Source organism: Hymenobacter sediminis (assembly GCF_003231285.1).
Lineage (GTDB): Bacteria > Bacteroidota > Bacteroidia > Cytophagales > Hymenobacteraceae > Hymenobacter > Hymenobacter sediminis.
In genome coordinates this window covers 1-57,671 of record NZ_QKNS01000013.1, presented here as the reverse complement: position 1 = coordinate 57,671, position 57,671 = coordinate 1, and the positions used below count along the sequence as shown (strand labels likewise).

General features: G+C 55.3%; 42 protein-coding genes and 2 pseudogenes (1 of these 44 running past the window's edge). 13 read left to right on the top strand and 31 right to left on the bottom strand.

The window, feature by feature from the left end:
• On the top strand, nt 1-654 hold the 3' portion of the coding sequence (locus DNI29_RS23350; RefSeq protein ID WP_110980569.1) for a hypothetical protein. It extends 408 nt beyond the left edge of the window; only the last 654 of its 1,062 coding nucleotides appear in the window; its start codon lies beyond the left edge, outside the window; it ends in the stop codon at nt 652-654.
• Between the two features lie 628 nt (nt 655-1,282).
• Nucleotides 1,283-1,696 carry an IS1 family transposase gene (locus DNI29_RS23340; protein WP_162303738.1) on the top strand — a complete coding sequence of 138 codons (414 nt, stop codon included), beginning with the start codon at nt 1,283-1,285 and terminating at the stop codon, nt 1,694-1,696.
• Between the two features lie 44 nt (nt 1,697-1,740).
• Here the strand turns inward: DNI29_RS23340 and DNI29_RS23335 are convergent, their stop codons facing one another.
• A complete protein-coding gene (locus tag DNI29_RS23335; protein ID WP_162303737.1) occupies nt 1,741-3,528 on the bottom strand; it encodes a hypothetical protein in 1,788 nt (595 codons plus the stop codon).
• Between the two features lie 1,387 nt (nt 3,529-4,915).
• Between DNI29_RS23335 and DNI29_RS23330 the strand changes: the two genes are divergently transcribed.
• Nucleotides 4,916-5,590: a helix-turn-helix domain-containing protein gene (locus tag DNI29_RS23330; protein WP_110980565.1), complete on the top strand. Its 675-nt coding sequence runs from the start codon at nt 4,916-4,918 to the stop codon at nt 5,588-5,590.
• A 106-nt stretch (nt 5,591-5,696) separates the two neighbouring features.
• Here the strand turns inward: DNI29_RS23330 and DNI29_RS23325 are convergent, their stop codons facing one another.
• The 9 genes from DNI29_RS23325 to DNI29_RS23285 form a co-directional block, all read right to left on the bottom strand.
• Nucleotides 5,697-6,230, bottom strand: a complete 534-nt coding sequence (locus DNI29_RS23325) for a hypothetical protein (protein ID WP_110980564.1) — start codon at nt 6,228-6,230, stop codon at nt 5,697-5,699.
• 4 nt (nt 6,231-6,234) lie between these two features.
• Nucleotides 6,235-7,014 (bottom strand): M48 family metallopeptidase, encoded by a 780-nt coding sequence (locus DNI29_RS23320; RefSeq protein WP_110980563.1) that lies wholly within the window; start codon nt 7,012-7,014, stop codon nt 6,235-6,237.
• Nucleotides 7,014-10,247 (bottom strand): type I restriction endonuclease subunit R, encoded by a 3,234-nt coding sequence (locus DNI29_RS23315; protein ID WP_110980562.1) that lies wholly within the window; start codon nt 10,245-10,247, stop codon nt 7,014-7,016. Before DNI29_RS23315 ends, DNI29_RS23320 begins: the two co-directional genes overlap by 1 nt.
• Nucleotides 10,248-10,269: 22 nt before the next feature.
• Entirely contained in the window at nt 10,270-10,914 is a 645-nt protein-coding gene (locus tag DNI29_RS23310; RefSeq protein WP_110980561.1) for a hypothetical protein, read from the bottom strand.
• A gap of 45 nt (nt 10,915-10,959) precedes the next feature.
• The gene (locus DNI29_RS23305) at nt 10,960-12,168 is read right to left on the bottom strand and encodes a restriction endonuclease subunit S (protein WP_110980560.1); all 1,209 of its coding nucleotides are present in this window, start codon (nt 12,166-12,168) and stop codon (nt 10,960-10,962) included.
• A 5-nt stretch (nt 12,169-12,173) separates the two neighbouring features.
• Nucleotides 12,174-13,787, bottom strand: a complete 1,614-nt coding sequence (locus DNI29_RS23300; RefSeq protein ID WP_238388201.1) for a type I restriction-modification system subunit M — start codon at nt 13,785-13,787, stop codon at nt 12,174-12,176.
• 100 nt (nt 13,788-13,887) lie between these two features.
• The gene (locus DNI29_RS23295; RefSeq protein ID WP_110980559.1) at nt 13,888-14,751 is read right to left on the bottom strand and encodes a ComEC/Rec2 family competence protein; all 864 of its coding nucleotides are present in this window, start codon (nt 14,749-14,751) and stop codon (nt 13,888-13,890) included.
• A gap of 4 nt (nt 14,752-14,755) precedes the next feature.
• Nucleotides 14,756-15,457 (bottom strand): hypothetical protein, encoded by a 702-nt coding sequence (locus DNI29_RS23290; protein WP_110980558.1) that lies wholly within the window; start codon nt 15,455-15,457, stop codon nt 14,756-14,758.
• Between the two features lie 37 nt (nt 15,458-15,494).
• On the bottom strand, nt 15,495-16,118 hold the full coding sequence (locus DNI29_RS23285; RefSeq protein ID WP_110980557.1) for a restriction endonuclease subunit S domain-containing protein: 624 nt from the start codon (nt 16,116-16,118) through the stop codon (nt 15,495-15,497).
• A 198-nt stretch (nt 16,119-16,316) separates the two neighbouring features.
• Here DNI29_RS23285 and DNI29_RS23280 point away from each other — a divergent pair, with 198 nt between their 5' ends.
• Complete coding sequence (locus DNI29_RS23280) at nt 16,317-18,404, top strand: DUF262 and DUF1524 domain-containing protein (protein WP_110980556.1); 2,088 nt, start codon at nt 16,317-16,319, stop codon at nt 18,402-18,404.
• 226 nt (nt 18,405-18,630) lie between these two features.
• Here the strand turns inward: DNI29_RS23280 and DNI29_RS23275 are convergent, their stop codons facing one another.
• Together DNI29_RS23275 and DNI29_RS23270 are read right to left on the bottom strand one after the other, a co-directional pair.
• Nucleotides 18,631-19,485 (bottom strand): putative endonuclease domain-containing protein, encoded by an 855-nt coding sequence (locus tag DNI29_RS23275; protein WP_123823412.1) that lies wholly within the window; start codon nt 19,483-19,485, stop codon nt 18,631-18,633.
• 410 nt (nt 19,486-19,895) lie between these two features.
• Nucleotides 19,896-20,114 (bottom strand): hypothetical protein, encoded by a 219-nt coding sequence (locus DNI29_RS23270; RefSeq protein WP_123823411.1) that lies wholly within the window; start codon nt 20,112-20,114, stop codon nt 19,896-19,898.
• Nucleotides 20,115-20,443: 329 nt separating this feature from the next.
• Here DNI29_RS23270 and DNI29_RS23265 point away from each other — a divergent pair, with 329 nt between their 5' ends.
• Entirely contained in the window at nt 20,444-21,013 is a 570-nt protein-coding gene (locus DNI29_RS23265) for a Riean_0653 family protein (protein ID WP_110980553.1), read from the top strand.
• An 81-nt stretch (nt 21,014-21,094) separates the two neighbouring features.
• Nucleotides 21,095-21,769 (top strand): hypothetical protein, encoded by a 675-nt coding sequence (locus DNI29_RS23260; RefSeq protein WP_110980552.1) that lies wholly within the window; start codon nt 21,095-21,097, stop codon nt 21,767-21,769.
• A 996-nt stretch (nt 21,770-22,765) separates the two neighbouring features.
• On the opposite strand, the gene DNI29_RS23250 is transcribed toward DNI29_RS23260, so the two are convergent.
• The 5 genes from DNI29_RS23250 to DNI29_RS23230 form a co-directional block, all read right to left on the bottom strand.
• Entirely contained in the window at nt 22,766-23,176 is a 411-nt protein-coding gene (locus DNI29_RS23250) for a hypothetical protein (protein ID WP_110980550.1), read from the bottom strand.
• Nucleotides 23,177-23,380: 204 nt separating this feature from the next.
• The gene (locus tag DNI29_RS23245; RefSeq protein WP_110980549.1) at nt 23,381-24,058 is read right to left on the bottom strand and encodes a recombinase family protein; all 678 of its coding nucleotides are present in this window, start codon (nt 24,056-24,058) and stop codon (nt 23,381-23,383) included.
• 196 nt (nt 24,059-24,254) lie between these two features.
• On the bottom strand, nt 24,255-25,148 hold the full coding sequence (locus tag DNI29_RS23240; protein ID WP_162303736.1) for a gliding motility protein GldB-related protein: 894 nt from the start codon (nt 25,146-25,148) through the stop codon (nt 24,255-24,257).
• A 1,586-nt stretch (nt 25,149-26,734) separates the two neighbouring features.
• The gene (locus DNI29_RS23235; protein ID WP_123823410.1) at nt 26,735-27,595 is read right to left on the bottom strand and encodes an agmatine deiminase family protein; all 861 of its coding nucleotides are present in this window, start codon (nt 27,593-27,595) and stop codon (nt 26,735-26,737) included.
• Nucleotides 27,592-28,626 carry a hypothetical protein gene (locus DNI29_RS23230; RefSeq protein ID WP_123823409.1) on the bottom strand — a complete coding sequence of 345 codons (1,035 nt, stop codon included), beginning with the start codon at nt 28,624-28,626 and terminating at the stop codon, nt 27,592-27,594. The genes DNI29_RS23235 and DNI29_RS23230 overlap by 4 nt, the downstream gene beginning before the upstream one ends.
• 187 nt (nt 28,627-28,813) lie before the next feature.
• On the opposite strand from DNI29_RS23230, the gene DNI29_RS23225 reads away from it, so the two are divergent.
• Both DNI29_RS23225 and DNI29_RS23220 read left to right on the top strand, forming a co-directional pair.
• Nucleotides 28,814-29,560: a hypothetical protein gene (locus tag DNI29_RS23225; protein ID WP_110980545.1), complete on the top strand. Its 747-nt coding sequence runs from the start codon at nt 28,814-28,816 to the stop codon at nt 29,558-29,560.
• Between the two features lie 387 nt (nt 29,561-29,947).
• Nucleotides 29,948-30,520 (top strand): Riean_0653 family protein, encoded by a 573-nt coding sequence (locus DNI29_RS23220; RefSeq protein ID WP_110980544.1) that lies wholly within the window; start codon nt 29,948-29,950, stop codon nt 30,518-30,520.
• Between the two features lie 412 nt (nt 30,521-30,932).
• Here the strand turns inward: DNI29_RS23220 and DNI29_RS23215 are convergent, their stop codons facing one another.
• A complete protein-coding gene (locus DNI29_RS23215; protein ID WP_162303735.1) occupies nt 30,933-33,992 on the bottom strand; it encodes a Tn3 family transposase in 3,060 nt (1,019 codons plus the stop codon).
• Nucleotides 33,993-34,157: 165 nt separating this feature from the next.
• On the opposite strand from DNI29_RS23215, the gene DNI29_RS23210 reads away from it, so the two are divergent.
• A complete protein-coding gene (locus DNI29_RS23210) occupies nt 34,158-34,778 on the top strand; it encodes a recombinase family protein (protein ID WP_110980542.1) in 621 nt (206 codons plus the stop codon).
• A gap of 30 nt (nt 34,779-34,808) precedes the next feature.
• Here DNI29_RS23210 and DNI29_RS23205 read toward each other — a convergent pair whose 3' ends face one another.
• The 3 genes from DNI29_RS23205 to DNI29_RS23195 all read right to left on the bottom strand — a co-directional run bounded on the left by DNI29_RS23205 (nt 34,809) and on the right by DNI29_RS23195 (nt 38,916).
• Nucleotides 34,809-35,351, bottom strand: coding sequence for a hypothetical protein (locus tag DNI29_RS23205; RefSeq protein WP_110980541.1), 543 nt, complete (start codon nt 35,349-35,351; stop codon nt 34,809-34,811).
• Between the two features lie 72 nt (nt 35,352-35,423).
• Nucleotides 35,424-37,604, bottom strand: coding sequence for a hypothetical protein (locus tag DNI29_RS23200; RefSeq protein WP_238388199.1), 2,181 nt, complete (start codon nt 37,602-37,604; stop codon nt 35,424-35,426).
• A gap of 601 nt (nt 37,605-38,205) precedes the next feature.
• Entirely contained in the window at nt 38,206-38,916 is a 711-nt protein-coding gene (locus DNI29_RS23195; RefSeq protein WP_110980539.1) for a hypothetical protein, read from the bottom strand.
• Nucleotides 38,917-39,286: 370 nt separating this feature from the next.
• Between DNI29_RS23195 and DNI29_RS23190 the strand changes: the two genes are divergently transcribed.
• Complete coding sequence (locus tag DNI29_RS23190) at nt 39,287-40,789, top strand: IS1182 family transposase (protein ID WP_238388198.1); 1,503 nt, start codon at nt 39,287-39,289, stop codon at nt 40,787-40,789.
• A gap of 57 nt (nt 40,790-40,846) precedes the next feature.
• Here DNI29_RS23190 and DNI29_RS23185 read toward each other — a convergent pair whose 3' ends face one another.
• A complete protein-coding gene (locus DNI29_RS23185) occupies nt 40,847-42,019 on the bottom strand; it encodes a hypothetical protein (RefSeq protein WP_110980538.1) in 1,173 nt (390 codons plus the stop codon).
• A gap of 855 nt (nt 42,020-42,874) precedes the next feature.
• Between DNI29_RS23185 and DNI29_RS23180 the strand changes: the two genes are divergently transcribed.
• Both DNI29_RS23180 and DNI29_RS23175 read left to right on the top strand, forming a co-directional pair.
• Complete coding sequence (locus tag DNI29_RS23180; protein WP_110980537.1) at nt 42,875-44,155, top strand: hypothetical protein; 1,281 nt, start codon at nt 42,875-42,877, stop codon at nt 44,153-44,155.
• 700 nt (nt 44,156-44,855) lie between these two features.
• Entirely contained in the window at nt 44,856-46,136 is a 1,281-nt protein-coding gene (locus DNI29_RS23175) for an alpha/beta fold hydrolase (RefSeq protein ID WP_110980536.1), read from the top strand.
• A 162-nt stretch (nt 46,137-46,298) separates the two neighbouring features.
• Here DNI29_RS23175 and DNI29_RS24350 read toward each other — a convergent pair whose 3' ends face one another.
• Nucleotides 46,299-47,711: a DUF5691 domain-containing protein gene (locus DNI29_RS24350; protein WP_110980535.1), complete on the bottom strand. Its 1,413-nt coding sequence runs from the start codon at nt 47,709-47,711 to the stop codon at nt 46,299-46,301.
• Between the two features lie 808 nt (nt 47,712-48,519).
• Here DNI29_RS24350 and DNI29_RS23165 point away from each other — a divergent pair.
• Nucleotides 48,520-49,728, top strand: coding sequence for a RepB family plasmid replication initiator protein (locus DNI29_RS23165; protein ID WP_110980534.1), 1,209 nt, complete (start codon nt 48,520-48,522; stop codon nt 49,726-49,728).
• A 207-nt stretch (nt 49,729-49,935) separates the two neighbouring features.
• Here the strand turns inward: DNI29_RS23165 and DNI29_RS23160 are convergent, their stop codons facing one another.
• The 8 genes and pseudogenes from DNI29_RS23160 to DNI29_RS25460 all read right to left on the bottom strand — a co-directional run.
• A complete protein-coding gene (locus tag DNI29_RS23160; protein ID WP_110980533.1) occupies nt 49,936-50,253 on the bottom strand; it encodes a hypothetical protein in 318 nt (105 codons plus the stop codon).
• Nucleotides 50,250-51,026 carry a ParA family protein gene (locus tag DNI29_RS23155; protein WP_162303732.1) on the bottom strand — a complete coding sequence of 259 codons (777 nt, stop codon included), beginning with the start codon at nt 51,024-51,026 and terminating at the stop codon, nt 50,250-50,252. The genes DNI29_RS23160 and DNI29_RS23155 overlap by 4 nt, the downstream gene beginning before the upstream one ends.
• A 175-nt stretch (nt 51,027-51,201) precedes the next feature.
• Entirely contained in the window at nt 51,202-52,527 is a 1,326-nt protein-coding gene (locus DNI29_RS23150; protein ID WP_110980531.1) for a Y-family DNA polymerase, read from the bottom strand.
• 128 nt (nt 52,528-52,655) lie between these two features.
• Nucleotides 52,656-53,123 carry a LexA family protein gene (locus DNI29_RS23145; RefSeq protein WP_110980530.1) on the bottom strand — a complete coding sequence of 156 codons (468 nt, stop codon included), beginning with the start codon at nt 53,121-53,123 and terminating at the stop codon, nt 52,656-52,658.
• A 779-nt stretch (nt 53,124-53,902) separates the two neighbouring features.
• Complete coding sequence (locus DNI29_RS23140; RefSeq protein WP_110980529.1) at nt 53,903-54,361, bottom strand: plasmid mobilization protein; 459 nt, start codon at nt 54,359-54,361, stop codon at nt 53,903-53,905.
• A 387-nt stretch (nt 54,362-54,748) separates the two neighbouring features.
• Nucleotides 54,749-56,434 (bottom strand): T9SS type A sorting domain-containing protein, encoded by a 1,686-nt coding sequence (locus DNI29_RS25465; protein ID WP_498366059.1) that lies wholly within the window; start codon nt 56,432-56,434, stop codon nt 54,749-54,751.
• A pseudogene (locus DNI29_RS25495) lies at nt 56,426-56,605 on the bottom strand (DUF8696 domain-containing protein); the annotation flags it as partial. The pseudogene DNI29_RS25495 and the gene DNI29_RS25465, both read right to left, overlap by 9 nt.
• Before the next feature lie 156 nt (nt 56,606-56,761).
• A pseudogene (locus DNI29_RS25460) lies at nt 56,762-57,391 on the bottom strand (PKD domain-containing protein); the annotation flags it as partial.
• Nucleotides 57,392-57,671: the final 280 nt, after the last annotated feature.

The window sequence follows — 57,671 nt, the reverse complement described above, 5'->3', positions numbered from 1 at the left end:
GGGCCTACGCGTGAATATTTCTCGGTGCCTGCCAAATTGAGTTTAAGTCAACGCACTGACTTGCCTTGGTCGATTGAGTTATTAGAGGAATTCGCAGATAGATGGAATTGGTCGCAACTGGCACTAAACGAATCAATCATTTGGGATGAACACCTGATTGACCACTTTAGAGATAGAATTGGCTTCCAGTCCTTATGCCTACGCACTGATATACCTTGGACTCCAGAACTTATTGACCGGTATGCTGATAAGTGGAACTGGCAGTTGCTCAGCGGCAATTCTGGCCTCCCTTGGAATCGACAATTGCTGAAAACCTATGAGGATAGATGGACATGGCAAAACCAGGTGAACTATCTGAAATACCTGCGAGGAGGGAGCTATACTCACTTAAAGCCTTTTTCCATATCTCATAACAGCGGTATTCGCTGGGATACCGGTTTGAAAGAGTTTATCGAGAAGGTTGATATCTGGAATGTGGCCGCTTGTGCCTATATGTCCCAGCCTTTCATAGGACTAGTCCATAAGCAACTCTCTGAAAGCAGGGTTATCTACACTTACTGGAAACGCTACAGTGACTATCCATTAGAGGAGGAGGAAGTAAAGCTCTCAGGCTGGGAACTGATTCAGAATAATGAAAAACGACTCTATAGTTAAGTAATCTGAAAGCAAGGCAGCAGGGACAAAAGGCCGGTTTTGCAGGACTTTTTTGTTGTCATTCAGCAACGGAAGAAAAAGCACGAATTACTAAAAGTTACAGAGCGTGAGGTTAAGCAGGAGCACGAAATTTTGGTGGAGCGAAAATTTGTGCATAAGGGCCTAAACCTAGAGATGTTCAAGCAGCACTTGGAGCAAGCGTTTCAGCAGTTCGTGCAGCAGCGCCACTCGTTGACTACTGAAGTTTACAAGCAGCTTATGAGGCTGATAAAGAGTGTTCGATAGATTAAGAAGGTGCGGTGGCCTAACACAGGGTGAATACGTATAGCTCTTATGGTAACGATTCATCACAGCTGTGGTCGCTGTTCGAGCCTACAGGTTCGCAAAAACGGGAGTAGTGGCGGGAGCGCCAAGTATCAGTGCACCAGTTGCGGTCATCCAGGCTATTTTCAGCCCGCTGCTCCGGCTCAGGCGGCGCGCTATGCCCAGGTCGAGAAGCTCTTGGTAGAGCGCGTCTCGCAACGAGGCATTGTGCGGGCCACTAGCGTCTCGCGCATGACCGTCGCCAAACTGGCAAAAAAAAGCGCTGGCTCTGCCTCAAGCGCGCCCCAAGCCCAGCCGGCCCCGGGTGTTGAAACTGGATGAAATGTGGACGTTTGTGGGCCGTAAACGCCGAAAGGTCTGGCTGTGGCTCGCCGTGGAGCGTTACATCCGCCGCGTTGTCGCGTGGGTACTGGGCACGCGGGGTACGGCTACGGCGCCTCGACTCTGGCGGGCGCTACCGGCCGAGTACCATAGTGGTACGTGGTACTACACAGACGAGTGGGTGGCCTACCGACAAGTGCTGCCGCCGGCTGCGCACCGGCCCAGCCCAAAAGGCAGCGGGCAGACTAGCATTGTGGAAGCGGTCAACTGTTCTCTCCGCCAGCGCTGTGCCGTGCTGGTGCGCAGATCCTGCTCGTTTAGTCGCTCGCTGGCCATGCATCGCATCCGCTTGCTACTCTGCATCAACGACCATAACCGCCGATTCACCCTACATTAGACCAGCGCCCGCATAGCCTTTAAGTTTAAGATTTGTGATGCAGCTCATTTTTTTAGAATTATATTAACTATCGTATACGCAGCATCCGAATTATAGTCAAATATTTTTCCTGTTATTAGTGCAAAGCCTGTAGGAGAATAATTATTGATATTATATCTAAATGAATAGTCGTCTTCCCTAGTGCCCGAAATAATAATTGTCTTGTTTATGATATCTAGTGCGTATTTACCCCTATCTATTTCTGTATTCTTCCCTACAAGTATAACCTGATCATTTTCCTTGAATTCAATATACTTTATATCCTCGTCTTTATCGAAGTCGATAAGGTCCCCGCTGCTGTTATAATAATTATAAATCATACTCTCGACTTGCCATTTACCGAGTATTGCTATTCCTGAAGTTACCTGCACTTTAAATATTATAGGGCTACCTTCCAGCGCGTCACCCTCTTGGTCTTTGACGTCAGCAAGTAAAAGTGCTTCTCCCGATCGGTTAGCTGGTAGGGTCCACTCCACTCCGGCACTGCCATCTTGTAGGGTCTTAGTCGAAGACACTGCAATACCAGCTAGCGCTATGCTGCCGTTATCAGACGCTATTTTCCACTCAACCGTAAACCCAGCTTTCTCCCAATTGGCATAAGACGATTGAGCGCTAAGTTGAAGCTCGGGGAAGATTTTCTCCCCGGCTGAGTAGCTGTTTTTCAGGCTGCTCTGCTGCTCCACCTTTAGGCGTGCTGCGAGGTGTTGACCTTTATAGAGCTGCATCGGTTTTGAAGCATAATTAATTGGCGACCACAAGGCGATCCCGTAAGGTACCATCTCTCCAAACTCTTCGATAGCGTTTTTCACCTCCAGCATCTGCAGAAACACGTTCGTTTTTGCCGCCACAAAACGAATGATAGTGCGTTGATACGAGATAGACCGCCGACAATAAGGGTTCTTAATGGCATCCGAGGTAATACTTTTGGCACTTTCAAAAGCATCCTGTAGCATACCCTTGGTCGAGTTGCGTACACTTACCTTGAAAACCATAGCATTCACTTCTTTGATCGCCGACTGCGTAATACTACTGATGCATTCATTATAGGCACCGCTTTTGCCCTTAAACCCTAATTGTCCTACGAGTAGGTTCACGGCCTTTAGCACCAGTTCGTGCTGATTTTTGGTCATAACATCCTTTTCCTCCTGATTAAGCCGTAGTGTATAGCTATTATCTGGTATGCCTGTTACCGCTTGACTTGCTTTCTCAGTGAGGTTAAAAGGACGGGGCTCCAGCATCATAGAGCTAGACGTACCTCCCCTGAGTGGCGTAAAGGTGGCCTTGACATAGCTCCGAAGCTGATTATTGAACACAGCTGCCATTTTTATTTCATTCCCAAGCTCCTTTTTTTCATTCCCAATCCAAGCTGTAAAGTCGTCATCGGCAGTGGGTCGACGTCCAGTGCCCCCGGTAGGAAAAGGATCGTTTAAGTATGTTTTAAGAATGTAGCCGTTTAAAGTGATTAGTTGGGAGAGAAATATGGGGCTGGTGGCATAAATCGGTTGCTTACGTACGAGCAGGTCCTGGACGGTAGCAGTAAAGGCCGAATAGGCGGGTGTAGTGCGCACGTCTTTATCAAACTGAGCTTGTTGTTTCTCCGAAAGCGAGGTATAAGCGGGAAGCAGATCCCAAAGGCCCTGGGCGACGGTGGCAGCATTCACTTTGACTTCTTTCTGAGAGCTGTCTACGCGGACAACAGCTAGAATCTCTTGGGACGTTTTATCCAGTATAAATAGCAAGGACTCCTTATTTTGAACAACTTTCACTCCCTTAGTGTGTTGATCTAAGGTCAAGGAGTCTTCAGTACTGAAGACGCGCGTGTTGTGCATATCTAAGCTAGAGTCTACTAGTAGATGCACCACACGTGCGGATGTCATACCTGGTGGGATCGAATGGGTAGTAGAGGGCGTCGTTTCGGGCTTATCACAGCCAACGCATACTAACAGAGGCAGTAAGAGTAGCCAACGAACAAGTAAGAGTGCTCTCATAGGTAGAAATTATAGCAACAAAGTTATAATTTAAATAATTATATTCACATACCCACTTTTGGGTATATTTAGACTCTCCATGCATGATTTGAAAGCGACTTAGGCGCATTTTACTTCGATGATAATTGCAAGTCTCTTCTCGTGGCTTAGTAGCGAAGAAGAGCCACTCCACGGATGGTTATCGAATTGATTAACTAGGAAGAGTACAATCCGAGCCTAGAAGTGGACTAAGTATAGGGCAAGGTTCAGACAACACCGCTCTAACGAGGTGCGTGCTTGAGATTCGATGGCATGCCGTTAATGGATGACCATGGCAGATAGGTGCTAAGTTCATCATAAGTAAGGATGGGTTGCTTGGCTATAAATTCTGCGTCCATTTAAGCATAAGCCTGCGGCTAAAAAGTGCTGGTGCGGCTAAATACGAATGGTATATTCTGTTAAGCTCACTCATTCTAGCTTCTCTCATTGACACTTGATCACCCTAAAACACGGGACCCTAGCCCAATTAAACTAGCACTGGGTTAGTGCGACGCGAGGTAAGCTTACTATCAACAAGGACAAAGGAACAGAATCACCCGTGCTGCCACCGCTCAGGTTGATTATACTGGAATGTAGCTAGTTAACTAAAAATCCAGGCCGTTGTCTCAGTTATTTTCCTAGTGTCATGCTTTAGGTATTATTCCTTCTGCTCGTCTTGGTGTTTATTCTAGCCATAGTAAAAACTGCTCTTTACCCTAATAATGAACAGGAGGTGGTAACCATGCCTAGTATGCCATCGACGTTTACAGTGACTAGCGCCAGTTATCCTAGGCAGATGCTGACTCGTACGTGCTCCATTGTGGATGTGAAGTAAGATGGGCTCGTTTAAGCTTTGGCAGTGAAACAAACTGATTCAGCTCAAGCATTGAGGCTTGTCAAGCAGAAAGTAGTCTGATTCTTATTTTGATTTACTTTTCCTTATAGCCCAGTATGCAACATTAAGTCACAGCAAACTCGTTTGGAAGCGTACAGTATATGTAGGTAAGAGTAGAAGGTATTTGCTATACTAACTTAATGATTTTGAATATTTTGCTTAACCATAGCCAAAAGCTATGGTTAAGCAAAAATCCTTCTTATTAATAGAATAATCAACTATGTTATTATTGAAAAGAAATTTATTAAATTTTTCGCTGTCTTTGTTCGTCTGCTAATTGTGGCCACCTCCGACCGTATTACTTCTGCGATAGCCTTGCTGGCGCCTACTGCCGACATATATCCGGGCGTTATTATTGTCCATAACCTACGCACTCACTCGGTCGAATACATGTCTTCGCCCGGCTTGCAGCTGTTGGATACAACCCTAGAGGCTTTGCGAGCGCTGGGCCCGGCTTATCATACACACTACTTCAACGAAGCCGAGACCCAACATTACCTGCCCAAGCTTTGGCAGATGCTTAGCTTTAATGATCCGTCACGAATCGTTTCTTTTTTTCAGCAAGTGCGCGTAGCAAAAGATCCGGCTTGGCGGTGGTATTACACCACAGCGCGTCTGCTGTTGCAGGACGAAGAGGGGCAACCATTACTTATGGTGTGCCTAGCCTCACCAGTGGAACGCGAAGCACAACTCGCTGTACCAGTAGACCCGGAACGGCTATTAGCCGAAGATCAGCTTCGTCGCTGCCAAGCTAGCGCGTTTGCGCGCTTGACTCGCCGGGAACGGGAGGTTTTGCAAACCTTAGCCGCAGGATACACGGCCCCCGAGATTGCTAAACGGTTATTCCTCTCGCCCCAGACGGTCATTACACACCGACGTAACCTACGTCGCAAGTTGGGAGTCGGGTCAGCCGTGGAGTTGGTTAACATCGCTCGTGTCTTCCACCTTATCTAAGCCGGGGGGTAATATCTGCGCACATTAGCTTAGAAAAACTCAATATTCTAGGAGAACCTAACACGGTATAATCCACTCTTGGTTTAGCTATGATAAACCTTACTTATCATGACTCCTTAAATTCAATCAATTGCTGCTCGTACACGTTGAGGTCGCCAAGAAGCTGACGAAATTTTGGTAGTTGAGCTTTAGGAATTAATAAAGGTACATGTGAAATACCTAACCGATACGCAGTATTTAATCGATGATTACCAACCAAAACGCGTACTTCATCTTCGTCAAACAAGTTCATACAAGCTGGTGCAGTAAGTTGTACTCCCTCTCGCCACTCGGTTAGAATAGTGTATGACTGACCATAATCTTGATATACGTATAAGAAGTTTGTGATATATTCACGATACCAATCAGGTAGTGCAGATAGCAGGTTAGCGAATAAAACTTCTATTAAAACCACCCCCCCACGCAGGAAGGGATATTCCTCCTGGTATTGAGCATCTGTTTGCCAATAATGCAGCCAACCTACCCCTCCATCTAGTAAACTTTGTTCAGTTGTTTCGTAAACCCAGTGCGGCACAATTGTCACTTCGCCGGCATCTACTTTTTTAAGGAGCTCTTCAAGCTGTTCTTTTTCTATTTTCATAATATTAGTACTGTCCTTTCGTCTCAAACATACCTGGTTCAAGCTCCTGCAAACGCTTCTCCCAGATTTGCCAATCAGGCATGAGTCGGGACTGCAGATCGTAAAACTCCTGAGAGTGACGCCGCACTCGTAGGTGTGCCAGCTCGTGTATAATGACGTACTCAATACAAGGAACCGGGGTTTTTACCAGATCAGGGTTGAGTTGAACAGTGCCAGTAGAGGTAGCGCAACTTCCCCAGCGGTTGGGCATTCGCAGAATGCGTAGGCGGGGCAAATCAGCTGGGTTGAACAAAATGGGGGGCAAACGGCGCAGTATGCCTTCAAATGATTTAGTAAGCTGTTCGCGAGCCTGCTTCCGGTACCACCTCTCTACTAAACGCTTTATGGCAGTTGCATCATCGGGTGTGGGGGTGGAAACCTGTAAATAGTTAGAATGCAGATGAACTGCGGGGCGAGTAGCCGACACTATTCGCAAGCGGTATTGCCGACCGAGAAACAGATAAGATTCACCGCTGAGGTACCGGCGGGGCGAGGGCGAGGGCGCATAGTGCTGCTGCAGTTGAGCTTGCTCCTGCTGCCTCAACACCCAACCTGCTCGACGCAACACTGCAGAAGCCACCTGCTCAGCCGTAGCTTCGAGGGGCGCCACCACAGCCAGTTGTCCATTGGGATATACCGTAAGGGCCAACGATTTGCGACGACGTCGTTCTACCGTATACGCGATAGTAGCCGACCCAAACTGCACTTGTCCTAACTCGGCGGGGGACTTCTTTGAAGTATCCATTAGCGAGTGGCAAACCGGGCCTGAGCTAAGCTGAACAGCTCTTCCAGCAAGTCATCTTGAGCGGCGGCAGTTAGACCGGGCTGCAGCTGTCGGAGGTCCCACAGATGGTCGTCGAGGCGCTGGCGTAGTTCGCTTTTCACGCGGGACTGATTTACCCAATCAACCACTACCTGGTTTTTGCCGCTGGGTACCAAGACTTCTACCATTGCTTCTTCTACACCAATAGCCCAGGCAGCTAGGCTATCGGCAGCTACGTCGGGGGCTTGGTCCTTAACCAGGCCGTAGGCAGCGGCGGCGGTATCGTGGCCCGCCAGCGCGCTTGGCCCGGCAGTTTGACGCTGTTGCTGTAACACAGCATATTCGGCGGCAGTGGCCCGACTAAGGAATTCAGCAGCGGCAATGCGGCCGCTACGGTAGTCGCTCAAGGCCGCTTCAACCATGTCAGAGAATTGACGGTACAGGTCGGGGTCTTCACCGAACCGCTCCTGAATAGTGCTGCTAGTTCGACTGGTGATGGTAAAGGCCTGGGCAGCCTCTCCATCTGCGGCCAATTCTGCCACTACTTGCGCAAAACGGTCTCGGTCGAAGATGTTGACCTGCTCGGTAATAGGCCGAATGCCATCAGCAGCCACGTAGGTGTCCAGTAGCTTCTGAATTTGCGGTTCCAGGCCGGTAGCGTTAGGACCAATGGCGTAGATTTCGATGATTTTCCGGCGCAAATTCTCAAACCGCTGGATGTCACCTATGTATTCTGCTACCCGCGTCTCGGGTGTGTTACGCATGAACTCATACGAGGACAAAGCCAAATGCAGGGTGCGCTGGAAACGTCGCAGGCGCTCGAAGAAAATAGGCCGCAATGCTTCGTCGTCCAGCAATGCGGTGTAAGCAGCTGGGTCTTCTTTGTTGAGGATGGTTTTGAACAAGTCGAGCAGCGCGGCATGGTGGTCGGGCAGTTGCGCTACTTCGTCACGCAAGCTTGACATCCGCACCGCTTCCCGCAGGTCGTCGTGGTCGAAGTCGCCCAGATCGGGGGTAATGGTATAGGTGGCCAGGGCCTCGGCCAGCTCTTCGGTTACACCTTCGTAATCGAGGACAAAACCATAGGGTTTGTTGGCAGCGCGGCGGTTGACTCGGGCAATGGTTTGGAAGAGAAAGTGCCCGGAAATACGTCGGCACAGGTAAAGCACCACGTTGCGCGGGTTGTCGTAGCCGGTCGTCAGCTTGTCCACCACTACCATGATTTCAGGACGACCATGGGGTGACTTCCACCCCTCCTTTAAAGCCCGCTCATACTCGCGGGGATTTCCGTACACATCCATGAGCCGCTTCCAGTAGATCTGTACCTCGTCGGTAGTGGCACTGTGCACGTCGTCATTGCCCTCGCGAGAATCGGGGGGCGAAATCAGCACTTCAGCATGCACCCCTTCGGCTTCGAGGTGTTTGCGGTAGCGTACGGCAGCCAGCTTATTGGGTGCCACCAACTGAGCCTTGAAGCCGGTTCCGCGCCACGTCTTGATGTAGTGGTCGGCAATGTCCTGCGCTTTGGCCTGAATGATTAGCTCGGCCTGTGAAAGTTTGGTCTCCTGGCTATAGCTGGTTTTGAGCCGCACGCGGGGCTCTTCAGCCAGGTGGGCCGTGAGGCGGTCGAAATTGCGGTCCAGCGGCCGGGAATTCACATCGAAATTGGTCAGCCGGCCTTCGTACAGAATAGGCAGAACCGTTTCATCAGCCACCGCATCGGAAATCGTGTAGGTGTGGATGATGCCGCCGAATTTGCGGGCCGTAGCCTTTTCCCCCTTAGTAAGCGGGGTGCCGGTGAAAGCAATGAAGGTGGCGGTTTCTGGCGGGAACACGCGCTGCATGTTGATGTTGAGCGTACCCGACTGGGAACGGTGGCCTTCATCAATCAGCACGAACACATCGGGCCGGGTAATAGGGGCGGCCAGCTTGCGAACCACGGAATTGAATTTGTTAATGACCGTGGCAATGATGTCGGAGGAGGTTGGATCCTGCAGCAGCCGCACCAGATGATTGCCAGTAGTAGCCTGCATCACGTCCCGGTCGCAACGGTCGAAGGTGGCGGCGAGCTGGTCGTCGAGGTCGGTGCGGTCGGTAACGAGAATGATCTTGGCATTGGGGATGGTGGCACCCAACAATTGGGCCAGCATCACCATGGTCAGTGACTTACCGGAGCCCTGGGAATGCCACAGCACGCCGCCCTGCTGATGACGGGCCCGGGCCAAAGTGGCCCGCACTCCGTAATACTGCTGGTAACGGGCCAGGATTTTTTCGCCTCCGTCGTACACAATGAAGTTGCGCATCAAGTCCAGTAGGCGTTCTGGCTGGCACAGCGCGTACAGGGTGACATCCTGAGGGGTGACGGTCCAGGGCTGGCCCAGCCCGGCCTGCAGCGGATGCAGTCCGGCGCTACGCACGGGGTTACGCAGCAACTGTTGCCAAGCGACGGGCTGATTCAGGCTGTCGTTTTTGAGCTGCTGCAGCTCGGCGGCTCGCCGCGGCGCGTTGGCGGGGTCGTCTTCCGGTCGCTCGCGCCAGGCAGCCCACAGTTCTTCAATGGTACCGATGGTGGCGTAGCGTGTGGGGCCGTCGCCGCAGGCAGCAATCAGAATCTGGGAAAATAGGTAGAGGGTGCGGATGCCATCGGGCTGCTGATTGCGCGTGTGCTGCTCAATGGCTTTTTTTAGCGGTTCTTTGATGGCTGGGCTTTTGCACTCGATGATGACGAGCGGAATGCCATTCACATACAGCACAATGTCGGGCCGGTAGTGGTCGGCGCGGCCGTTGCGCTGCACGGATAGTTCTTCGGTAACGTGGTAGGCGTTGTTGGCCGGGTTCTGCCAATCGATGTACCGAATGGTATAACTCTTCTTGTCGTTGTCTACGGTTTGCTCGACGGTATGCCCTAGGGTAAGCAAGTCGAAAACCTCTTTATTGGCCGCGATGTACCCTCGGTCGAGGGAAGGGCGACTGAGGGCATTGGCGGCCGCGTGCAGGGCTTCGGGAGCAAATGGGTATTCCTGGCCGCGGTACTGAAACGAGTTCAGCTCGCGGAGTTTTTCCAGCAAGATGGGCTTCAACAGCACTTCGGCTTCGCGGTGGCCGCGCTGCTCTAAAGCTTCCTCCGGGCTGAGGTAGCGGTAGCCTAGCTGCTGGAGCAGCAGCAGCGCTGGCACTTGGCTAATAGCGTCTTCGGTGGTGGGGAACGTGGGCATGGCGCGTATGAATGGTGTTGACCTAGCTCTTGGTGGCGAGGTCGTGCCAGAGGCTGATGAATGTTTCGGCTTCGGCGCGGAGTAAGGCGCGTAGGTCGTGGTGACGGGAATCGCGGCTTAGAAAGGTGCCGCGCTGCACGTCTAGCACGCCGAACTTGGTATTGGGCTCTACCTGGGCGTGCAGCTCTTCTTCGAGCAGATTGACCACGGCGCAAGTTTTGTCGCGGGTGGGGCGCTCGCCCTTACGCAGGTAGAGCTTGGCGAGGGTGGGCTGGTCATCGAGCAGAGCGTAGAACTCGGGATTGAGGCGTACTGTCAGCTCGCGGTGCTGCCACTGGGCGCGGGGCGCGGGCAACCACACGCAGTTGCGGCGGCCGATGAACTTGGCGTAGCCCTGGACCATGGCGGCATAAATCTGGGCCTTGTCGGGGTTGGGGTGTTGGGCTAGGGCCCGCAGCTCAGCAAGGGTACCGCCGGCGCGGTGCCAGTCGGCTAGTCCCTCGCGCAGGTGGCGATAGAAGTCCTTCTCTGGACCATAGGCGCCGCGGTTCATTAGCTCGCGCACTTTGGTGATGCGCTTAGCCCCGCTGGAAATGGCGAAATCAATGAAGTCCGTCAGCGAGATGGTGAGGGCAGTGGCTACCGGAGCAGCGGGGCTAAACAGCATGGCAAGCGAGGTTAGAAGGTGAAGTGAAAAGCGTTTGGCAACGGCCTAGCGCAGGAGCTTCTGGCCGGTGAGCAGCTGTTGCATGAGGCCGCGTTTCTGCTCGCGCAGGTCGGCTAATTCCGCTTCGCGCAGGCGGATTTCGGCTAAGCCGGTATTCAGTACTTCGGCAATGGCTTGCTGCTCGGGTAGTGAAAAGGCTGGTACCTTGATGCTGGCAAAATCGGCCCAGCGTAAACCACCGCGACGGTCTACAGAACCCGACATATTGCGTTTGTAACGCCCTATATACTCTTCGCTTTTGAGAAGCAAGTAGAAGTATTCATCATTCACCTTGTTGGGATTTGTGCGGAATACTGTGTACATAGGACTGACCAAGCCAGCGTCGTAATCACGCTGATAGCCGATCGAGCCCTCTTCTATGTGGTTCGTAGCGTATGCAAAGGTGTTGCGCGGCACGACCTTGTAAGTACTGAGGTCGTCGCTGTAGATCTTACGCCCGAAGTAGGTGAGGGAATCCACAAGGCCATCGTACTTGGTGCAGGAAAGCACGAGAGAGACACTATCATCCCGGTTTCGCATTACCACCTCGGATGTCAAGCTGGAAATTGGCACTTCTTTGATAATTCCCTCAAAACCAGGCAGCCGTACTTGACCCAGCAGAAGCCGATGTGATAAGGCTTTCTGGCGGGTTCTTAGATCGTCTAGCAGCTTAGCTTGCAGCTGAACTGCCTCATCCCAAGTGCCAAGCAGTTCAGTGATGCGGTGACGCTGATCGGATGGGGGAAGCGGAATTTCGTATCCGCTGATAAAGTCAGCGGGTACGCGCTTATGGCCGGCGCTACCCGTCATCATTCGTTCGCCCAATGCACGAAAGTTACGGCTGGTAGTATGCAACCAGATGAACGCCTGGTCCTCAGGATCGAGCGCGCGGACCACATGAAACTCAGTGCTGCCAAACCCAACCCCATTCTCTAGGTCCTCGACCAAAGCACCTTTCCCGTTTTCGAAGCAAGGCGTGATCTTGGCCACGAGCACGTCGCCATCCTGGAAGGTGGTGAAGCCGTTGCGGACACTCCCAAACGGACGTGACTGCTTGTTAACTACTCGACCCTCTTCCGACACATCAGGCATGGCCAAAAAGGTAACCGAGTCGTTGTCACTCAACTTCACGGAGCGGCCCGGATTTAGCTCAGCAATTTCGCCGAGCTTGGCTTTTCGCCATCCGGCGGGTAATACTTCAGGAACAATACTCATTATGCCTACTCTTTAATCAAGTTCAAAAACTCGCGCATCTTCGCACGTACTTGCGTCAGCTCGTCTTCGGTCTGCTGCAGGCGCTTTTGTACAGCAGCAATGTCAATCGGAGCTTCGGCCTTGAAAGTGTCCACGTAGCGGGCGATGTTGAGATTGTAGCTTTCTTCCTCGATGCGCTCCAACGAAGCCCGGTAAGCAAAGCCTTGTTCGATGACGCCAGCTTCGGCTTCGGGTGCGGCTCGGAATGCTTGCACGGCGGCTACGATGCGGTTGGCGTGCTCGAGCAGGAGTACATTCTTGTTGCGGGTTTCTTTGTACAGAGTGCTCGCGTCGATGAACAGCACATCGGAGGTTGTCCGGTTGCGCCGTAGCAGGATGATTGCCGTGGCAATGTTGGTTCCGTAAAATAGGTCAGCCGGCAAACCGATGATGGCTTCTACCAGACCTTCCTTCAGGAGCTGCTTGCGAATAGCCCCTTCGGAGCTGGCCCGGAACAGCACGCCGTGCGGCAGGATGACGCCTACTCGGCCGTCGGTGGGGTACGTCGTTTCAATCATGTGCGAGAGAAACGCGAAGTCGCCTTTGGACTTCGGCGGTACGCCGCGCCAGAAGCGGCTGTAGCGGTCCTTGCTAGCCGACTCAGCGCCCCACTTGTCGAGGCTAAACGGGGGGTTGGCCACCACCACGTTGAAGCGCATAAGCTTATCGTCTTCGAGCAGTTGAGGGTTGTTGAGGGTGTCGCCCCACTTGATTTGGGCGTCGTCCATGTCGTGCAGCACCATGTTCTGGCGGGCCAGGGCGTAGGTAGAGCCGTTTACCTCCTGGCCGTAGAGCGAGAAGTTGCGGCTGCCCACCTGCTTGCCTACCCGGATGAGCAAGCTACCCGAACCGCAGGCCGGGTCGCAGATACGGTCGCCGGGCTGAGGATCGACCAGCCGGGCCAGCAGCGAGGACACCGCTGACGGGGTGTAGAATTCGCCCGCCTTTTTGCCGGCGCCAGCCGCGAAGCGGTAGATCAGGTATTCGTACACGTCGCCAATGACATCGTTCGACTCCAGGTGACTAGGCTCTAGGTCGATGGCGGCAAAATCTTCGAGCAGCAATTTGAGGCGGCGGTTTCGGTCGCGCACCTGACCTAGCTGGGCTTCGGAATTGAAGTCGATAGAGCGAAACACGCCTTCAAGGTGGGCGCGGTTGGCATCTTCGAGCTGCTGGAAAGCCACATTGATCAGCTCGCCGATGTTGTCGGCCTTGCGTCGGTCGAAGAGGTAGCCGAAGGTGCTAACCTCGGGCACCTGGAACCGCTCGTGGCGCAGGGCCCGCTGCACGCGCTCAGCCTGGGTGGCAGGGTCGGCGGCGTATTTCTGTTGCAGCTCGGCCACGCGCCCGCGGTGCAGGTCAGAGAGGTACTTGAGAAAGAGCATGGTCAGGACATACTCCTTATACATGCTGGGGTCGACGAGGCCGCGGAACGTGTCGCAGGCGCGCCACACGGCGCTGAACACGTCCTGCATGTCCTGCTTTTTATTCGAGGCGGCGGCAGCGGCCAGCACCTGGGCATAGGTTTGCAACGGCTTTTCCGGCGAGTCGAAGTCGAGCGTAGATTGTTGGGGGGACATGGAATTGGGTATTGGGGAAGGCTGGGGGCTTCCCCCCTACCCCCTCTCCGTGGGGAGAGGGGGAGCCTGGCGAAAAATTCAGTTGAACAATGAAGACGGATTATTCGGTCTTGACCACGATACCATCGTTGGTGAACCAGATATCGATGGACCCGTCACGGCGAGTAGTAAGGCAGTAGCGCGTTTCCCAGCTCGTGTTGGAGTGGCTGCCTACAGACAGTCCCGTAGCTTTTTGGTAGTATTTTTCCCGAACGCAGGTGGTACCGCGCTGACCGTCGGAGATGACAACCAGCTTGGGCTTGCAGTGCTCAAAGATGTCTTCGCAGAAGCCGGATTCGCGGCCGTGGTGCGAGGCAACGAGGATGTCGGTTTTCTTCAGGTACCCAATGAAGCCCGGCTGATCTAATAGTTCGCGCCATGCTGCACCCTCGGGGTCACCGGGGATGCAGATGGTGGAGCCGGCGTAGGAAAGGAAAACGACGATGCTCTGATTGTTGAGATTCGACTTCGCGCAGTTGATTGGGCTGAAGGTGGTAAAATCCAGCGAAGGTTTCTCGGATGATACACCAGTACCACTGGGCATGGGAGCAGAATACCTCTTGCGTATTTCAAGGTACTTGCCAAGTATATTATTATCACGGCGAGGGTTGCCGTTCAACACTTCCTCATCCGTCAAATGCCGAGGGGTCGTTAACACCAGTGGGTTCATGTTATAGAACTCCTCTATGTCATCAACGTGGTCCGTATGAGGATGAGTAATAATGACATTATCGAGCTGCGTAATGCCGTTGTCCCGCAAACACTTGAGTGGACTGAACCACTCGTCGCCAGCACGGCCGGCATTATTACCGGTGATGTCACCGACGCCAAGATCAACTACCATGTGGCGGCCTTCGGGCGTGCGGACGTAGGCGGCGGAGCCGTGCTGTACGTCCCAGATGCGGATGTATAGATCGTTGGGCATGCTATTAGGTGGTTTTGGGTTTAGACGTGGCAAGCCAGAGCATCAGCGCCCGGCTGGTTTTGTAGTAAGCGAAGCGCAGCATTCGTTTCCAGAATAGAAAGGCCGAGCATCCGACCAGCAGAGTCAGTATCAGCCGTTCACTGCGCAGTGCGGCGTAAGCCGCTTTTTCGGTGGTAAGCGTCAGGGCAGCGGCTCTTAGGCTAACCAGCAACGCGATGAAAACAATAACGCATGCTACCGTCATGCCGCGGTAGAAGCCTTCCCGGTAGATATAGACTTCTCGCTCATTTACCCGTTCGTGCAGGACACGGGCCTCGTCGAGCAGCTCGGCTTTTTCCTCAGGCGACAACGCCAAAAACGCGGTTCCGAAGCAGCCCTCGATGCGCTGATCGGCCAACGCCAACGCCGTAGCTGAAACCTGGCTGCGGGCGAATATGCGCCGCCAGCCCGTTGGCTTGGGTGTGGGTACGGTGCTGGGTGAGCGGGTAACCCGTATCTCGTTGCCTATGGCATGCAGCAGATGCCCTACGAGGTAGGCTATGACGGCCACAGCCAGCAGTACCGTGGGCTCGGCAAAAGGAGTTATGCTCAGCTGTTTGGTGGGATACACGATGACCCACAATAGCAAGCGCAGACCCGCCGTGGCAACTAACCCTGGCAGGAAGTAGCCGAATATGTCGTAAAGGGAGGCTCGTAATTCGCCCATGGCGCTTGGGGGTTGAATCTTGGATTAGGCAGTACCCCTATTCCTGAGAAGGAATATGCTGAGGGCTTTTGAGCAGGTCTGTCAGGCGAGACGTCAGATAGGTCTCGCGCTCAGCGAGGTATCGTAGCGTCAGATTTTTTTCGCGCAGCCAGAGCTGGTAGAGGTCGGCCAAAAATTGCTGTTGAGGCAGTGGAGGCAGTGAGACACCACTCGGCAAAGGCTCAAAATCCAGCAGGTCACGCTTGTTGATGTTAACCTGGGTGGTACCACCTAGCCGGCTCCGTAACCGAACTTTGGTATCGGGCAGGTTGAGCAACATCAGCAGAAAAGCGGGCAAACAATCTGGCGCAGCGACTTCGAGCACGAAGAAGTTGTTGGCGGCTACAGCCGGCAACCAGGCTTCTTCAACCAATACAGCAAATAGGCGGCCGCCGCGGGCACTCAGCAACAAAGAACTGGCAGTGAGCAAGGATGTAGCCGCGGGCGGGGTGTCTGGTTGGAGATACGCCCCAGGCTCACTTGCCAAACGTTGGCCATCCTCATCGAATTCAGACAGCTGCAGGTAGGTCACCGCACCCGGTGGCGGCTCAGTGCCATCGGGTACTGGCTGCGCAGGGGCATAAGTCCCGGTAGAAATGTGAGCCAGTTCGGTTAGGTACATAGGCGGAATGGCAACTTATGTTTGCTTGCCGGCAACAAAGATATGCTAATGCTTATTGTATTGACAAGTTTTAGTTTGTAAAAAATATACGTGTATAAAAAATATTTAGGCTGGGTTAGTCTTTGACTCTACTCATCTTATTGTAGAGCATAGTGGATTAAGTAGTTGTACTTTGGCAACTACTAATACTCACTTATTATGAAAGCCAAGCAGGCCAACCTTCTTAAGTTCCTTCAAACTTCTAAGCAGTTCATTATTCCGATCTATCAGCGCACGTACAGTTGGCACGAAAGCCAATGCAATCAGCTGTTCACGGACATTCTGAGCGTTAGTCACGCTGAAGAGGGCGCAGGGCATTTCGTGGGTTCGGTGGTTTACTTCGAGCAAGACCAACACAATGCTTCCGAAGTCCCCGAACTGCTGATCATCGATGGACAGCAGCGGGTAACTACATTGACTTTACTGCTGGCGGCCTTGGCCGAGCTGGTGCAACAACACCCTAGCCTACTGGAAAGCACATCGGCTACCAAGCTTAAGAATTACTACCTATTCAACGCGGAGGAAGATGGTGCATTACGTTACAAGCTAATGCTTACCCGCGGTGATAAGCAGGCACTGATAGATGTATTGGAAGGCCACTCCTCACCGCCGGTTGAGGTACCTAGCAACGTGCGCCGCAACTATGACTACTTCCGCCAGCGCCTGACTGTCGACAATGCTAAAGCCGTGTATGCAGGGCTGCAGCGGCTTTTTATCGTGGACGTAGCCTTAGAGAGAGGCGTCGACAATCCGCAACTGATCTTCGAGAGCATGAACTCAACGGGTTTGGCGCTGTCCCAGGCTGACCTGATTCGTAACTACGTGCTGATGGGCCAGCAGCCGAAGGTGCAAACCCGGCTGTACGAACACTACTGGTTTCCAATGGAGCAGCTATTCGGGGAACATTATGCCGGACTGTTCGACTGGTTTGTACGGGACTATTTGACGGTGCGCACGGGTACCATTCCGCGTATTGACGACGTGTATACGAGCTACAAGGCCTTTTTGAAAGGCTCTGCTACACCGTTGGCTATCGAAGAAAAACTGCGTGAGCTGCACCGGTATGCCGGCCTGTACGTGCGCATCGTGCTACCCGAGTTGAAGCACGAGAAAGACCAGCAACTGCGCCAAGCATACGCAGACCTACTAGAATTACGTGCGGATACTGCTACGCCGTTTCTGCTGGAGGTGTACGCTGACTACCTCGACGAACATCTATCCAAGGAGGAACACCTGCAGGTGGTACGCATGGTGGAAGCCTACGTGTTCCGGCGGGTGATATGCGGCATTCCGACCAATAGCCTGAACAAAACCTTTGCTGCACTGGGCCGGCTGGTGCGTAAAAACCGGTACGTGGAGAGCGTCGCGGCAGCCTTCCAGCTGAAGGACAGCTACCGCCGCTTCCCGTCCGATGCAGAGTTTCGCCGGGAGTTTCAGCAACGGGACCTGTACAACATGCGGCTTCGTAACTACCTGTTGGAGCGCCTGGAAAATTTCGGGCGCAAAGAGCGGGTACCCGTGGACGAGTATACCATCGAGCACATCCTTCCGCAAAACGAGAACTTATCAAAAGCCTGGCGCGAAGAATTGGGCCCTGACTGGCGCCGCATTCAGGAAGAATACCTGCACACTATCGGTAACCTGACCCTGACGGGTTACAACTCAAAGTTGAGCGACAAACCGTTTGAGTATAAAAAGACGGTAGAAGGTGGCTTCGCCGACAGCCCGATCCGCTTGAACGCCAGCGTGGCCAAAGAAGAGCAATGGAACGAAGACGCCATACTTCGCCGTGGCCAGGCCTTGGCATCCAAGGCGCTGAAGATATGGCCGGCTCCATCTTTATCCGAGGCCGAGTTGGCGCCGTACCGGGAACCGGAAACCACAGATGGGACCTATAAGCTGGAGCAGTTCGCCTTCTTAAATGGTGAAATGGGCGACCTATTCAATGCGTTTGAAAAGCGGGTTCTCAACCTAGATACTTCCGTTAAGCAAGAGGTGAAAAAGTTGTATGTGGCTTTTAAGCTTGATACCAACTTCGTGGATGTAGTACCACAGAAAAGCCGCTTGCGATTGTCGCTGAACTTGCCCTTTGACGAAATCAGAGACCCTAGAAACCTGTGCAAGGATGTGCGGGGTCTTGGCCGCTGGGGTAACGGCGATGTGGAAGTTGGCCTAGCCTCGTTCAATGACTTGGATGACGTGATGCACTTGGTAAGACAAGCTTACGACTGGCAATCGGAAAACTAACCAAGAAAGAATAGATTCACCTCACTAGGCTTTGTATTACTTACAATAAATTTTTTATCGGAACTTATCAATGGGAGCATTATAGGATGACAACATATGCTCTAGGATCATTCTTAGTACGTATGCCTTCTGTATCATTACATAAACGCCCGTTTACAGTAGATACCAGCAAGTCATGAAGTGAAGCTCGGTTTTGTTGGACGTGATGACTTACTGGTCCTCTGACTTACCATGCTACGCCTCTGCTTAACAGGGAGAGATAGGTATTCCGCGTATCGGCTCGGGCCTGCCCCAGCGCTTGCTGCTGACTCCACTGAGCAACGGGCGGAAGTCGCTGGGAAAAGAACTTGGCCGCATAGTGCGTTTCGTTCACGGAGAAGATCAACTCCGCCAGCTCCTTGCAGCACTGTTTGGGATAACGCACCACCTGCTCTTCGGTAAACCGCACAACAACCCAGTTTTTGCGCAAGAAGTAGGCATTGCGCGTATCGTCTTGCCCCTGATAGTGAATAGGCTCCTTGGTGCGGAGTGTATAAGGCTCATCAATCTCGATATCGATGCGTAGTCCGGTTGCGTCCCAGTAGACGAAGTCAGGATAGTACCAGGCCGTGGCCAGGCGCGGGTCATCGACCGGTACCCGGCATTGGGCATGAATGGTTTCCTGCCCAAAGTACTGCTGCAGGTACGCCAGAAAATACGCCTCACTCCGCCCCTGACGGGGGACTTCTTCATCCGATGGAATGGCGTAGAGGGGTAAGGAGATGCTGCGTAGCAGTGAGGCGACCTGCTGTTTGCGATACAGCGGGAGAGTATCAGGACAGGCGTACTGCCGGAGCGCTTCCTCGTAAGCGGCCTGCCGCTCGGGATAGGTCAGGTACTGGTCGAAATCCAGCTCGTACTGCGCCACCTGAGCACTATAGCGCCTACGCGCCTGGCGGTTACACCATAGAATAGCCAGGAAGGCAATACCGGTCAAGAGAGCTGCTGCCAGTTCGAGGTGTTGGTCTAAGAGCCAGAGCCCGCCGAACACGAGGACAAGCAACCACCCTACGATGCCGGGCGTGAAGAGCGGCGGCAGCATGGGGTGCAGAGGGAAAGAGGGCTTGACTGGTTCTTGCGGAGGCTGGGGAATAGCCGTTAACGCATTTTTCAAGGAAAATGGCACCTCGATAATTGGGTACTGGGCACTCGATTGCATCATAAAATAATTATGTAATCTCTTTCTCAAGAATATACTTCTAGAATAATATTGCTGGCTTTCTACAGTAGGCCTTAAAAATAATACCAAATAGTCATATGACCTAGGGGCTCGTTTTCTGAAGCAGTATTTTTGATCTTTTCCAAGGTAGGTAGCAGTTGCTGAATATCCACAAGGTGAAAAGCTTTGCCCCCATCCTCTATCTGGATTCACTGAGCCGGTCGACAATCTCCTACAGACTTTCCCCAATGTTCCGCAGCAGCGCCGCCCGCCGGTTATTGATCTTCGCCTGCTCAGCGCGCTGCAGTGACTCGCAAGCCTTGTCCCTTGCTGCCTGAATCAATTTTGCGGGTGTCCCGACCTGAAAGCCTGACGCCTTCTTGACCGTAAGCGCACTGCGGGTGCAGGTGAAACTGGCCGTGGCCTCCTGATCCGATGTGCAAGGTAAACTCATCAGCAGCCGGCAAGTCCATCGGCTTGAAGCGCACCTGGCTTTCCAGGACCGTAGACAAGAAGGCCACGTTGCGCGCCACGCAATCCAACGTGGATAGGAGTAGCTCGGCTCCCTCTTTAGGGGTTCTCTTCCCTAGGGAGTACGCCCTCTCCATTAAACGAGGTGATGCAACGGGCATACCCCGCTGGTCAGGACCACCGCGGGAACACGGAAACCGGAACAAGGAACTGCCTAGTATTTATTCTATATAAAAGGGTATCTTAGGTAGCCTCTTCTGCCCCCCTATCACCCGCTAACAGGTTCCGTCCGTTGGCCTGCGGCGGGTGACCTACGAGGGTGACGCCTGTGCTACCCGTCTATCCATATTCCTTTCTTTACCTCACGTATATGTATAAGTATTGGTGTGGAGCCGTGCTGCTCGGCCTCGTGAGCAGCTGCAAGAAAGACCCGCTGGATACCTTACCTAATGCCACGCAGTCCGGCAAGAACACCGCGGGCTTTCTGGCTGATGGGGTGGCCATCCTGCCCCATGACGAGACGGGCGGCTACAGTTTAGGCTCGGGGGCCGGCGGTCCAGTTGGGGGGCGCTGGCGTAAAACGAGACGAGGAGCCCGGATCCTGGAGGTGTATCTGGCTGACCGCCGCCGGCCCCGTGCCTCGTGGAGCTTTCACCTGCGAGGGATTGTGCAGCCCGGCACCTATGTGCTGGAAGACGAGCCGGCGCTAACCTTAGGGGACCTGACCCCACCCTATATGACCTATCACAATGAGCGAGTAGAAGCGAAGCCCAGCTTTTACTCCGGCCCGGGGTATGCAGGGAAAGTGACGATCACCCGCTTCGACACGGTGCAACACATCGTAGCCGGCACCTTTGAAGGCCGTCTAATTGAGGATGGGGGCCAGCGCACGGTACAGATTACTGACGGCCGCTTTGACGTGCGCTTTAAGCGCCAGTAAACCGGTGCCCGCTCCCTTCTCTCCCAGCTGGCTTTGCACGGAGCATACAACCGGTTCTCTACTGCTTCTATCCTTAACTATATGGCCAACCCTGCCGGTTACGTTACCCTTGGAAAGCCTTGGGGCTTGCTGCTCCTGCTTTGCTTGAGAGGGTGGCGGAGCCTGCCGGCGCAGACGCCGGAGCTCAGCCAGGCCGAATTGGTTCGAGCCGAATCCGCGCGCATCGCCCGAGAGAGGACCCATATCTTGAAAGGCGAAGTCGTTCAGCACACGCTGTACTTCGATTCAGCCAAGCAGCGGGCCTACCATGCCAGCCTGCTGCGGGTGGATCGATGGGTGATGGGAAGCCCAAGAGCGGATACCGTGCAAGTGGTCACCCGAGGCGGTTACGCGGTGAGCGTGACCTATGAGGATGGTCGGGTGACGTATTCCGAAGGCTTTCCCACGCATGGCACCGGCGGGGCGGGCCCGCGTCTACCCTGGCAGCAGCCCGTGGTCTTGTTTTGCCGGCCCCTGCCCGCCAACTACCCTGCCCGGCCTCCCCGAGAGTCAGCCCTGTCGGCAAGGCCCTTAGAAGTTCTGGGAATCGCCTACCCCTATGAGCAGCGCTTTGTCTCCGACATCGGGGGCGAGTTTGCCAGCCAAGAAGCTTTCGAGGTCTATCTCAACCAACTCTTTCAACTGCCTCGGCAGAGTCCAGTACAGGATTCTTCGCTGCGTGACCCAAGTCGCGTCACCGCCCCTAGACGCAGGTAACTACGACCATGCTGGACGGTTCCGTAAGGTCTCTCCTTAGCACGTAGCTTCTACGGGTTTGTAACGGATCATAAACGTCACTGCATAGGTGATACATATACTGACAATCCAGGCCAGCACAGGTCGAGGTGGCCTGTGTATCGTTTCATAAACGCGCATTTGCCATATAGTACAAGTCCAATCAGGAAGCAGTGTAGCTTATTAGTAGCCTAAAAAGGAAAAATGGTAAACATCTAGTCAGGATAGATAAGGAGCTAGTACCGTTTTAGCCACTTGAACATCACTCCTTTTTATCTATAAGTTGAGTAGAGCTCTCAAGCGGGAATCGTAGTACACAGGTTGACTGTCCTTCTGCATAGTCCCGTTTCCTATGCACAGTGTATTCGTGCGACCATCCGCATACTGGAGGACTGCTTTGGCACGCGTATCGACCTGCACTTTATAGGGGTCTTCCCGTAAGTGAGCCACGCGCTGTTGGATCCGCAAGAGCGTGCTGGGGTCTGTAATGAAGGTGATGGTCGCTTCCGATGCTGGTGGGTCGAACGTTTCACAATCCAAAGTAATAATGTACTCGGTCAGAAAATCAATCGCCGTAACCCGTACTTGAACGAGCGAATCTGAAAGAGAGGCGGGATGGCGAGCCGCTGCGTGAGAGGTAGGCGTATCTGGACTCTGGCAGGAGGAGATCCAGCACATTAAGCCAATAAACAATGCAAAGAGGCATTTCTGACCCATAGTAGCAGGGGGGGTACTTCGTTAAATCATCCAGGTGACTATCGGGTGCATACTCCTCCCGGCATTTAAAGCCGAGCATTACGCGGTCGTGTTCCTGCTACACGTCCCAGAAGAATCCGGCATCCAAGGGATAGAACATCCCAGCCTCTTCCTCCTAACGCTGAACCAGAAAGCGCTCATCCCTCCATACCAGCGGCAGCTGCACGTCAAAAGTCAAGGCCCAACAGAAACGGTAGGAAGTCGGCATACGCCTACTCACTCCTACCGCGTAGTTGTAGGCGGTGACGGCTTGCTTGTTGATTTGGATAGCCAAAGGGTATAAAGTACCAACAGACAGGCTCCCAGGTGTAGCACCTGTTGCGACAGGAAATCAAACGTCGCGAGGTTGTTCTGTCCCAGAAAGTCTTTACCGCTGGTGACAATTTCCCACAGCGTGACGGCATAGAGCGCGAGAAACAGCGTTTTGGCCTCTCGCTTCCCTTTACCGATAAAGTAGTAGATCACCAAGGCTACTGGCATGCACAGGTACAGGATTATATACTCCTGGGTCCCCAGGTTCGGGGCGAAATAGCCGGTGTGACGCAGGAAGTTCATCAATAGACTCAGGGCGAAGGCGACGAAAAGTAAGACAGACGCCCAAACGTCGTAGATGTTCTTCTGCGAGGTAGCCATAGCTTTAGGTAGTAATTCAGATAATAGTCCGTGGTCGCCTTCTCAGCTAGTGGCCAGCGCAACCGGTCGCGGATGACGAGAAGTACGACCGCCATGGCCAGGTGGGCAGGCTTCGATAAGAGCTCTAAAGATAGAGGAGCCGGGACCAAACACTCAGCTGACAGCCAGAAGAAATCTTGCTGTTATCACCAGCAGAACCCTCCTTTAAAGTTGCGGGTTTGGTTTCGCCACAGTTGGCAGCAACCGCTTGACGCCCATCGGGTGAAAGGACTTCCCCCGCCGGGTCCGATACCCCGACTCATTGAGCCGCGCCGCAATCTCGCGCAAGCTCACGCCCGTGGCCCGCAACAGCACCGCGAGCTGCGCGGCCTGCCGATTACTGAGATTACTCTTAGCATTCCGCTGTAGGGACTCTAGTGCCTTGTCCCGGGACGCCTGGGTCAGGTTCGCCGGCGTACCGAGCTGAAACCCGCGCGCCTTCTTAGCGGCCAGCGCATCGCGGGTGCGGGCGGAAATGGCTGTGGCCTCCTTCTGGGCCACGGCCGCCAGGATGTGCAAGGTAAACTCATCGGCGGCCGGCAGGTCCACGGCTTTGAAGCGCACGTGACTTTCCATGAGGGTCGCGAGGAAGGCCACGTTGCGCGCCAGGCGGTCGAGCTTGGCCACGAGTAGCACGGCTCCCTCCTGCTTGGCGTGGGTGATAGCAGCCTGCAGCTGGGGCCGCGTGTTCTTGCGTCCACTTTCAATCTCCACGTACTCGGCCACGATGCTCCCCTCCGTTCCGACAAAGGTCCTCACGGCCGCCTGCTGCGCTTCGAGGCCCAAGCCGGATTGCCCCTGACGGGCGGTACTCACGCGGAAGTAGGCGACGTAGCGCGTCATGAAAAAGTCGAGGTTAGGAGAGAAAGTGCAGCAATATACACTCGTGTCACATTAGTTAAACGTCCGTTTAACAAACGTGACACCCGCAAACGAAGGCCCTTGTCGCGACGGTTAGAGGAGCACGTAACAGCGAGTAAGCAGCTAGGGTAGAACCCGCAACGTAGAAAGTTTCCCTACCTGTTACCTAACCACTCCGCTACCGCGCGCTCATTCTCTGCTCGTACCCGCTCTGGGCTAGAAAGGCCCGGAAGTCCTTCGTCGTCAGCATCGCTGCCACCGCCTGCCGTTTATCGGCCGCCTTCTCGTAATAGGCCTGACAGATTTTGTAACCCACATAATAGCCCAGATCACAAGGCTTGTCAGGGGTTTCCTCCTTGGAATTGACCAGCCAGTGCTGGGGGTTGGTGCCCAGCATGACGGGCTGAAAGGCCTGCCACAGTTCCCGTTCATGGGCGTTGCCGTAAACGTGCAAGCGGGCATTGGTCCCCGGATGCCCCGTGACCAACTCGGCTACGAAATCAGCCATGCCCTCGCGAATGACGCCACTGAGCAAGGTGCCATCCATCGGCTGCTGCGTGTTGTGAATCATCTCGTGGATGACCAGGGCGGGCAGCAGCGTCACCGGCACGCTGCGGTTGCGCTGCACCAGTGACAACTCCGACCTGTCCACCCCGGGCCCATTGATTCCGTCCACTTCGACGAGCAAGCCTGGTGGCTGGGCAGTGCTGCCGGCAAAGCCGCCGACCAGAAAGTAGACGGAATTGAACCGCACCGGTGGGTAGAGCTGCTGCAGCCGCCGAAAAGCCTCCAGAATCTGGGGCTTCTGCTCCGCTACCGACTGCATAGTCTGCCGGGCCGAGGCGTAGTAACGAGGCCGCTGCAGGATATGTCGGGCGAATAGGTGAGCATCATCCTTGTATTTGCGCCGAAAGTAGTCGTGCAGACCCGGCGATCCATGGTCAAAATACTGTTCCTGAAATATCCGGTCAGCGTGCGCTGTATCGCGCAACGCGGCCGGATAGGCGGCCCAGAAGCGGTCCAGATCCGTCGTTACTAACGGAATAGTCTCAACGCGCTCCAGTGGACGCATACTGGTGCAGTGGACCGTGCCAAGCAGGAGCAGGCCTCCTAAACCGAGAAGCAGTGAGCATCGCATAAGGCGAAGAACCGGAAAAGAAGAGGATTATCTGCTACAGGAGCTCCAGATACGTTGCCAGTCAAGCACCTTCCTCCTTCATGTAACTGACTTTGGAAGCGCGTCGCCGTCGCCTCCCTTATGTTCCGAAAGCGACTTCTTTGATATAGCCCCTGTTACCCACGGGGGTGGACTTACTATTACTGTCTCGCCACTGCGCTTGATTAGCAAGCTTACCTATTGTACTCTGCCAATATACCCATTAAAATCGGTCTTCCTTTTGGCTACGCTGTTTTCCTTCTAGAAATGTCTTTCCTTTTCTTATCAGCTATGATTAAGTCCTCTTTTATTCGATAGAGGCCCTTGGTGGCCTTCTGTGCGTCTCGAGCTACTACCTCCTGCTTAGGGCTGCGATCGGGGCAGCAGCCCCTCTTTCCGGCCCGTTCCCTCCCCCAGTGTGCCGTAGGCCTGTCCACACGGTCTGCCAGCCGCTTGTAACCATTCTAGGCCTGCTTACCACTTACTTGGCCGAATGCTATACTTCTTCCCTTTTATTGTCCTTCGGGTTACGCCGCGCGCACGCGCCTCTCTCACTCCACATGAAATGAACAGTTTTTCTACCGTTCTATATACTTCCCCCCTTGAACTCGGGGATACTCTTTCCCTAAACTCGGGGATACTCTCTCCCCAAACTCGGGGATACTCTCTCCCTAAACTCGGGGATACGGGTACTGACACGCAGTACCCCTTTTTGACTTCTTTCCTCATGGCTTAATGTAATCGTTATACTGGTCGGTCCCCTGCCTAAACCCGCAGGATACCCGGCCCCACCCTCTCACTCAGGCCAGTGCGGCCAGGAGGCAGAGCTGCCTTTTTTATAACTTATAAAATATTATTTTTCCGATGTAGCCGCGAACATTTTCTGCTTCTATCTGATCCTATCCTCTTATCTAGCACTGCCACTTATGGCGACACCCCACCGCCATAGAAGCTGCTTTCATATGCCCGTTCTAAGACTAGGCCTACGAGACGCAACCCTCCCGCCGCAGAGAGCACAGCGGACTGTTGTCCGTCGTTGTGCGGGGCGTAGCTGGAAGCGAGCGATTGCCCCAGCGTCATGAGGGCTTCACTCGGTACTAAGTAACCTAGTGCAGTGTCTGTCACAGGGGTGAGTATCAGCCCCGAAACCAGAGCCTTACGGGCCAGTAAATGAGCAGAGCATAATCTTTTTTTAGCAGGCAACTAGATTCTCTACCCTGCGGCTCACTGACCAAATGATTCGGATCTACAACGATGGCAAGGACAAAACGGACTCGTTTCAGGCCACCTTACTGGATAACTGAAGCGCTGGGTGTTTTCCCTGTATACCCTGGAGCTTCCCGCAAGCCGCGGCGGCTGATTCGTAAAGAGCGGTACAGCAATGCATCACCCAGTTACAAAGCATCGATCACAGCTACATCATTTTTGCAGAGTGAATTTAACACAATAGATTCATGCATGTGCGCACGGGAGTAGTCTGGCTACGACGTGAAATGGCCTTGCTAATTCCTAGCTTGAGGAACAAGCTCAGGTGGTGAGCAAGTCCACGTGATGCAGTGGAAAACACCTCCCTGTTGAGCTATACTCCTAGCCTCTACCGGCAGTATCTGGTGGTGCGGGTAAAGCTTTTGTAGCGAGCACAGTACTGGCTCATCCTCCACTTGGCGATAGATTGGGACAACCACTCCGGTGCCGACGCGCAAGAAGTTGAGGTACGTTCCCACGGCCGAGATATAGTTCGTGTTCTGGTAGGGGTTGTAGGGCAAGGGAATACAGGCATAGCCGGCCCGCTGCAAGCAGGTGGTCAGGTGATGCCAGTAGCCGGGCTCCCGCTGCCGGCAATCGTTGACCAGGGCCGTTCGCTCGTCGAGCAGGTGCACCAGCCCATCGGCATGGCCCGTGAAGTCCTGCGGGTGGGCTGGGAGGAGGTCTACGTGGTCGACCTCCAGGGCTGTGGCCAACTGCGAGAGCAGGTCACCCCGAGGAATCGTGGGGTTTTCGCGCAGCACCTTGTCGGTCATCAGCACCTTGCCCGCGTAGCGGACGACGTTTCCCCCATCCACCACCAGACCACTAGCCTGAAACGGCAGGCCCAGCTGCTGCAGCAGTTGGGCTCCGTCCGTGATGGTGTGCTGCCAGCACTTAGGCCGTAGATAGTCGGGCGCGTAGCGAAACAGCACCCACCTACCCGAGGTCGTGGGCACGGGCATGTAGTCGCGAGCCCAGATGTCGCGCGTCCCTGCGAGCGTAGCTACCCGTGCGCCGCATTGGTTGAGCGCCGTCGTCAACTCGGCAGCCAGCCCTGGATGACGCGGCGCGAGCGTGTCGGCCAGGTAGACGCCCGGGAGCGGGAACGTACTCACAGCCAGCCCGGCTTGTAGCCTAGTACCCGGCGTACAGTTGCCTCGTCCATCTTCTGCGGCATTTGCTGGTACTGGTGCTTACAGATGCTTTCCTTGTGGGGCAACTTGGACACATAACCTTCGTCCACGATAAAACGGTACGGACGGTGGAGATAGGGCTGGGCCTCGTCTTCCTGCTCGGGCCGGTACACCAAGCCCACCCGCTCGGTGCGCCAGGTCGCGCTTGTTGCCATGCCCGGGGCGGGAGTCTCTTCTATGTACAGGCGGCTGGTGTGCTGGCTCATCGCGCTGCCCCAACTGGCGATCAGGGCCCGGGTCAGCACTTGAGGCCCAATATGGTACGGATGGGTCGCATGCACCGGCTCTTCCACCGCGGAGCTGATACGCTGCAGGCCGCGCAGCAGGATCCCGCCGTAGCTGTTCGTCTCCCGGTTGCCGAAGGTCAAGTCTAGACTGGTGGCTTGGTTGAAGTACCACTGCAACGGTTGGAGTTGCTCGGTGCCTCGATGAACATACGGGTCGGGGTGCAGCCGGCTATGGTAGTAGAACTCAAGTTCCGTGATCTGGTAAGCGCAGGTTTCGGTCCGAATCACCAGCCGCTGCTGCAGGGTGGCTGCGATTTCCGTCAGGAAGAAGTCCAGGTCTTCCGCCTGGGCCAGATGAATCTGCTCGGTCAGGTAGGTTAACCAGCCCACCGCAGTATACATCTGGCGGCGTTCGCGCTGAAGCAGATAGTCACTGAACTCGCGGATGAACGGCATCCGATGGGCCAGCAGGGCGCGTGTTTTCGGTAAGCGTTCCGCTAGTGGGGAGTGATAGTAGGGCCCCATCCCCCCTTCGATATCCATGGTGCTCAGGCGCAGCCCTTCCAGCAGCTCGGGCAGCGTCGCTAGCCCGGGCAGCCAGCACTCGGTGTAGAGAAAATCGCTGTATAGGGGATAAGGAAGCGGAAGCTCCCGCAGAACCAAGTCAGCGGGTAGGTCCTGCGCTTTTCCGGCTTCTAGCGAGGCGATCTGCTGGGAAGTAAACATGTAGTAGGGATAGAACAAAAAGAAGTAGAAACGCCGCAACAATACCGCGCGGATCCCCGCTTTCCTAGCCTATTGTCATATTTTTACAAAGAAAGCAATGTATTACAATAGTAATTATTATAGATTTATAGTTTGTTATAATAGCAATCCTAGAGCAGCTACCCTAGGAGTAGAATTTCTATATTTCATGTCCACATTTACCCAAATACTCCCTGTTGCAGGAACTTTGCTCGGCACCCTAGTAGGCGGTGCGCTCACTCATTTACTGGCGTGGCGTAACAGTCAGCAGGCCGATAAGCGCATACTGCGGGAATGTCTTTATCCCCTGCTAGAGGTCTATGCCTTGCTAATGCAAGCAGGGCAACTACGAACCTTTTGTCGTGAACTCTTAACGGAGCTCAAAGAACATTTTCCCGATACTTTCCCAGCGTCTACAGTAGAGCTGGAAGACGAAAAGCTTCTGGAGTTTATGAGCCAATTGCTGTTGCCTCGTCTCACGCAAGAGATGCAGCAAGTAAAAGAGAGTTTTGATGCCAGCTTGTTGAAGCTGGCGAGCGTCGATCCCATCAGCGCCCACAGACTCCAGGGGAAAGAGAGCGTGATCAGTACTGTTCGTGACTATACAGCCTCCTTAACGGAGAAAATTGTGGAGGTAGCAAAACCGGAAGAGCAGATAAGCGCAGCGGCAGCATTACCTGTTTTATACACCTTTTTGGAACAGGCGATGGTGGTACATGCTGTGAAGCGAGTGGAAGAAATAGTAGTGCGCATTGCCAAGCGCATTGATAAGCAGACGTTGCAGGAAGCCCAGCAAGTGATGGTACGCAACCAAGCTAAAACAACCGAGAGAAAACAAGAGATTCAGAACTTCATCCAGCAGTTCACCCCGCTGCTGCGTCAAGTAAGTAAAGCTTCTCAAGGTCAAGGTAAGTAAACTGGGAAGATCCTAGATCAAAACGCACAGACTAAGGACGTTCCTCCTTAGCATGTAACCTGCTATACTACCGAGGAGCACTGCAGCCCGCGTCGTAGGCCCTGTGCTGAGCGTGGCTTCCGGAGCAGGCACCGTTACCGGTACCGAAGCGGTGCCAGTAACGGCTTCTTAGCCTTATACTGCTGCTCGCTTGCTAGGGAACAGTAGTCTGCTACCCCGCACTTTCTCCCCTTAGGACCTCGTTACTGCCCGAAACCACTAGCACGGGGAATGCCTGCGTGGAAACCGAAATACTCGCCTACTTTCACCCCTATAATTAGTACCATTTTGCACCTAGCGTTGCGTGCCGCAAGAGGCAGTGTCTTTTGCTATCTAAGCCCAATCGTTATGCTCCCAAGCCGCTCCCTTCATTCTGCTGCTCTGCTCTCCCTACTAGCATTAAGCGCCTGTCAGAAAGCGGAAGCGCCGGCCCCCAACCTGCCGGCAGCAACCCAAACTGGCCAGAATACAGCAGGAGCTAAAGTTGACGGGCACGTATGGCTGCCGGCTACCACGCTGTTTGTTGGTCCGGCTACGCAAGCCAGCTACCAGCGCGGTGCCACGGGTAACCAGCTGACGGTAATGCTCAGCCGGACTACAGACGTGGAAAGCGCTCCCTTCAGCGATACTAGTATTCGCCTCTACGTGCCCAATATCCGCACCGCGGGCTCTGTTGCCCTGAATCAGTACGCTGATCCCCAGCGACCCACTCAGACGCCTGCCTACGCCACGTTCACCTACGCCAAGTCAACTCCCGCGCAGGTGCTCCTTACAGGACCCGGTTCCCCAGGCCAGCTCACCATCACCCGCCTCGATACCGTGGCGCACATTGTGGCCGGCACCTTCGAGTTTAAGGGTCAGGCTACCGCGGGAACCGGCACAGTTAGCGTGACGGAAGGCCGATTCGACGTAAAGTATTAATCACCTTTTCCATTCTCTACTTTCAGCGGTGCCGTTATCGGCCGCTACTGGTACGGATAACGGCACCATTACCGGTGTACCACGGCTTCTCGGTCTTATACCGCTGCTTGTTTGCCCGGGCATGGTAGCCCGCTGCCCCACGTTTTCTCGCCCTCAGGGCCCCTTTGCTACTTGAAAGCCCTTGGAAGAGGGATGGCAGCCCATGTTCGCCTCGGCTCAGTCTCGGGGCACGAGCAAGCGCTCTGAGTGCACCGGTACCCATGCCGTTATCGGTACGGATAACGGCACCAGTAGCGACGCTTGCACTCCCCGCTTCGTAGCGGGTGGCGATGCCAGCCAGCCGAAAAGCCAGTCAGAAAGATGGCCTTGGTTAAAAGTTTGGTCCAAAAGTCGCATTTGGCGCGGTAGCCTACTATCCTTCAATAGCTTCCCATTCGACAGAGAGCAACGCGCCCAGGTCGAAGCGTAGAGCATCGCTCAGCGCTTCGTCAGAGAAATCAAACTCCCCTTGCAGGTTGATGTGCTGCCAGCTCACGGGCGACATGCGGGCGATGGCATCGGCCAGGGCCTGCCGCTCGGCGGGCGGGGCTTGGAACAGCTGCTGGTTGAGGTACAAGCAGTTCCAGCACACAATCACGTTTTGCACGAGCCGTTTGCAGGCATCGGCGACTTGCTGTTCTTCCTTGCCGGCGTAGCGAAACTGCCCGTTTTGCCCGTAGAACACGGCGCGGGCGAACTGGTGGGTGCTTTCGAGCTTGTCCAGCTGGTCGTCGATGCGCTTGCGCAGGTCCTGGTCGTCCATGTAGCGGAGCAGGAACTCGGTGCGCACGGCCCGGCCCAGCTCGCGTAGCGCCAAGTAGAGCGGGTGGTGCTGGGAGTAGGAATTGAGGCGCTTGAGCACGGTGGAGGCCGTCACGTGTTTCTGCTTGAGGCTCACGATGAGCCGCAGGATGGTTTCCCACTGCGCCTCAATCAGCCCCCGGTCCAGGGGTTTACCCAGCCGCAGGGCGTACGCGGCCAGGTTGGGCACGTCCATGCCGGCGAAGGCGTAGAGCTGCTGGTCCTGAAACGACTGGATGCGCGGGGCAAAGGCGACCTGAATCAGGTACGTGACGGCGAAGTTGACTTCGGTGAAGCCGTGGGTATCGGTGCTGTGAATGGTCGATTCCACGACGTCGTTGTGCAGCAGGCCATCGACCATATAGGGCGCTTCCCGCGTCGAGGAAGTGAAGGTCGTCGAGTAAAACAGCCGGTGCCGGTCGTCGAGAAAGCCGTAGGAGACCAGGCCCTTGTCCTGCCCGAAGTACTTATAGGAGTACGTGGCGTGAATCGAATCCACGGCCACGTAGTACTTCTGGCCATCGGAGGAGGTGTGGGTCTGCTGGGGGTCGCGCTGGAACAAGCGGCTGACGGGCAGCTTGCCCGTGAGGGCCACCACGGCGTCGTTGGCCCGGCGCAGGTTGTCGAGCGAGAAGTACCAATTGACCGTGTTTTCCAGCGTGGACTGGGCCACGTGCTTGGTGGCGTGAGCCATGCGCGTCAGGCCCAGGTTGCAGCCGTAGGCCATGATGCCGGCGAAGAAGACCCGCTCAGCGGGCCGGGGCGGGCGGTTCCGGGGGCTCCAGTGTTCGAGGCACTCGGTGAAGCGGCACTGCGTGTTGACTGTGTGCAGCACCTCGTGCAGCGAAATCAGCCCCGGCCCGGGAAACAGCGGCCGCGGCGGGGGCGCGTCCTCGTCAGCGGGACGGGCCGGCGTCAGGAACCGCGGCCGTCCATCGGCCCGCTGACGTACGGCGGGGTTGGTGCCGGCGTTCAACCGCTCGAAGGTGCGGGCAAACGCCGTGGCCAGCTTGCCGTGCAAAGCGTCGAGAAAGGGCTCTGGTTCGCGCAATTCCGTGAGGTTGGTTTGAAACAGCAGCTCCTCCCGCTGCGCGGCCCAGGTGGCGGCGTCGAGCAGGTAGCTATCAAAGGGGCGGTAGCTCAGCGAATGGACCAGATTCAATTTGCCTGCTTTCAGGTGGTCGGCCACGTGGCCCGCCAGCAGCGCTTTGTAAAGGGAGAGGGCGCTGTCGGCCTCCTGCAGAGCCGTGCGCTCGGCCGCTTTCAGAAACGTGGCCGGGGGCTGGCTCCCCAGATTGCCGGCCCGGTTCCGGTACTGGGTCAGGGCCTGCGCCAGGGGGCTGTCCGGGCGGCCTTCGTAGGCCACCAGGCGCAGAATCTCGCCCAGCCGGCGCTGCAAGGCGCGGGAACGCTCTTCCACCACCTGGTAGTACGGGCCGGTCGGGTTGCCGCCCCCGCCTTTGCGCAGGTGCTGGGCCGTCTGGCGCAGCTGCGCAAACGCCGCCACGTCCGGGGTTTGCAACCACGCCAGTAACGCGGCCACTTTTTCCGCGTTGGTGCGGGCGAATGAAAAGGCCACCGCTTCCAGCTGCGCCAGGGCCGCGCCGTGGGCCACCACGCCGTCGAGGACTTGCCGTATTTGGCCCGCCGTGTCCTGCTGCTGGCGGTAGACGCGCTCCTGCGTTTCGCGCTGCGCGGCGTTGCGGTGGGTTTGCACCGCCTGCAACAAGGTTTCGGTGAGCAGGTCGCCGAGTTGATAGAACTGGTAGACCACGAAGCAGAGCACCATCAGGTACTTTTTGTCGGCCTGCTGCTGCACCTGAAAGACCTGCGCCCGCTCCACGTAGCGGGCGTAGTAGCGCACCAACTCCTCGGACAAGTCCAGGGCCTGCACCACAGGATGCACGTGCGTGAACAGGGCGTGCAGCACGGTGTAGTCCTGGATGTTGGCGCGGATGGCCGAGGGCCGCATCAGCTCCAGACTGCGTTTCAGCGTGGTCAGCCGGTAGGGCCGGTGCGAATGGGCCGGTGCTTGTTCTTCGGTGGTAAATAAGGCATCCAACTGCTGGCGCAGGTCCGGGGTCAGCAGGCCGGCCAGTTGGGTGGTAAGCTGCTGCTCGACGGTGCGAAAGGCTTCGGTGACCAGGCCGGCCAGTGTGGCGTAGGTTGGCACCTCCCAGCGGTGGGCGCGCAGGTAGTCCGCCGCCGTACGAAACACCGCTACCGGATTCATCTGCTGGCGGGCGAAGTGGGTGACCTGGCGCAGCACGCCGGGTTGCACCTGGTCGAACGGGGCGACCCCGACGTGATGCAAGAGCAGCGGCCGGTGGCGGAAGCTGGCTTTGTTATCGTAGCGGCTCCAGTCTACGACGCCCAGTCGGTGCTGTTGCTGCACGTAGGCGCGGTCGACCGCGGTAAACCGGTCGACGGTGAAAAACCGGCCACTGGCCTTGAAGTAGCCCAGCTGCAGGATAAAGCCGCCGCGCATGTGCGCGGCGCTCATGGCCCGGAGTACGGGCGCGGCCCATTCTGGCAGGGAAAAGAAGAGTTGTCGCTGGGCCAGCGTAAACCTAGGCGGGGAATCAAACGCGCGGCGTTGAGCCGCATCGAGTAAAGGAAGGGCACGGGCCATGACAAGGGGGGTAGTTGAAAAACGTCCCTTTTCCGGTACCACTCGCCCCGGTCCGAAATCGGCACTCCGGTACAGGAAAAACCGGTGCCCGAAACTGGTTTCCGCAATCAAAGTACCGTAAATTCGTTTTTGGCTTCTTTCCGGTACCATTTACACCCGCTTTTCATGAAACTCGGCTACGCCCGCGTCAGCACCAGTGAGCAGGTCCTGAACCTGCAGCTCGACGCTCTGCGCGAGGCTGGTTGCGAGCACCTGTTCACCGATACCATCTCGGGGATGCAGGCCCACAAGCCCAGTTGGGAGCAACTGCTGGCTTACGCCCGGCCCGGGGACACCATCGTCATTTGGCGACTCGACCGACTGGGCCGCTCCACGAAACACCTGATTGAGGTGGTCGAAGACCTGAGCCGTCGGCAGCTGCACCTGATTTCGCTGCAGGACCCCATCGATACTACATCGCCTGGCGGCCAGCTCGTGTTCCAGATTTTCTGCGCCCTGGCTGAGCACGAGCGCAACGTGCTCGTGCAGCGTACCCACGCCGGGCTGCAAGCCGCCCGGGCCCGCGGCCGCCAGGGGGGGCGGCCCCCGGGCCTGGCCCCGCGCTACCAGAAAATTGCCCCGGCGGTGAAGGAACTCTACGAAGCTGGCCAGCAGTCCACGCGTCAACTCATGGCTTACTTCCAGATTGGCTCCCGCCGCACCCTCTACAAAATCCTACGTTTTGCCGGCTGCCACATTGAGTCAACAATGACTCCAGTTACTAACAAGTCAGTAGACAGAGTCTGAACGTAACGCTGGGTCCCGTACGCCATTTCTCTAAAATGCGTCGTCAGAGAATGTCACCTCCCCCTTGGACATAACGACTTGCCCATTTTCCCGAAGCGTATAAATTGCGCTATCCATAACTACCGCCCCTGCTTTGTTCTTGTACCTAAAGCTATGCATTACACTTGTACCCCGGTAGAGCGTGTCGGTAGAAGCTTGTAGGGTTTGGCAACTCATTTTGAAGACAACCGATTTCTGAACCGTTGACAGGTACCTGTTTTGAAGGATACGAATCGTATCAGCTGGCATCTGGTTTTTGGTGGCAGCAGCAAGTCGAAGCAGGTTTGTATGCGCAAGGCTATTTAAGGCATCAATTTGCTTTTGTACAGCGACTGCCTCAATTGAATCCCAATCGTGCTGCCTCCACTTTCGCTCCCTTCCCCATCGTACGGGCCGGTACGACGTTGAATCATCCACTTGCCTTTTGATAAAGTTGGCAATAGCTTGTTGAGTTGGGGTTAGGGTTTCAACTGCTGGCTGGCAGCCGTGAAAAATGAGCATCAAGGTGCCGCTTGCTAATAGTGGTTTCATCATCACAAGTTGCCCTAAATTGACGTTCTGCTAGCTATTCCATCGTGGCTCTACACCACGTAAACCAAGAAGAAATTATCTTTTGGCTGGTTTTTTAGCCGGTGCTGGGGGCAACCAAGCTAAACTGAATTGTGGACGGCTGGTCCGTGTGAACTGCCCCCCTAAAAACAAGGCTCCATCCGGAAGTACCAACAGGGCATTCACATCCCCATCAGGGCCCAACGCCGGGTCGAAAGAAGGGTCCAGCCGTCCGTGGGATAGCAAGCGCACAGCGCGGGAAAAGGGAGCAGTATTGTTTCCCTGGCTGTCGCGCCGGTCACTGCCGCCGACCCACAGGCGACCATCCGGAAGCACGGCCAGGGCTTGGATATACCGCACTTGAAAGGACGGGGCGTGAAACGTTGTATCCGTCTTGCCGGTCGGCAAGAGCCGGGCTAAGTCAGTGAGTTGGGGAATGCCCTGAAACCCACCGGCGGAGAATTGTCCGCCCACCAAGATACGGCCGTCCGGATACTGCGCCAGGGTTGTCACCAGCCCCGAGTACCGCAGGCTTTGGAACGTCGGGTCCAGGCGCCCATCGGGCAATAAACGGCGCACGAGCGAAGGGTAGCTGCCTACCAAAATTTTGCCGTCCGGTTGCACCAGCAGGCTGCGTGCCGATTCTGTTGAAACGGGCGGTTGAAACGACAAATCGACTTTGCCCAAAGCTGTGAGCCGCAACAAAGTGTGTTCCTTTCCACCGGGTAATCTAAACTGCCCGGCCAGCAAGACCTTGCCGTCAGGCTGCAAGACCAAGGCCGTAATACTTTGATAAGCGTCGGCCGTGAGCAGCGGGGGCGCAAACGTCGTGTCCGGGCTGCCATCGGGTAGGCGGCGCACCAGCAGCAATTGGGACGAATTATTTACCCGGCTCCCCCAGCCGGCTACCAGCAGCCGGCCGTCGGGCTGAACGACGACGTGCTGCAGGTCGCCTTCCAGGTTGCAGCGGCGCGTAAAGGCCGTGTCGAGGGTGCCATCACTATGCAAACGGGCCAAGTTGTGGGCCTCCTGGTCGCCCACCGCAGAAAAGCTGCCGGCGACCAGCAGTTGATTGTGGGGGTAAGTGGCCAGCGCGCGCACCGTACCCGGGCCTTGTAACTTGGGCAGTCGTTGGTCTGATTCAGGAGCGCCGTTTGGTTGCAAGACGACGATTCCGGTCGGCGTAAGCCGAGCCGCCGATACGCCGGCATAGCGTACCAGAGAGGTACCGGCGAGTACTCGGCCATCGGGCAGTTGTTGCAGGGAGCTAATGTAAGGCGGGAGCGCCCGGTACTGAAAGGTGGTATCCTGTTCGCCATTCGACTGCACGCACAACAAACTCCGCCAGGTCGGGTCATTCGTTGGGGGAAGCCCTCGCTGGGCGTGCGCGGGAAACAGAATACGGCCATCGGCCAGCGCCACGAGCGGGGGGCGGTTGTTGGTGATGTACAGCGCCTGTCGCAGACGTAGTTGAAAGGCGGGGTCCGGGGCTCCGGAGGGAAGAAAGCGAACCACAGTAGCTGCTCCCATTCCGGCCAGCACCACCGGCTTGTCGTCGGCCTGCACCGTCAGGGCCATTAGCGGCATGGTCGGCGACAGCAGGGCTTGGAAACCGGTGTCGAACTGGCCCGAAAGGCGCAAACGGATGAGCGATAAATCGACTTTTCCCCCGACCGACAGGCGCCGGCCGCCGACCAAGATGTCTCCATTGCGTTGCTGTGCTAAAGCGATAACGACGCCCTCAAAAGCGCCCAGTGCGGTCGTAAAGCCGGTATCTACTGACCCATCGGCACGCAAGCAAGCCAACCGTCCCAGCACCTGCTTTCCCTCGGACAGGTACGTGCCGCCTACGAGAATACGGCCGTCACGCAGGGGCAGGCAGGTGTTCAGTTCTCCGGTAATTGTGGTCGAGAAACTAGCATCTGCTGTGCCATCGGCATTCAACCGCTTTAGCAGCGGTGGGCCAGCCGGGTCGAATCGGTTGGAGCCCATCCGAACCCAGAGCTTGCCGCCCGATGCCTCGTACACCTCTTGCGGATGAAATGCAGACCGAGCCGCCCGCCGACAGAAGGCGGTGTCTAATTGCCCATCTGCCTGATAGCGGGCCCAGCCTGGTACTTCGCGGTTTTCGGCCCGAAGGCTGCCGATACCACTTAGCAGCACCCGTGAGCCGTCCGAAAGCTGTAGTACTTGACTAACAGATGCGGGTTGGCAAATATCAGCCCCCTGTCGGGGCACAAGCGGAGACAAGATAGCCGTAGCAGGCTCCCCATGTCCGCAGCTAGATAAGAAGAGAAGGGGTAGTTGCCATAGGGCTGAGAATAGCAAGGAGAACGACATCAGACAATAAAAACAGTTGGGTAAGTATACGCTATTTGCTCCAGGCTCCATGCTTTGCATAACTTTCAAAATAGCTTATTGCCTGTTTATTAGCCCGAGACTTAGTAAGGAGCTTGGTGTCTGGGTGACTCTAGGTTAAACTGTGACCCTATTTTGGGAATGTTACTGAATGAGCCAAAGAGTCAAATGCGATTTTTGGACTAAACTTTTAACCAAGGCCAAAGATAGGGTGAGAAAGGGATCCCCTTCTTTTTGCGTGGCCCTCCTGGTTGGCCCCACCTTTTGATCAAAAAGCACTTCAACCAAACGACGTTGCGTGGGGGCCGTTTTGGTACACCTTTCTGACCTATCGTATGAAAAGCGGCAGACCTCTTCTTAACATGTCACAGTTCACCGTTTAATTAAAGGTTATAAAGGCCTAAGAAGCTCTTTTGAAAGTTAGTTTAAGATGCAAGTTTCTACCTGCTTTGTTCACATGGCTAGAAGTCGTCGTTCTTGCTTAGCGTAACTGCGTGTGCCCATCTACCGTGATCTGGTCAAAATATGCATTGGGTTTGCTCCAATCAAGCTCTTTGAAATACCATCGATACCGACCGCTTAGCAAACCAATACCCGGTTTGTACTCAAAGATGTCAGCGCCATAGTAGCGTGAAAAGGGTACGTGTCCCATGTCCCAAGGCGGGCGGGACCAAAACTCATAGCGGCCGTGGTACGCCCCCTCACGTACGATACCTATAGGTGAAAACAGGGCCCACTCGTAGGGGACGTCGGGAGGGAAAAGCGCCCGTAAAGTTCGATAAGGGGCATCGGAAGAGACCGCTGGGCTCTTGATGTTGATGGTCACATAGTCCGTCTGCACCAGCGAGGACGTAGCCTGGGAGCGAATGCGAAAATACTGGGTCATCACATACGGGCCCGGCACCCAATAGCGGCCGGCACGGCGCACCACCGGCAGGAGCCTATCTTGCGTAATGAGCAAATGATCACGTGGCTTGCCCGCTTGGTCATAGGCTTGCACGCGGGCAAAGCCGTCGCGCACCACTTCCGGTAGGGACCGGAGCATACCCGCAGGAAGCGTGTCGAGTGCCAGGGGGGACCATGTAATAGCGCCTTGCTTATTGGGCAGCAGCGAGAAGGCGATGAGTAAGGTGTCTCCTTTACGCCAAGATTTCCCTGCGGTAGCCGGGATGAGTAGGTTGTATGTTTCCATCGCAACCGGAGTCGAGATAACCGTTGTCCGACCAGGACGCTGCGGTAGTAGACTTCCTTGCGCCTGCACGTGGTGAAGAGAGAAAAGCGAATCGGACAGGATTACGTAGTGCCGCGGTGGTGGCCACGAAGATGCTGAATCAGGAGTTGACACAACTTGCGACCAGACTACGTGAGGCATCTTCAGCAGAGAAAGTAGCAAGGCGTAACGGGTAAACATAGCGGCAGCAGAAGAAGATAACCAGCGAAAATACCACAACATGTGCGGGGACTATAAATATTAAATTATATAATTGTTTTAATATGATAATTATAACTCTTGTGGCTGTTGCAAAAGTCAACTCCTATTGGGAGTTAAGTGTTAGTGGCTCATGCTTGGCTTTCACCCGATCCAGACGTCGCTGATCAAACTGGTCCCCGCTCACCATTTTTACCAGCAACTGTTACAGGCGGTTGATTTTAGCTTTGTGCGGCCCCTGTTTGCGCCGTTTTACAGCGCTGGCGGTCGGCCCTCGCTCGACCCCGTCGTATTTGTCAAGTTGCTCTTAGTGGGACACTTGGAGAATATCACCTCGGATCGTAAACTCCTGGAGCTGGCCCAGCTGCATCTGGGCATCCGTGCCTTTTTGGGCTATGACCTCGCGCAGCCCTTGCCGTGGCATAGTACCGTCTCGCGGACCCGGCAACGCTTACCCGTTGCCGTCTTTGAAGCCTGCTTTACCCACGTGGTCGGCTTGTGCATTCAGCAGGGGTTGGTGAGTGGCCAAACGAAAGCCGTAGACTCGGCTTACATCAAAGCCAATGCCTCCATGAGCCGGCTCCAGCGTAAACGAGCGAAAGCATCGATAGAGCCGACGACCGACGCTGCCCTTAACGTCCCACGCATCACCGCTTCGACGGACCGCTTAGCGCACATCCAACGCTTTCAGGCCGCCATCCGCAAAGCCAAGCCGACCAAAGGGGGCCGGCTCGTGAGCAACCTGACGCACTACAGTCCGGCGGATCCGGACGCCCGCATTTGCTTCAAAACGGGCAAAATGCGCCAGCTAGCCTACACGGCCAGTGTAAGTGTCGACGCGGCGCAACATGTGATTACCCATATTCATGCGGACCTAGCGGACTGGCGCGACAGCCGGTATTTGCTCGCTATTGTGGACGCGACCCAGCAGCGGTTAACATCCTTCGCCCTAACCATGACCACGGTCGTGGCCGATGCCGGCTACAGCTCCGGAGAGAATTACGAGCAACTCGAAGCACGTGGTCTCACCGGCTATATTCCGGCCCATGGTAAGTACAAAGCCGAGCACACCGGCTTTACGTACGATGCAGTCCATGACCGTTATATCTGTCGTCAAGGCAAGTATCTGACCTTCGACAAGCAGATTGTCGATGCGCAGGGCAATCCCAAGAAACGCTATATGGCGAAGGCCGCCGAGTGCAAGGTCTGCCCGCTGGCGGCTCAGTGTAAAGGCAAAAAGGCCCGCGAGAAACGGCTGCACCATACCCTCTACAAAGTCTACTACGAGCGCATGCTCGCCCGTTTGGCCACGCGCCTCGGTCAGCACATGCGGCGCCTGCGCGCGGCAACGGTCGAACCGGTACTGGGTAGTTTGATCACCTACTACGGCTTGCGCCACCTCAGCAAGAAGGGCCAAGCAGGCGCGGCCAAGGTCCTGTATATCGCTGCGATGGCCTATAATTTGAAGAAGTACCTGCGCTGCCACACCTGTCAGCCAGGCAATAGCGTGAACTCCCTACCAGCACCTAGGCCCGTTCGTTGGCTCATACTACACTTTTGCAACAGCCACTCTTATTATGTCAAACGACAAAACCTAGATGAGGTAGGTAGTAGCTCCATTCCTACGCTACCTTAAAAATTCTATTTCCTGAGCTCACACAAGTACTGGGCGGGGCATACAAGGGGAGAAGGGTTATTCTCGCTGAAACAGCAGGTCAAAACGTCCGTGATCAAGGGTGACGGAACAATCTCCTACATCCCCGTTACGCAGTTCTCCGAAGAAGCTACCCGCTACAATACACTGAGTCGTATCCAACCGGGTAATCTGGACCACTGCCGCCGGCGTGGCCCAGGAGGTATAGGATACGCCGTTGGTAGCATCCTCCAAATAGAGTGTGCTCCACTTACTGGATACGGGGTGGGTCCCCGTCAGCGTATAGGTACCTGGTCCTCGAACATTGGGCACGTGCAAGACCAGCAGAAATTCCTGCCCTTGTAGCAGCAAGTTGGTCGAGATAGTGAGCAACCGCTTCGGCCCACTCTCCTCAGAGGAAGTCGACCGATAGACGGCCTGCGTGCCATGGCCTTGCCGCAGCGTGGGTGGGAGCCAGAAGCTGGCACGTTTTGTACTGCCGGTGGCCTGAATGCGGCACCCCATTGTGTGGGCTCCCTGCTGGCTCACCGGCGGGAGAGCTTCCGGGGTATCCGTACGAGATAGTCCCCGCTTCTGGCGCCAAGCATCCAGTTCTCGCATGCGCTGGGTGTAGCGCTGGCCGGTCAGCCACGGCTGCAAGCTGCGACGCAGGGCCATATCCTGGCTTAGTTCCGCGCTGGCTGTATCTACGATCTGCCAGGAAGTGTCTATCACGTTTTGTACGAGTGGATATTCCCCCGGAATGGGGCTTGCCCAGTGGACCCCAGGCAGCAACGGCGTGTAATAGGCAAGACGGTCATCGATATAGCCCATCCGCGGGTCACGCAGATGCTGAAACGCCACCTCGGAATTTCCACGTCGGAAAAGCACGCGCTTTGTGTCCCAGTCTGCCCGATTCCAAAAGATAAACTCAACCGGCTCAAGCGCCCGCTTCCAGAGCGGGTAAGAAGAGGGTTGTAATAGGACAAACCCCTCCAGAAAGAGCACGGGGCTCCAAAGCAGCCATGGAACCAGCTTCCAGAGCCACGGCAGGCGGCCAGTGATCTGGTACAACTGGCGGCAAGCGGGAAAGGCAAGTAGCCACACCCCCCAGCGGAAGATATTTTCGACAGGAAGAGGCGAAAATTCCAGGGGCGTGCTCAGCGTCAGCACCATGAATAGTAGGCTCAGTGCCCAACTGCCGATAAGCAGACGAGGGAAGCGGGAGAACATGCAGCAAGTTGGTACAAAGGCTCGGAAGCTCCCGTACGGATTAGTGCGACTTACTCAATAGCCGCTGTCTGATAAGTCCCCGTTATGTTAACTAGTGGCTTATCATAAAACGACTTCTCGGACAGATATTTCATCACTCGATCAACTGTTTGTAGCTAATTCGGACGTGTTGTCCCCTTTATAGTTGAACCTGTATTGGTGAACTGACGACATAATCGGTCTGTCTTCTATCACAGTCTCCGAAGACCAGGCGAATGCGTACCCTTTGGCTTTGCGCAGTGGCGATTAACTCTTGAGTAGGACCATAGCCTAGGAGCTGGCTGACCGGGACACGGATGCGCTTACTGCCAACAGAAAGCAGATGAATGCAGGGTGGTATACTGTTTTTGTCTAGCATGTCTGGCGTTACGCTAATATTAAAGCATAAGGGAGCATAGACTTGCTTTTGCCCAGCGCCGGTTTGCAGCTGCGTCCGGCCACTGATATCGAGTGGCTGCCGCCCCTGATTCTGAAGTAACCACTCAACCGTATCTGTTTTGCGGTACACGGCACGGGAGGGTTCTAGCGTGACCGGTAGGGGTAACGGCGGAGGAACAGTAGAGGCCAACAGAAAAGGCACGCTTGTTAAGCTATGGAAAAGAAATAGTAGCGGCTTACTTTTCATAAGAGAGCATATAGGCTAATGTAAGTAGGCACCGAAAGGGATAAAAGATAGAACAACATTGTGCTGATCGCCTTCAGAGTTCTAGGAAGAGTTGCTTAACATAAGAGTAGTCTCAGACCAGTCTTGGAAATGCAGTAGTTTTAATCAGTCTAGCTGATAAGGCTGGTGTAGTATTTTTTCAATCAGCCTGCATGAAAACCTTTACGTTTAGCGCTCTTTCTCCCATACAGGATTTTCAATTTCTATCGGACTCTTCCGGCTATATTTTAACTCAGACAGGGCAATTATATCGTTTTACTGGACAGCATACTGCGCTCGTCGCTACCCCTTCAGAGTTTATCATTTCGCATTTCTACTTCCGCGACCACAACCATGGTGCGCTGGTGGGAATTTCGAAGGTAGCAGAACCACCTGTCCAGAAAGGGGCCGTTGGGGCGGCGTTCATTCCGTTACTGCTGCTCCTGTGGCTGATTGGGAAGGGGCGCCGACAAGGGGTCATTCAGCTGGTTTCCTGCTTAGGCGGGCTACTCCTAGCCAGTGGTTTCCTGCTCTCCTGTAGTTCGGCCTGGCAACGCTACCGCACGCCAGACCCTACCTCGCCCCATGCTACTGTGCTGACCCATGCGCCCCTGATGCGCACTACTTTCCATCAGTATTTTGCCAACAAAGGCCAAAAATCCTTTCTTGCGCTTACTGATAATCAAGGCAGTAGCTGGGAAACGCATTCTTTACCAACGAACTTCTTTCCGACTGCGCTGGCCGCCGTCGGCCGCAATTTTGTGGTCGGTACGTATGCCCGCCAGGAGGCGGGTAGCGTGCCCCTGCACGGGGACGGCGACCTGTGGCTGTATGGCTCCGATGCGACGCACACGCCCCAACTGGCCACTAATTCCACCCAACATCCCTATTGCATCAAGTTGAGCCGGGGCGTGACCGGCTTACTGGTTTCTGCTTCTGATTCAGCCCTCTACGTCTTTGGCAGTGACCGCATGCCTACGCTCCCGAGTACGGTCATGAGTGCCACCGCAGGTAATATCTACATCCTGCCTCATAGCTTACAATCACCTACCCGGCTGCTCGACACCCCAGATACCGTCGATGTGCAGTCCCTTTCACTCGCGCAGACGGGCGAGCTGTGGGTAACAATGGCCGGGCGCAAACCACACCTGAGTCATGGTACCTTGGGTTACACGGCATTACCGACGAAACGACTGCTACGCTTCACCGACGGGCAGTGGCAACCGGTCGTCATCCCCCCCTTCACCAGCTTTGATCAGATTACGTTTGTGCCCGGCACCTCGACCGGCTATCTCCTAGCCACAACGGGCGAACTACTGGAAACCCGCACCAATGGCGAGACGTGGCATCCGCTGGCTAAGCAGGCTGTCCGCAAATTGCACCCTACACCTGAGGGTGTCACGTGGCTACAGGAAAAAAACCAATTAGTCTTCTATCCAATCCCTGGAAAATAGTAAGATAAACGACCCTGCCAGAATGTTTTACATACTGTAAACGACCGTTCAACAAATGTCCAAGGGCAGCAGAACCTCCTGCTGGGGCAACCCAACCACGTGGTATGCCCGCCTGCTGGCACTCGCCAATCGAGGGGCCGCAGTTGCGCCTGGATTGCGGAAAAGGCTAACGGGTTGTTGGTTTAGATTCCCCTGTGGCGTTGGAATCCTTGCTACGGATTAGGGAACCCCATACTAAGCGCAACCCCTTTTGCTATGCCTATCAACTGTCGAGTTAGGTAGACGATGATACGTCCCATATTCTTAGCTGCTGAAGTTAGGTAGAAACAGTCAAGCGCAATAGTACCAAATTGCTTGCAACTATCGATGGCACTCTACTGGGACAGGAAAGGGAAAACGGCCCGCAGCGGGCTGGCTCCCTTCGCGCAAACTCCACTTAAGATATTGTGTGTTATAAACGACTTCTTGGAATACGTACAGGTTTGGGTTTGCATGGAAAAGTAACGGTTTTTAGTACTTAACCAGTAGACAGGTTTCCAATCACCTCCTGTTAGCAACCGCCGGGCTACTTTTTCTTCCCTAGCTAGACAACGCTTGTCGCTTGTCCCACATCTGCCGGCTACTGGCTTGCACCGGTAGAGCTAGATAAGCCCGTTTTCTTTGCCGTTCCACCGGCTGGTAGTACTCCCTTTCCATTCTGATGAAAAAAATACTATTCCTGTTTTCCCTGCTGGGCAGGATACTTACCGCAAATGCCCAGGAGAAGCTCTCCTATCTGCTGCAGACAATCGACGTTACGGCCTATCCGAACTGCACGTTTGAAGTCCGAGGTCAGCGCCTGATTGAGGATAAGTCAAAAAATGGTGGCGCCGTTGCCATAGCCGTTACCTCCCACGATACCAAAACCATAAAATCTTACTTCCATCAGGACGGCATGGATAGCTATAAGCCGGGTGTTTGGACAGCGGTGTCCGCTTCCGGCACCATTGACAAGCAGGCCAATAAGCTGTCGGTGGGCATGTTCTTTTCAGGTAGAGGAAAGTACTATTTTGATGATTTTGAACTGCTCATCCAAAGCAAAGGCAAGACGGTGAGCATCCCGCTGGGCAATGCCGGGTTTGAAAGCGACAGTCTGAAGCCCTGGTATATTGGCAACTACAAAGACAGGTCCAACGTCCGGCTGACGACCGATAAATTCAAGTCTGGCCAGCACGCCTTATTCATTGACAACTCCCGGGCGGAGTCGGAAGAGTACGGCGGCAATACCCGGCTGGGGAAGTATGCTTCCGTAAATGGCATCCGGCTCTACTACGAGACGTATGGCGCGGGCGAGCCGTTGCTGCTGCTGCACGGCAACAACATGTCGATTGCCTCCTTCAGCCGCCAGATTCCGGAATTAGCGAAAAAATACCAAGTGATTGCGTTGGACAGCCGGGGTCAGGGCAACTCCAGTGCCGATAGCACCCGGCTCACCTACGAGCTGTTTGCCGATGACGCGGCGGCCTTTCTGGATGTTCTGGGCATCGACAGCGCCAACGTGCTGGGCTGGAGCGATGGGGGCAATATCGGCCTGCTGCTAGCCCTGCGGCATCCGCGTAAGGTGAAAAAGCTGGCGGCCATGGCCGCCGTCCTCTACAACGACAACACGTCGATATCGCCCAAGCTGAACGCCTTGCTGCGCAAGCAGCTGGCGGAGATGAAAAGCAAGGGCATTACGGAGGCGGACATGGATTACCGGTTGAAGAACCTCTTGCTGACCGAGCCGCACGTTCAGCCCGATGCCCTGGCCAAAGTCAGGGTGCCGGTTTTGGTGATGGCGGGGGAAGATGACATCGTCAAACGAGAGCACACGGCCCTGATCGCCAGAAAGCTCCCCGGCTCAACCCTGAAAATATTCAAGAACGCCGGGCACGAAGCCCCCACGGAGGTAACGGAAGAATTCAACAGGACCGTGATGGATTTTTTTGCCGGCCGCAAGTAGGGTCATACAACCGGGAACGTGGTTAGTAGCTGACAGCCCGTTTACCCGTTGTTCCAAACTGTTAACCAAGGCTGTTAGTGTAAGACCTTGCAATCCAGTACTTAATTAAGGTGACACCCTAATGCCAGTAGGGAAGGTTGGCAACGCTACCTACTTGCTTTCCTAGTCATCTGAGCCGGGCGGTTCCTCGAGAGAACGCCGAAGGTGGATTTTGAGGTGGATCATCTTCAGGGCCCAGCGTATGCGCTCCTGATGCGGCAGCTTTGGGGTGAGCAGCCGGTGTAAGCGGTAGGCGACTTCCTGCTGATCGGCCTCGTCTATCTCTTGCTCGAGAAACCAGACCAGCGTGCGGATGCACTCGCCTGCCTCTTCCCACTTCCCCTCTGGGGGATCCAGCAGGGTATCCTCGAGCAGATCCATTACCTGCCGTTGCACGGCCCGGGGCCACGGGGCTTGGATGCTAAGCAGCGCCTGCTGCCAGGGAGCGGGCGTATCCGAAAGCCGGGCCCCGGGCGGAATGCAGGGCAGAATCAGGGCCGCTGCCTGCTCGCCAGGAATGAATCGGTTCGTCAAGGTCGACTCACCCGTGGCGGGCGAGCCGGTCAAGTGGCCCTCTAGAAAGGCCAGTGCCCATTCCGGCTGCTGGTGCCAGTACGTGGCCGAGCGCCACCCCGCGATGATATCTGGCCCGATGGGCAACCTGGTAGCTAACTGCAGCAGCGTACGAGGCGCCACGTGCCAGTGCGTAGACCAGCGGTCCGGGGGCAGTAAGCGCAGCATCTGGCTCAGCCAGCTGGCCGCTTCCCCGCCGCCCCAGTGAAGCGCTTGCTGCTCCAAGCCCAACGCCTGCCAGTCCGGCTGCCAGCGGGAAGGCAACGACACCCGTAGTTCCGGCCCACGGGCCGCCTGCACCGTCAGGGAAAGGAAAGGTTGGGCGACGGTCCAGAGCTGCTCGACCAAGGCACTACCGGGAATGCAGGCCAGCAGCTGCGCCGCACTTGCCCGCAGCCCCGGGTCCGGAGAGGCCAGATAGGGCGCGAGCAACGGCTCGTCGTCTGGCACCAGGTACGGATAGAGCTGGTTGATGAACGCGCGCTGCCCCCCGGGAGACTCCTGGGGCAGATAAGTACGCAGCAACGCCCGAGCCTGCGCAGGATCGCGCCGCAGCAGGGTCCGCAACAGGTGCCCGCCCTGCTCGGAGGTAGCTGGCCTCCACAGGGCGGGGTCGCGGATGGCCACCAGCGGGCGCCAGCGCGGGTTCTGCTGAGCCAGCCAGTGGCCCCGGTTTCCCAAGAGTTCGGGTAGCTCGCCGCCCAGCTCAGGATAGGCCACGGCATGGTCCAGCGCGGGGCCGAGCAAGCGGTGCGGGATGCGCAGCCCCCGGGTGGCCATGGCCCGGTAGTAGTCGGGCAGGAAGTGGCCCAGGTAGCCGTGCAGCATGCGGGCGAGCGCCTGCTGGCCGAGCGGGCCGAGCGTGGGTCGGGTTTCGGGTAAAGGCAGTGCTGGGCGTTCGTCGCTCCCGGGCTGCGCGGGCCTGCCCGCCTGGGGTTGTTGCTGTTCGGGCGTGCCGTCCATAGCGCTACTCGTATGCGGTGACTGCGTGGCGTAAGGATGGGGAAGATACCACGTAAGCTGTTAACGTGTGCTGGCTGAGGACAGGAGGAATTTCTCTATTCAATCCCATCCCTGTCATGGACGGGGTCGTGAGGGGAAGTCGGAGTGTGGCGAAGGCCGCACAGGAGCCCTACCTAGTTCGCTCCTCGACATGTTCTTCCTTGAGAGGAAAGTTTGCTCCAATTGAGATAGAGTGGTTTTAACTAATTGATCTCTATTCTCACTAACCCTATAAGATTAGAATTCTTAACACTCGCTGTGATTGAATTTGCTCCTGGCTAAAAACCCGATCTAAGCATGTAAGTGCCTATTGATTGGAATAAGAGCCCTTGCCCCTATGTTATCTCAAAGGTAACGGCCTCCTATCTCAATTAATGTATATACATGGATCCCGCTTTGTGTGCGAAGCTTACATTGTGCTAAAGCTACGGTCTGATATGCAGATTTAACTCGAAATAGGAGACTGTTACCTTTTGAGATAGTTTTTTATCTCAAAAAAAAATGACCCCTTTTCAAACATTCTATATTAAATCTATTAATATATTAAGAGCGCCATAACAATTTGATTGTGAGGGATTAAAGTCCATAAAACAAGAGCCCGTTACCTTCCAGATAAGAGTTAGTTACCTCTGAGATAGGAGCCCGTTACCTTCCAGATAAGAGTTAGTTACCTCTGAGATAGGAGCCCGTTACCTTCCAGATAAGAAATGAGATATTTTTGTTTACTATCTAAATCATTTTACCTTAGCAGGTACAAAGCTTTAATACGATGTCCAAGAACCCATATCCGGGCACAACATTAGAAAAAAGCCGCAACCGCTGGAAAGCTCAGGTGCGCATTAATGGTAAAACTAAAAGTGTTGGTTATTACAACACGCAACAGGAAGCTTATGCAGCAGTAGTTGAAGCTAAGAAACAAGCTACTGCTGCCAAACAAGTAGACCAATTAGCTGAAGTCGAGGAGTCTGACTATCAGTTGGCACTTCGTGATAATAGAAAAACTACAACTGTTGCTCAAAGTAATGTTCTTATTGAACATCCTTGGGCGATGACACTACTAGAGGCTCGCATCTTTGTGTTATTACTAAGAGGGTTACGTCGTGATGATTCCTCCAGTAAACGTATTGTCATTCCTTTGACTGATTTAGTGGGAGACCAGCCTATTGGTGGCAGAGGATATCAATACCTGCATGTAGCATTAGATGGGTTAGATGCTATTCGCATCGACTTACCTATGCCTAATCGCAAGAAGGATTATCACAAAGTGCCATTAGTACACTCCCTAAAGTTAGATAGTGGGCAAGGAACAATTTCTGGTTATTTTTCAGCTGATGTTATGCCTTATCTGACTAATCTGACTGAAAATTTCACATTAGGCCAAGTAGCTGATCTACTTAGTATTAAAAATCCAAACACGCACAAATTCTATTGGATTATGCAGATGTGGAAGTTCAAGAGTCCTTATACAGTGGCTGTAGAAACATTGAGAGAACTTACTACCGGAGGAGCCTACCCACAATTTGCGGATTACCGCAAGTATGTATTAAAGCCTTCAGTGGAAGAACTCAATGGTCTCAACTTCGACATCTCATACACTGAGAAGAAGAAAGGCCGTAGCGTCGACTCAATCGAATTTCACATTAACTATAACGGACATAGCAAACTGCAGCCTAAGCAGTTGCAATTACAACTCTCAGAATCTACACTGCCGACTCATTCATCTGTGAGCAGAGAGTTACCAACCTTAACTGACTTTCAAAGTCGAGTGGTAGGCCGGATGAAGAAATTCAAATTAGACATGCATCAGATTGAGCGCATTCTTACATTAAATGAAGATGATTTGAAGCATTTGATGAAAGAGACGCATCAATTACTGAAGGAATATGAAGCCGGCACGAAGGTTTTTGATAACATTGCCGCGACTGCAATGACTCGTATAAATCAGTTATATCCTAGGCTATACCCCAAGGCAAAATAGAGGGATTCTGAATAAGTATAAAAAAGCATAATTGCAAAATAACAATTTGTACTTTTTTATACTTATTCACACTTTGCTAGTTGTATGCGAGGTTTTTTTTGTCTTAAGGCAGGATAAATGGCAGAAATCTTGGAGTAGAATTGAAGCTCGAAAGTGCCTAAAGTTTTAGTCAATAGTGTAGAGCAATAGCTATGAAGTATACTTATTTTATTGAAGCTTCTTGCTGGATTTAAGCAGCTTTTGAAGGGCCGCTGGCGGCAGTTCTTTAGAAGCCTCTGGATAGTTTTCTAATTCCTTCACTAAGGCTGCCTCTGTGACTTCTTTAAACAGAAACCCAGGAACCCAATATTCTGCCTGCTTAAGCTTCATATAAGTTTCCTTAGTCACAGCTGTTGTGAAGGACACCCATACGGCTTCTTCCGTTGCTGCTGTTTCGTCAAGTTTAGCAGTTGGTTGGGAGTCGATGCGATCATTAATTGCATCTAAAACCTTAGTGCCAAACTTGGGTTTTTGATTGGTACTCATAGTCGAGCTAAAATTTCAGATGTGAGGTTCTGGTAATCTTTGGCACCAGCGGACTGTGGTGCCCATGTGTAGAGATCTTCTTTCTCAATTTGAGCTTCTACAAGGCTTACGTTCGGTCGGATGGTTGTCTGCATAACTAGGGAGCCGAAGGTTATATGGCTCTCCAACAACTGCACCATGTCACGTTGGGCTCGCCGCCTATCACTTCGGTTGTATTGGGTGAAAAATACCCCCCCTATCTTTAAGGCCTTGTTCAGACGCTTTTGTACTTGATGACACACGTCTAGTAATCCTACTAGTCCTTCTATACCATAGTACTCTGGCTGAGCTGGAATAAAGACTGCGGTAGCTGCAGTCAGTGCTGCATATGTAAGCTTACCGAGGCCGCCCGGCGTATCTATTAAGCAATAGTCAACCGCTTCCACTTCATCGAGTAGTTCTTTCAACGCAAACTCGGCTCCAGGTTTCTGACTAATGCGCTCTTCCGCTTCACCTAAGTCAGTTGAGCTAGGAACTAGATATAACCTCTCTCCTACTTCTAGCACTACATCCGACAAACTGGCTTGGCCTAATAGTACGGTACCCAAATGCTGTCCAGCGGGCACCTTAGCAGCAAAGCTTTGGGTAAGGTTTGTTTGGCGATCACAATCAACTAGTAATACTGAGTGCCCACGCTCTCGTAAAGCATAAGCCACATTTAAGCAGGAAGTGGTCTTGCCAGTTCCCCCTTTATGATTAGCAAAAACTATTGTCTCCATTTCGCTAATGTCCACAATGCAAGCCATAGTTGCAATTATCTACATTGTCACCATGATAATAATTGTAACAATTGTTATCATGGTGACAATGTAGATAATTGCAACTATGGCTTGCATTGTGGAGTGTTTTTGATTGTATAACGCTATTGCTTACGAAATAAAGCAGGAGAAATTAAAAATAATCTATGGCTCACTTAACCCATAATAGCTCCTCTAAGCGGGTGGTATAAGCCGGGCTGCGGTGCTGGGCTTTGCCCGCCCAGGGCACGGGCTGCCCCGCGGCAACGACCGCTGCCGCCGGGCGCACGGTGCCGCGCCCGAACCGGCGGTTGAGCGCATCCACCTGCTGCATGAGCTGCTGGGACCGATTGTTCGAGCAGGAGAGGGGAGGGGCAGCTCCGGGAGCAGGCGCAAACAAGTCCAGTTGCTGGCCCCGGCCCGCCGGCTCCAGCCCATCCAGAACCACGCCGGCTTTGACGTAGACGCGACCCGGTTCGTAGAGGCGCTCTACTAGCCGGCGGGCGTAGGCCAGCAGCCGCAGCGTATCGCTGGTGGGCCCCCCCGGCACCGTCAGCGTGGCCGAGCGGGTGTAGGGGGGCGGCACCCGCGTGTCGAAGCGGTCTTGGCTAATAAAGACGGTGAGCAGGTGGGCCTGCTTGCCCTGGGCTCGCAACTTCTCCGTCGCCCGGCTCAGGTAGGAGCTCACGGCTCCCCACAGCTCGTCAAAGTGGCTCAGGCGCTGCCCAAAGGTGCGCGAGCAGCGGATGCTCTGCCGGGCCAGGGTGCCATCCTCGCTGGGCTGCAGGCCCTGACAGGGCTGCCCCCGTAGCTCCTGCACCAGGCGCCAGCCCACCACTCCGCCCAGGTGCTGGCGTGCCCAGGCCTCCGAGACGCCCGCCAGTGCCCAAGCGGTCGTGATACCGTGCGAAAGCAGCACCTGCGCGTACTGGCGCCCGATGCCCCACACGTCGCCCACCGGCAGCGCCCGCAAGGCCCGCTCCCGCCGGCTGTCCGAGTCCAGGCGCAGCACCCCCTGCAGCTCGGGGTAGTTCTTGGCCAGCCGGTTGGCCACCTTGGCCAGCGTCTTGGTCGGGCCCAGCCCTACGCAGGTGGGAATGCCCGTGCAGGCCAGCACATCCTGGCGCAAGGCCCGCACCCTCGCCTGCAGCGGCCCCAGCCACGTGTCCATGCCGTGCAGGTCCAGGAAGGCCTCGTCGATGCTGTAGACCTCCACCCCCGGCACCTGCTCCGAGAGGCGGGCCATCACCCGCCGCGACATGTCCCCATAGAGGGCATAATTCGAGCTCAACGCCTGCCCCTGGTGCTGGCGCAAAAGCGCGCGCACCTGAAAGAAGGGCGCCCCCATGGCGATGCCCAGCTGCTTGGCCTCCGCCGAGCGGCTGACCACGTTGCCGTCGTTGTTGGAGAGCACCACCACGGGCCGGCCCTCCAGGCGGGGCTGGAAGACCCGCTCGCAGGAGACGTAGAAGTTGTTGCCGTCGACTAAGCCAAACATAGACTGCCCATAACCTGGAAAAGCAAGAAGAGAGAAGCCGCCGCCTGCGAGCAGAATGCGCCCAATTGCGCAACCACGAGCGGGCAAGCAAGCGAGCAGGAGGCAGAGAGGAGAGGGTGGGGCAGGGGCTAGTCGCGGCTGCGCAGCAAAGCCGTGAGCTTGCCCGGCAGCAACTCGTGCACCACGTGGGTGACCACGCCCCAGATGCGCAGCTGCTCGGGCTCGCGGATCTCGTAGTCAGCGTAGTCCGGGTTCTCGGCCTGCAGCCACCAACTCTGCCCCCGCCGCACCAGGCGCTTGACCGTGCACTCGCCCTCCACCACGGCCACCACGATGTGGTTGTGGTCCGCTTCCAGGTGCTTGTCCACGGCCAGCAAGTCGCCGGCGTGGATCTCGGCGTTTTTCATGCTCTCCCCACTCACGCGCACCAGGTACGTGGCCTCGGGGTGGCGGAAGAGCAGGCGGTTCAGATCGAAGAGCTCCTCGAGCTCATCCGAGGCGGGCGAGGGGAAGCCCGCCGGCACGAGGGAGGCAAACAGGGGGATCCAGAGGGTGGTGGTGGGCGGGCCCACTTCCACGAGTTCAACAGTGGCCATCAGCACAGCAGAAAAAAGACAAACTCCGCAAGTATACTAATGCAATTAGTAGTTCGGTTGTCTCCTTCTCCCAGCTTCTTTCCTGCATGGTCCCTGATAAGTAGTAAATAAATATCCTTACGTATTGACATGCAACAACTTATAGTAAAGTGTAATAGCGGTCTATTTCTAGTCTCTTTTACGGGAGTATCTCAACGTTAGCTAATATAAATAGTAATAATGCGATATACCCTCTAGGGAGCTAAGTGATTGCTCTTGCTCGCTCTCTGGGTACAGGTCACGAGGATGCGCAAAGCGGGGAGTGCCGTTGGGCTCCTAATAGCAGCCACTGAGGATACATAGAAGCCGCCACAGCAAAAAAGTGCAAAACGCAGCCATCGCTTTTGTTCTCCGGATGGCATCCGGTCAACTCGCTCAAAAACGCTGTTTTTCTGGCGAGTCGAACAGGCTATCCGAAGAGCACTTCCTTTATTTTATACCATTTCTCTCTTTTTCGGAGTCTCTTTCTCTCCAACAGGGCCTGTTTTCTCCCGGTTTTGCTGGAAAAAGCGCCGGCGCCTTCCGGGGAGGCTCCGGTCCAGAGGCAGGAAACGGCGTTGGGGGCGTGGTCTGTGCTTCCCCGGAGCCCCACGGGGAGTATCCCTACGGCGAACCGGAGCCAAAGTGGGAGTATCCCCGCCGCTGACCGGAGCAAAATCGGGAGTATCCCCGGCTCTTTTTGCCGAAAAAGGCGGAGCAGGGGTGCTGAATCACGCGAGAAAAAGGATAGTTATGCGCCGTTAAGCGGGCTTTTTCGGTTCTGCCACGGGGGCCGTTGCCAGCACGTCGGGGGGCAGCGGGGGCAATTCTCCTTCGGGCAGCGTAACCGGCAGGTTCGCCAGGGCCAGAGCGCGGGCCAGGGAGTCGCTGACCAGCTCCGGCTGGTTGTGGGTAAGTCCCCAGTGGATGAGGGAGACTTCTTGCTGCAAGCGGGCAAACTGCTCGCGCTGCTCCCGCGCCTGCAGCGTGGCGTCCCGCCGCTCGTCCAGCAGCTCGAGGTGGACTTCTTCTCGCGATAGGTAGTAGCGGCGCACGGGTTCGGCCTCGGCCGAGAGGGGCTGCGGCCCGCGCGTCAGCACCAACTGGCGCACATAGGTGTTGACCGGCACGCCGGCGCGGGCGGCCTCGTCTTGCAGGGCGGCATACTCGTTGGGGGTGAACTTGAGACTCAGCTGGGGGCGGTCTTCTTTGTAGGGCATAAGGGCAAAGATGCGCGCTTTCGGGGCCACAGAAAAGCGGGCGTAGCGCCCACGAAGCGACGAGTGGCTTGGGAGAGCGGCCTGACCCAGTTGTACTACTCGTTTCCGTTAATAGCAACCCGGCTGTTATACAGGTTACTTGTTAGGGAAAAGACCAGGTTGTACGTTGGTTACGGTACTGGTTTACTGAACCGTTTTCGCCCATTTCAACTACTGCTTCCTCCCCACCACCCATTGACTGAGTTGTTTAGTCAATCGAGAGGTTTTGAGTCAGGACAAGACCTTGAAACTGTCACCATATTTCAGTGTAAAATCAAAAACTGCTACAACGAAAAGGCCCTGACCAACGAGGTCAGGGCCTTTTCGTTGTAGCAGTTCCCAGCGGAATTATTCCCGTACGATCCGGCGGGTGTCAAGTCCACCTACTGTCTTAACGCGCAGGGTGTATACCCCACTGGGTAGGTATCCCAAGTTCACAGATTGCGTATTCAGGCCTGTTGCTGCTGTAACGGTCGTTATGAATACAACTTGGCCAAGAGCATTCAAGACCGTCAGTTCTGCTCCTTGCCGGTAACCGGTTAACTCCACCTGAAGACGACCATCGGGGGTCGGGTTTGGGTACACGCTCAGCGAGGTTCCCGCTAGTGGTTTGCCGTTAGACGTCACCGTGAGCGGGACTGATGGGTCCGACGAGCAGCCCGAGGCATTGGTGGTGACCACCGTATAGGCTCCGAGTTGCGCCGTCGTCCCGTTCAGCACGTATGTCTGCGCCGTCGCGCCTACAATAGCAACCCCGTTCAGGTAGAACTGATTGCCCGTGGTGGCACTGGAAGTAAGCGTGGTAGTAGAGCCATTATACTGGACACTTAGCGTCGGCGTAACCGGCCGAGCGTTCACTCCCACGGTGCTCGCCACTGACGTGGCGGAACAGGCGCCGGAACTTACCAAGCGGCGGAAGTACATGGTGGCAGTCAGCGGGCCAGGGGCAAATGTCTCAGCTGTAGCCCCTCCAATAGCTGTCCAGGTGGTATTGTCCGATGATGACTGCCACTGATAGCTGAAAGTGCCTGTACCGCCAGAGGCGCTAGCTGTGCTGGTGAGTGGGGCAGGAATAGCGCCCGCACATACGGTTTGGTCAGCGCCTATACTGCCCGCAATCAGCGCAGGCAATACCGTCAGGGTAACCGCAGGCGTATAGATGGGTCCGCAAGGGCCCCCCATCACGCCCCGGCGGTAGTACGTGGTGGCCGTGAGCACACCGGGTGCAAAAGACTCGCCCGTGGCTCCGGCAATGGCCGTCCAGGTGCTATTGTTCGGCGATGCTTCCCACTGGTAAGTAAATGGGGCAACACCGCCAGTAGGGGCAGCCGTGCTGGTAAGCGGCGCTGGCGTAGCACCTGGGCACAGTGTTTGGTCAGCGGCAATGGTACCCGCCGTCATCGCGGGTGCCACCGCAATGGTGATCGTGTTGGAATAAACTGGAGCGCAGGCGCTGCCCGAGCTAGCCCGGCGCCGGAAATAGGTAGTAGTAGTCAGTTGGCCCGGCACAAAAGTTGAGCCGGTAGCACCATTCATCGGCAGCCAGGTGGTGTTATCAGTTGAGAACTCCCATTGATAGTCAATGGTACCTGAGCCCCCTGTAGCGGACGTTTCGCTGGTAAGGGGCGCCGCTGTTCCGCCAGCACATATTGCTTGGTTAGCACCAATGCTGCCAGCCGTTACGGCCGGTACCACCGTTATCGTAATCGTATTGGATGGTGTGGCTGTGCAGCCACCCGAGCGCACTTGGCGACGAAAGTACGTGGTAGCCGTGAGCGGACCGGGCGTAAAAGTCTCGCTCGTGGCCCCCCCAATGGCTGTCCAGGTAGTATTATCCGTAGAAGCTTCCCACTGATAGGCAAACGTGCCTGTGCCGCCTGTGGCCGGGGCCGTGCTGGTAAGAGAAGCAACTGAGCTGCCGCTGCACACCATTTGCGATGTGGCGATGCTGCCCGGCGTCAGGGCCGGGAGTACGGTAATAGCGACTGAGGCAGTGAAGCTGGGAGTACAGTAGGGCCCTGATTGGTCAGGCAACAGCAGTTGCGCACGCCGACGGAAATACGTAGTGCCAGCCGGTAGCGTGCTTGATGGCGTAAAGCTGGCCCCCGTAGCTCCCGCAATGGCCGTCCAGTTGGTATTGTCTGTTGACGATTCCCACTGGTATACGAGCGGCAGACCGTCGTTGCTGGACGCATTGGCACTACTGGTGAGGGTAGCCGGGGCCGTGCCCGAGCACAGCGTTTGCGGACTGGCAATGCTACCCGGGTTCGGCAAATCCGGCACCTGAATGATACCCGAGCTTTCGCGGCAAAAGCAGTCGGTATCAATGCGCAGCGTCACGGTATAGTTGCCGGGCATAGCGTACGTATGAATGGGGTTCTCTAGTGTTGAGGTGGCACCGTCGCCAAACGTCCAGGTATAGGTCTTCCTGTCAAAGTCAAGGGGCGAGGTCCTAAATGAAATTTGCCGGCACCCTGTTATCTGCGCACTAAGCCCCACGCGCAGCAGGGAGCTTTGGTTGAAGTTGACCAAGCCCAAGCTACTCAGGCGGCCACCTAGTTGCAGGCTATCGTCGGCGTAACCGGCCTTTGCCCCCAGCGAGTCAGGATAAGGGATAAAACCCAGCGCCGGCTGGTTGTCGCGGGCCACGTAAATCTTGCCATCGGGCGCGGTGTGCAACGAGCCCAGGTCGGCGGGGGTCTTTTGCTTGAGCGGAATATCCTGCTTGGTAACCGGACCGCGGCCGCTGATATCGAATTGAAGCAGCTTGGGCGGGTTGCGCACGGTGGCGTAGAGGTAGCTGCCGGGCGAAAAGCTCACGCCATAATATTTGCCCGCACCGCTGTCCACGATGTACGGCACCTGGGGGTCGGCGCTAACTTGGCCGGTGCCGTTATCAAACCCAAACAGTTCTACAGTGCTGCTACTGTCGCCTACTACCTCGCTGTAGCGGGCCAGGGCTAGCCGCTTGCCTTCGGGAGTTACCCGCATCTGGCCCTTGTAACCAAAGGGTGCCACGCTTGGCGCGTGCAGGCTACCAATGGCTGAAATAATGGGTGCGTCAATGAGGACTGGCCCCACATAGCCAACTGATTGCCGCACGCGGTAGGCCAGAAAGGCATCGCCCCGGTTGTCGTTGCCACTTTTGGCATCGCCCCAGCCGTGTGCGATAACCCAGATGTCGCAGCCATTTTTATGGAATACGCCCGTTAGCTTTTCTGCCGTGCCGCGGGCCAGGGGCGTGTTTTTGGTGGCGGCTATCACAGTACCC

What these genes read in the sequence shown, in the direction of transcription:
- DNI29_RS23245 (WP_110980549.1), bottom strand. Translation starts at nt 24,058, where the DNA reads ATGACGCGCTACGTCGCCTACTTCCGCGTGAGTACCGCCCGTCAGGGG.
- DNI29_RS23265 (WP_110980553.1), top strand. Translation starts at nt 20,444, where the DNA reads ATGTATAAGTATTGGTGTGGAGCCGTGCTGCTCGGCCTCGTGAGCAGC.
- DNI29_RS23250 (WP_110980550.1), bottom strand. Translation starts at nt 23,176, where the DNA reads ATGGCTACCTCGCAGAAGAACATCTACGACGTTTGGGCGTCTGTCTTA.
- DNI29_RS23310 (WP_110980561.1), bottom strand. Translation starts at nt 10,914, where the DNA reads ATGCTGTTTAGCCCCGCTGCTCCGGTAGCCACTGCCCTCACCATCTCG.
- DNI29_RS23305 (WP_110980560.1), bottom strand. Translation starts at nt 12,168, where the DNA reads ATGAGTATTGTTCCTGAAGTATTACCCGCCGGATGGCGAAAAGCCAAG.
- DNI29_RS23320 (WP_110980563.1), bottom strand. Translation starts at nt 7,014, where the DNA reads ATGGATACTTCAAAGAAGTCCCCCGCCGAGTTAGGACAAGTGCAGTTT.
- DNI29_RS23195 (WP_110980539.1), bottom strand. Translation starts at nt 38,916, where the DNA reads ATGGAAACATACAACCTACTCATCCCGGCTACCGCAGGGAAATCTTGG.
- DNI29_RS23225 (WP_110980545.1), top strand. Translation starts at nt 28,814, where the DNA reads ATGTCCACATTTACCCAAATACTCCCTGTTGCAGGAACTTTGCTCGGC.
- DNI29_RS23260 (WP_110980552.1), top strand. Translation starts at nt 21,095, where the DNA reads ATGGCCAACCCTGCCGGTTACGTTACCCTTGGAAAGCCTTGGGGCTTG.
- DNI29_RS23290 (WP_110980558.1), bottom strand. Translation starts at nt 15,457, where the DNA reads ATGGGCGAATTACGAGCCTCCCTTTACGACATATTCGGCTACTTCCTG.
- DNI29_RS23315 (WP_110980562.1), bottom strand. Translation starts at nt 10,247, where the DNA reads ATGCCCACGTTCCCCACCACCGAAGACGCTATTAGCCAAGTGCCAGCG.
- DNI29_RS23180 (WP_110980537.1), top strand. Translation starts at nt 42,875, where the DNA reads ATGAAAACCTTTACGTTTAGCGCTCTTTCTCCCATACAGGATTTTCAA.
- DNI29_RS23285 (WP_110980557.1), bottom strand. Translation starts at nt 16,118, where the DNA reads ATGTACCTAACCGAACTGGCTCACATTTCTACCGGGACTTATGCCCCT.
- DNI29_RS23220 (WP_110980544.1), top strand. Translation starts at nt 29,948, where the DNA reads ATGCTCCCAAGCCGCTCCCTTCATTCTGCTGCTCTGCTCTCCCTACTA.
- DNI29_RS23190 (WP_238388198.1), top strand. Translation starts at nt 39,287, where the DNA reads ATGCTTGGCTTTCACCCGATCCAGACGTCGCTGATCAAACTGGTCCCC.
- DNI29_RS23165 (WP_110980534.1), top strand. Translation starts at nt 48,520, where the DNA reads ATGTCCAAGAACCCATATCCGGGCACAACATTAGAAAAAAGCCGCAAC.
- DNI29_RS23140 (WP_110980529.1), bottom strand. Translation starts at nt 54,361, where the DNA reads ATGCCCTACAAAGAAGACCGCCCCCAGCTGAGTCTCAAGTTCACCCCC.
- DNI29_RS23145 (WP_110980530.1), bottom strand. Translation starts at nt 53,123, where the DNA reads ATGGCCACTGTTGAACTCGTGGAAGTGGGCCCGCCCACCACCACCCTC.
- DNI29_RS23230 (WP_123823409.1), bottom strand. Translation starts at nt 28,626, where the DNA reads ATGTTTACTTCCCAGCAGATCGCCTCGCTAGAAGCCGGAAAAGCGCAG.
- DNI29_RS23205 (WP_110980541.1), bottom strand. Translation starts at nt 35,351, where the DNA reads ATGATGAAACCACTATTAGCAAGCGGCACCTTGATGCTCATTTTTCAC.
- DNI29_RS23175 (WP_110980536.1), top strand. Translation starts at nt 44,856, where the DNA reads ATGAAAAAAATACTATTCCTGTTTTCCCTGCTGGGCAGGATACTTACC.
- DNI29_RS23210 (WP_110980542.1), top strand. Translation starts at nt 34,158, where the DNA reads ATGAAACTCGGCTACGCCCGCGTCAGCACCAGTGAGCAGGTCCTGAAC.
- DNI29_RS23185 (WP_110980538.1), bottom strand. Translation starts at nt 42,019, where the DNA reads ATGTTCTCCCGCTTCCCTCGTCTGCTTATCGGCAGTTGGGCACTGAGC.
- DNI29_RS23150 (WP_110980531.1), bottom strand. Translation starts at nt 52,527, where the DNA reads ATGTTTGGCTTAGTCGACGGCAACAACTTCTACGTCTCCTGCGAGCGG.
- DNI29_RS23275 (WP_123823412.1), bottom strand. Translation starts at nt 19,485, where the DNA reads ATGCTGCCGCCGCTCTTCACGCCCGGCATCGTAGGGTGGTTGCTTGTC.
- DNI29_RS23160 (WP_110980533.1), bottom strand. Translation starts at nt 50,253, where the DNA reads ATGAGTACCAATCAAAAACCCAAGTTTGGCACTAAGGTTTTAGATGCA.
- DNI29_RS23215 (WP_162303735.1), bottom strand. Translation starts at nt 33,992, where the DNA reads ATGGCCCGTGCCCTTCCTTTACTCGATGCGGCTCAACGCCGCGCGTTT.
- DNI29_RS23300 (WP_238388201.1), bottom strand. Translation starts at nt 13,787, where the DNA reads ATGTCCCCCCAACAATCTACGCTCGACTTCGACTCGCCGGAAAAGCCG.
- DNI29_RS23240 (WP_162303736.1), bottom strand. Translation starts at nt 25,148, where the DNA reads ATGCGTCCACTGGAGCGCGTTGAGACTATTCCGTTAGTAACGACGGAT.
- DNI29_RS23295 (WP_110980559.1), bottom strand. Translation starts at nt 14,751, where the DNA reads ATGCCCAACGATCTATACATCCGCATCTGGGACGTACAGCACGGCTCC.
- DNI29_RS23325 (WP_110980564.1), bottom strand. Translation starts at nt 6,230, where the DNA reads ATGAAAATAGAAAAAGAACAGCTTGAAGAGCTCCTTAAAAAAGTAGAT.
- DNI29_RS24350 (WP_110980535.1), bottom strand. Translation starts at nt 47,711, where the DNA reads ATGGACGGCACGCCCGAACAGCAACAACCCCAGGCGGGCAGGCCCGCG.
- DNI29_RS23280 (WP_110980556.1), top strand. Translation starts at nt 16,317, where the DNA reads ATGAAAGCCAAGCAGGCCAACCTTCTTAAGTTCCTTCAAACTTCTAAG.